Raw genomic sequence first — 57671 nt, forward strand, 5'->3', positions numbered from 1 at the left:
ATTGGCGTACCGTTTTGCACATAGTTGTTCAGGGCCGTTTCGAGGGTAGCCAGTCGCTGCATCCGGGCCGGGTTGGCACGACGGGCAGGCGAAGCCTTTAGCCGATTGATGATTTCCGTCGTCAGTTTCTGCAGCCGCGATGAGTTAGAGCCGAGGCCCTTATACATCGTGCCCTTGCCTTCCAGTGGCTGATATAAGGCGCTATACACTCGCTGGCTGTCGGCCTTGATGCTGGCTTCAAACGCATTTAGCGAGCTACCGCACTGCAACTGACTTTTAAGGTTGGAGCGCCCGTTGTCGTCGTACACATAGCGAGCCGTGGCACACCATATTTGCACCTTCTGTTCATCCAGCGTGGGCTGGCCTAGCGGCGTTTGGGCACGAGCGCCCGCTGCCAAAAGCAGTAGGCCAGTAAGCAAAGAAGCAGCGCGACGGGAAAGGATCATAGGGTGTTGGGTAGGGAGTGCGGTAGAAAACTAGAATTAGAAACTAGCTCCCCTCCTCATCCGAGGAGGGGAGCTAGTTTTAGCTCTGGTGACGTTTAATACTACGACTGTAGCTCGCGGCTCAGGTTGTAGAGCGCCTGTTTCAGTGGCAGGAAGAACAGCGTTTCAGGCAGGGTTTCATCACTGGAAAGCTGGCGCTGGAACTGGTGCAGGCCTAGGCTTAAGCTATCTTCGATTTCGCGCTGCAGAATGTCCTTCACGCGCTGACGGTCTACGTCTACACCTACTTCGCGCAGGTAAGGCGCCACCTCGTCGCCTTCGAGTACGAGGGTGAGGTAGTTGCGCACGTTTTCCAGTACCGTGTCTTTCAGCGTGGCATCTACTTGGTTCAGTTTCAGACGCTGCTGGTTAAGCTCGGTACCATCTACAGCGCCGCTGTACTTCACGGGCTTGATGCTGTCGTAGTCCGACGTGTTGGTCTTTTCCTCGAAGAGCACGCCGCCGTTGGTGGTAGCTTCTTTGGGGTTGTCGGCCAGGATGACGCGGAAGTTGTGCGGTGGCTCGGTGCCGGTTACAGCATGGAAGATGGCTTTGGTAATCTTCTCGATAGCTACCAGGGAGCTGCCACCGGCCAACAGACGAAGGTAGAGGCTGCCTTTGCCGGAGAAGCACAGGTAGCGCGGCGTTTTTAGGCCGAGGTGCTTCGTTAGTTGCGCCGTGTGGTAGATGATGCTAGTGTAGTGCAGGTAGAATAGCACTCGCAGCTGCCGCCCTTTTCCAAGGCCTAGGGCCTGGGTGAAGCGCAAGGCATCATCGTATTTAAACAGCAAGCTGGTCACGTCAGCAGAGCCAAAATCGGTGTTGCTGAGTGCGGCGCGCAGGTAGCCTTTGTACTCTTGGTTTTGCTCGGAGTCGGGCAGGCTTTCGGCGTGGCCTACGCCGAGGCGGAGCAAGCCGTTTTGCTTGGGCGCTCCTTGCACGCGGGCGTAACCATCACCCCACAGGTCGTCGCCGGCGAAGCGGAACGAGGTGCTGTAGGCCGGTTTTTGGTCGGCGAAGAGCAGCAAGTCGGTGGTACCGCCGCCGATGTCGATGTTCACCACGTTTTCGTCGCGGTTGGGCACTACCTGGTTGGTGGCCGTGAGGTAATAGTACGGCGCCACCGATTCGGTGAGGCAAATAGTGGGGCGACGAGCCTTGAACACCTGCTGGAACGACTCATCCCAGACCTGCTGGAACTGGTTGCGCAGGAAGCCATCAAAGCTCAGCGGGGCAAACCATACCACGCGGGTATCTTCCAGAATACCGCCGTGCAGCGCCGCTTTGTGGCGAAGCAATAGCAGAATTTCCTTGAAGAAGGCCTCAATGCGCGACACGCCCTGCGGGTCCAGCTCCGCCGACCACTTCAGGTTGGTGATGAAGCGGTTCTGTGGCAGCTCCGAAGCGTTTTCGGTGTTGATGCTGAAACCGATGTTGATGTTGCTCAACACCTTGGCGGGCTCATTGGCAAACGACGTGGTTTCGCAGACCGCCGTCCGAATCGGAAATTCATATACTGAGCCGCCTTCGCCCACAAACGAGGGCACAAACTCCCGATTCTGCAGAGTGGCAATGTAGGTCCAGATCTGGCCGGCACCCGTGCGGTAGCGTTGCGCGGCCGAGAGGCCCGCATCGGCTACCGGCGCGTGCAGCCACTCCACCTGCACATCGGCCTCGCCAATAGTCAGCGGGCGCGGGTGCGCGGTGGGCGAATCGGCGTAGGCAATGTGGGTGTTGGTGGTACCAAAGTCTACCGCGAAGGTGAAGCGACGGGTACCACGGTCCAGTTCGCGCCAGCGTGGCACGAACAGGCCGCGGGCCGGCTCAGCGCCAATGGTGGCGGGCGGGCAGGTCAACTCCACTAGGTCGAAGTGGGTGCCGGTAACCTCATAATAGGTGCTGCCTGCGGTGGCCATGCTCTTCTGAGTGCGCTCGTAGCGAGTGGCGCGGCGGGCGGCACCCTGCTCCGTGATTCGCTCCCCATTCACGAAGAACTGCAGGTCGTAGCGGCGGCTGAGCATGGTGGGCGAGTTGTCGGCATCCACTAGCATCACCTTGTAGAGGTCGTTGTACTCGGGCTGGTAGCGCACCTTGTAGAAGGGGAACACGCCCACGCCTACAGTAGCCTTTACAATGCGGCCCTTCTCCAGAATCTCGCGGCCCTGGGCATCCTTCGGGTTCTGCGGATTGGTGTAGTAGCTACGCTCAAACGTAATGAAGCGCCCCGCCTGCACCGGCACCCGCAGCTGCACGCGCACGTGGCTCAGATCAATAGTGAAGGTGAGCAGCTCGGCCAGCTCATTCTCGGTGAAGTACTCGAAGAACGCCTGCTTCAGCGGCAGCAGGTAGGGGAACCGGGCGCGGCCCTGACCGTCAGCGCCGTACTGGAACGTGACTTTACCCGTGTGGAAACGCTGGGTATTCAACTCATAGGGCAGTTCCACCAGCGAGTCTTCCAGCAAGTCGCCTACCGTCAGATAAGGGTACTTGAAGCCCTTGCCAGGCAGCACGCGGCTTTCCAGGGCTACTTCGTCGTAATACGGTACCGGCGTACGGTCGTCCCAGGGCTGGCCGTTGAGGTAATTCGCACCAGGCATCGTCAGGTTGGGGCGTAGCACCAATGGCCTAGGCCGACCGGCAATGGCTTCGCGCGTGGGCTGAATGAACAGGTCGGAGCTGGTTACGGCCGATTGATCGGCGCGGCCGGGCAGCGGCACGCCTTTCACGCTCACTAGGTTGCCGTGCACGTCTACCAGCGCGGGGTAGCGGGCCGCAAACTGCTGCGCGCTCCGGTCGCCCTGCATCTGGAGCTGGTTGATTTTGCTACGGTCGAGGCCGGCATACACACTGCCAGCAAACTCGCGGCGCTGCAGCTGCGGGTAGGCCAGGAACAGCTCGTACACGAACTCCCGGAACTGCGGGTCGCGGTCTTCGAGCAGCACGGTTTGCTTGTCGAAATAGTGGCCGCGTGCCTGGGGGCGCTCCAGGTCTAGGGGCTTCACCTCGGGGCCCGTGAACAGGATCGTCAACGGTGAGGTGCCGCCCAGCAGGCGCGTACCGCCCGCCAGCTCCGGCGACTCATAGTACACCAAATACATGTCGGTGAAGTCGCGGAAACGCTCGTCCTGCATGTACAGCTGCAGGGTTTCGCCCAGCAGGCGCGTGCCCTCCTCCTGCCGCATCCGGCGGATTTCGGCCTCGGCATTCCAGCGGCGCAGCGTGATTTTGCGGCCAGCCTGGGTGTAGAGGTGGTAGTTGTAGAGTAGCTCCAGCAGATCCCAGAAGTGGGTCGTCAGCTCGTGGTACACCGAGCCGGGGTTACGCTGCCCTTCGCGGGCCAGGAAGTCGAAAGCCGTCTCAAACAGGTGCATCCGCGCAAAAGGCGTCGGGATGCTTACGGCCAAGTTACGGGACTTGCCCCCTGCCGGGTCCGTTACGGTATTGATTTCGGTGCTCGTTACCGGCGCCGTTTTCTGCCAGCCTTGAACCTGCTGGGAGCCATTATTATGTAAGCGAAGGACTTTGGCCATATCGGAACCCCACCCCCCGGCCCCCTCCCCTTGGGGAGAGGGAGAGCCAGACGAAGGTCATTCGGGGTGACTTTTCTTTTAGACTAGAAACTAGAACTAGAGTCCCTCTCCTGTGGGGAGAGGTTGGGGTGGGGTTATACCACCTTCACCTTCTCTGCAAACGCCTTATCTGTCACATCATAGAACAATTCCAGCATCTTGCGGAAGCTGTCGGGTTCTTGGATGGACTTCTCGGTTTTGTTGAGGTTGTCGAGGAGGTAGTTGTGGCTGAGACCTTTGTTGAAGAAGTCGTTCCACTTCTTTTCCACGGGCTTGCCGAGGATCATAGCGTTGAAATCATCGGTCTGGAGGTCGAAGGGGCGGAAGGAACGACGGTTCTGGGCCAGTTCCTGCAGCCACTGATCTACGCCCGAGTCCTGACTGTGCAGGAAGGTGTTTAGCTCCCGGAAGATGGGCTCGTTGCGCATGGCGTAGTCCAGCTTCAGGTTGTCGGCGTAGGGTGCCTTGTCGGTGGGCAGGTGCTGCTTGTGGTAGCGCGTGAAGTACAGGAACTGCGTGAGCTGCTTGGCAATGATTTCACGCGACTCATCGGGCAGGTGGCTGAACTGAATTTCCGGCGCGTCGGCTTGAAGGCCATACTCGTGGAAGTGCGGGCCACCAGTGCGCAGCTCGGCGGGCGAGTAGCGCATGAAGTCCACGATGCTTAGGGCCGCCAGCAGCTCAATTACGTGAGCCTTGTTCTTCTGCTGGGTGCCGCCGGGCTGGTTTTCGTAGGGCGTATCGGGCGTGTCGGCGAGGTAGTACAGCGCGTCGAGGCCCTGGAGGTTGTGCTCGTAGTAGCTGAGCGCCGCCTTGGTTTTCGTCAGGAAGTTGTTGGAGTCAATGACGGCGTTGTCCTCGCTCTGCAGAGCGAAGTAGGGCATCACCGTCACGGCGCCGGTTGGTGCATCACGCAGATAGCGGGCATTGCTGAGGCGCGTGTTGGTATCCTTCAGGTTCTTGAGCATGAGCGGGAAGCCCGCGGCGCCTGTACCGCCGAAGATGCTCGACACGAAGAATACCCGGTCGCCGTCCTGGAAGTTATCGGCGAAAAACCGCATTTCGGGGCTTTCCACTAGCTTGTTCAGCACAATGCTACCCACGTTCGGGGAACCGCGGAAGCCAATGGTTAGCGGGCTTTCTAGGTTATCCTGCGTGAAGAGCAAATCCACAAGGCCCTTGGAGTCAACCGACAGGCCATCGTAGCTCAGGTACTGCCGGAAGCTCTGGTTGATGCCGCCGAAGTCGAAGATAAAGGTATCCTTCACCGAGCCGTTTACATCTTGCGAAATACCGCTCAAGGTGCTAATATCAGTCTTGAAAAAGCCTTCTTCACGAGGACCGAGGCGCTTATAAATCTGCTGGTAGCTCTGCAACAGCTGCACCGTGCGGTTCATGTCGCCGTTGTGGGCGTCGGGGTCGATGATAATGGGTACCACTCGGTCGCAGTTGGGCAGGTCAACGCCCGCGGCCAGCAGCATAGTGAGCGAGCGAATCACGCGGGAGCCCGTGCCGCCAATACCGAATAAAAAGAGTTTAGCCATGAGTTGGAAGGAAGAGCTTAGAGCGTAGAACTGAGCGCTAGTTGAGGGTATTTCCTCGCGGTAGAACATTTCTCAGTCCTACGGTCTCGGTTCTAAGTTCTCGAAATCTAAAAGGGCGTAGTGCTCGCGTTAGTGGAGCCTTTGCGCAGAATCAGAGAGAAAATAAAGAACCAGAACAGGCCTAGAATGGCGTTCCAAGTGGCCAGCCAGTAGATGTAGCTGTGGTCTGTAACCTGCTGGGCGTGGGCCTGACTAACTGCCAAGCCGAAGGCAATTAGGCCGTTGATAACCAGGAAAATTGCCCAGTGCCGCCCCTTGTTAAAGGTAGCCACGCCCATCATCCGATTGATGACATAGTAGAATATCACCACTAGCGCCAGCGAAATGCCAATGTTCAGCAGTCCGATGTTGGGGAAAATTACGTCGCGGTATACGGGTGTGTCGGCGGGCGGCTGAGGGGCACCGATGAGTTCGTAAATGGAGCGGAATAGTGCTTTCATGGAAGGAAGTAGGACCAACGAGCCGTTGGCAATTCGTTGAACGATAAGGGCGGAACGAAATTGTAAGCACAGCCACAACTCAGTAGCTGAAGCATTCGGCTTCGTTAATGAACGAAAACCATTCCAATTGCGCTAAAATTCAGGCCCTGATAAAGTCCTGGGCAGGCCACTGAACATCTACTCAGCTGGCTGTAAGGTCAATGGCACTTCGAAAATGGGCTTTTTTTCTGCGCCGCCTTGCGCTTCTAAACCATCCAGCAGCGAGCTTAATGCGAAGGTTTTGGGAGCGGGTGTGGCGTCGTTCTTGGTGGTCCACTGGGCTACCCAGGCGGGACGCTGGTCTTGCAGGCGCAACACAAGTGGCCTAGCGGCCTTTGGCTGCTTGGTGAGGCGCACTTTGGCAAAGTGGGTGAACTTGCTTTCGGGGCCGCTACTGGCGCGGTTCTGGTCGGTAGCCGCAAACACATCGAGTAGCTTAGCGTCCGTATCCACGCCTTGCAACTTGAGGTTCTGCTTGAGGTAGGCGGCATCTTGGTACTGGCCGGGCAACTGGCCTAGGTCTAGGCCTACTACAAACTCTATGGGTTGCTGGGGTGAGGCTTCCGACACAGCTATTACACGGTACGACTCGGCGTTGCGCTTGCTGGCACCGGCGTCACCGTAGTACCAACTCCCTTTGTTCTGAAATTTGCTGAGCAGCGAGTAATTAGGCTGCGGATATGTGACGCCGAAGTGAGCTTGCTTAGCAGGCTGCTGCTCTAACAAGGCCGCGTCGAACTGCCGCACGGCACCGGCGGGACCCACCACCCAGATGTAGTACGGAATTTCGGTGTCGCAGCAATTGGTTTTCTTACCTGAGGCTACCAGCGCTGGGTAGTAGGTGCCCCGGAAATCGGAGGTGTACCCATACACCGACACGGCCAGATCCGACTTTTCGCCGCTTTGCGAAAGCGCATCGGCAATATCGGTCTTGATGTAAGGAATGGCGCCCGCGTTTTTCGGCGAGTAGATGAAGTCTGAAATCAGAATGCTTACGGTGCCGGGCCGGTAGTAATTCGTCATCAGCGTATCGAGCACCGAGGGTATATCAGTACTCTTGGCGGGCTGCTGAATGCCACTGCGCACCGTTCCGGAAATGGCCTGGTACGAGTCCTTATAGGGCCGCTCTTTGATGCGGTAGAAGGTTTTCTGCCGGGCGGCTGAGGTGCGGTTTACCTCCGAGAGAAACTGCGCTACATGTTGCTGAAACTTAGTATTCTCACCACCAGCACCGGTTTTAGGCATAAAGCCTTCCATCGACCCCGACACTTCCAGAAACACGTTCACGGCCTGTAAGGGTTGCGTGGTGGCAGCCTCAGCGGTTGGCTCTGGCGTTCTGACCGGTACAGCCCCCGGCACTTCGGTCGGTGGTACGTCGGAAGGCGTTTTGGTGGCTGTGCCCTCCTCCGTTTTCATATCGGAGCGGGAATAGCAGCCGGGTAACAGTAGCAGAGACAGGCCTAGAGCAGGCAGCAAGCGGGGAAAGGAAGAGAGGTAGCGCATTGGGCTAAAGTAACGACAATCTGCCCTCCTCGGATACATGTGGCGGTTCAGAAGTTACAGCCCATCCGTTTCTCTTTTCTGAAGTAGTGCTACTATCCGTCGGATAAAGAGAGTTACGTACCCATTTCCACGTCGTCCCATGCATACTGGCGGTTGTAAATCCACTCCAGCGCTTTCCGCCGCTCATATACTAGGGATTCCGAAACGGTGGCCGCCCGGCCGTGCATCCGTTCATCTACACAGTACCAGTGCAGCCGGTAATAAAAGTCCAGCATCCGGTACAGCTCAGCTGCTGGTCTTAGGGCGTTAAGGGTAGCAAGCTTTTCATTGCTCTGCCCGCGCTCTAGGTTTGGTAGCAACGACGCCATGTTATCGCCGCACCACTTACCGGGGTCCAGATCAGGCACCATACGCGTTGCCCACATCATAGCCCACAAGCTTTCCAGGTTCCAGCGCAAGTTTGCTAACTCCTGCTCCGTCAGATGCTCATCATCCTTTGCTAATATGGCCGCCTCTTCCGGCGAAAGGTGGCCTAGCAGGTTTTCCTTCGCGAGCCATGCGCTTATGACTGCAACTGGCGCCTGAAAGGAAATATTGATAAGTGCATTTACTACGCTCATGCGGCCACGAACATCCACTACCTCGCGTAGTTCTGGTGCATCTAGTAATGGCAGCCAGTCGCAGATACGCCCACCAAGTGCCAGTACCTTCGCTTCAGACTCCTTTTTAACACGCTGACGGAACTGCTCAGTTATATCTTCATTAGGCAACGAATGAGGTTGCTGCTCTGCTGGTGTGCTTGCAACTAGGCCCAGCAGTTTCTTCAGAGAATGGAGCATAGCGGCTATTAGCTGTAATCAATCTCCGTGTTGTCGCCGATATTGAGGCTGTGGCGGGTGCCTTTGAACAGGGCGTCGGAGCCGACGATGCAGTCGTGCATGACGGCGGAGCGCAGCTCGCTGTAGGAGCCGATGATGGAGTCGCTGAGGATGGTATTCTTGACGATGGTCCGGTCGCCAATGGCCACGTTGGGGCCGATGATGGAGTTGCTGATCTGGCAATCCTTCCCGATGCTGACCGGTGGGATAATGATGGTATCAGGGAACTGCGGTACCTGGCCTAGAAACTCCGGCACGTTGAGCAGGCGGGCATTGGCCTCCAGCAGGCTTTCCTTGCGACCACAGTCAAACCAGTTATCCACCGAAACGGTGCTCATGTCGGCCCCGTCCTGAATCATGAGCATGAGCGCATCGGTGAGCTGAAACTCGCCATGGGTGCGCTGGTCCTGATCAATGATGCGCTCCAGGGCCGAGGCCAGCCAGTCGGGGTTGGCAATTTTATAGAGGCCTACGAGGGCGAAGTTCGACTTGGGAATGCGCGGCTTCTCCACCACTTTGGTTACGCGGCCATTGCTGGCAGTTTCTACCAGGCCAAACATGGAGGGCGTTTTCACTTCCTTCACGGCCAGCACCGTGCCTTCCGTGCGCATCACGGCGGGCAAGTCTACGTCAACGATTGTGTCGCCGAGCAAGATCAGGATGCCGTCGGCTTCGTGGCGAAACTGGTCGCGGGCCAGCCACAGGGCGTGCGCAATACCTTCGCGGGGCTCTTGCACCACAAAAGAGCTGCGCAGCTGCGGATATTGGCGGCGCACGTAGCTTTCAATTTTCTCGCCCAAGTAGCCAATAATGAACACGAACTCCTCCACCCCGGCGCTAACGAGCCGGTCAATAATGTGGCCGAGAATAGTATTGCCAGCCACGGGCACCAGCGATTTGGGCTGGGTGTGCGTGTGCGGCCGCAGGCGCGACCCAATACCGGCAACAGGAATAACTGCTTTCATGAACAATGAGCGTGGCGTAAGCACGCAAAATAGTGAATTGAGGCGGGAGCCAGCTATAACACAACCGCTATTGTCTGAATCCGTACTTTGCAGCGCACCGGTTCGCATCAACTCGATGGCTCCCGGCAGTAACCGGCTGACCTGGCCTAGGGTTCAGCAAACTTCACATCGTTTCTCCTTTTCCCAACTTCCTACCTCTTTCCCAATCATGAAACGCTTTCTCCTCTACTTCGCGGGCCTGGTAATTCTGCTCTCGCAATCTTCGTGTGGCTACAATGGCATGGTAAGCCGCGACCAGGCCGTGAAGGCTCAATGGGCCAACGTACAAAGCGCCTACCAGCGCCGTTCCGACCTGATTCCGAACTTGGTAAACACCGTGAAAGGCGCCGCCAACTTCGAAAAGTCGACCCTGACCGACGTTATCAACGCCCGCGCTAAAGCTACCAGCGTGCAACTCAACGCTGAGAACCTGACGCCCGAAAATCTGCGACAGTTCCAGGAAGCCCAAAGCCAAGTAGGAGCTGGCCTAGGCCGCCTGTTAGCCGTGTCAGAAAACTACCCCGAGCTGAAGGCTAATGCCAACTTCCAGGAGCTACAGGCTCAGATTGAGGGCACGGAAAACCGCATCAACGTGGAGCGGAACAAGTTCAACACCGTTACCAACGACTACAACGGCTTCGTGAAGTCGTTCCCCAACAACTTGTTTTCGGGTATGTTCGGCTTTAAAGAGAAGCCCTACTTCGAGGCTGACCCAGCTTCGCAGAAAGCACCTACTGTACAGTTCTAATTGAGTTGCCAGTTGCCAGTAGTCGGTTGCCAGTTTGTTTGTACTTCACTGACAGTCGCTTACTGGCAACTGGCAACCGTCAACTCGCAACTGACATGACTAACCCGCTAACCCCAGAGCAAGAAGCGGCCCTTGTGGCCGCCATCAAGCAGGCGGAAATCACCACCTCTGGTGAAATACGTGTGCATCTGGAAGACACCTGCCCCACCCCCGAGCCCCTCGACCGCGCCGCCCAAGTGTTTGCCGATTTGGCCATGCACAAAACGGCTCAGCGCAATGGGGTGCTCTTTTACATGGCCTGGGAGAGCCGCCAGTTTGCCGTTATCGGTGACATTGGCATCAACTCCATGGTGCCCGACGACTTCTGGGAGACCACCAAAGAAACCGTGCTGCAACTCTTCCGGTCTGAGCGCTACGTGAATGGCCTGGAGCAAGGGGTGCGCATGGTGGGTGAGCAACTGCAACGGTACTACCCGTACAATGCCGCCACCGACAAAAACGAACTTGACGACTCTATCTCGTTTGGCGACTCCAAGCCGCCACGTGTATGATCCACTTACTCTCCCTTGCGTATCGCCGTTGGCTGCTAGTACTGGTGTTGCTGCTGGCCTTTGTGCCCGCCCTCAGCCAGCTGGCGCTAGGCCAAGACGTTTCGCCCCGTCCCAATCCACCTCGCCTTGTTAATGACCTGGCTGGGATGCTGCGCCCCGAAGAGGTGCAGCGGCTGGAAGATAAACTGGTGGCCTACAACGACTCCACCTCCTCCCAGATAGCCGTAGTGACCGTGCCCACGCTCGGCGACTACGAAATTGCCGACTATGCCCAGAAGCTCTACGAGACCTGGGGCATCGGCCAGAAGAACAACAACAATGGCGTGCTGATCTTGGTAGCGCAGCAAGAGCGCCAGGTACGGATTCAGCCAGGCTATGGCCTGGAAGGTGCTATACCTGATGCGCTAGCCAAAAGAATCATCTCGAATACCATAGCGCCTGCCTTCAAGGAAAACCGATATTACGACGGCATTGACCGCGCCACTGATCAGCTGATTGCGCTAGCGAAAGGCGAATACAAAGCTGACCCTAGCACCATGCCCCAGCGGCAGCGCAGCCGTGATACCAGCGGCTCCGGCTGGACGTTCTGGCTGATTATTGGCATGTTGATTCTGTTTATACTGCTCCGTAACCGGGGCGGCGGAGGCGGTGGCCGCCGCAACCGCGGCTTCGGTGGCTCTATGATTCCGCCCGTCATCTTCGGCGATTTCAGCGGCGGCCGTGGCGTGTTCGGCGGCGGTGGCTTCGGTGGTGGAGGCGGTTTTGGGGGCGGCGGAGGTGGTGGTTTTGGCGGCTTTGGGGGCGGAAGCTCCGGCGGCGGCGGCGCCAGCGGCAGCTGGTAGAGTTAGCATAGGATATAGAATATTAAAAAAGCCCTTAAGCACACATGCTCAAGGGCTTTTTTAATTCATACTCGCATTACTCTTGCTTTTTTGTAAACATTAAAATGTCTACTTGAACTACGTTTGAGTAGTATACTCCTTCTCCTATTGCGCCATGCGTAGGCTTCTCCAATCCTTCCTGTTTCTTGCTGTAGCTTGCTTGCTTTTCTGGCTGGTTCAACAAGGATATAACGCTGCTACGCGCAAGCCTGAAAGTCCAGTTGTGCTATTCGCCTCCTTTGAATCTGGGGTCAATGGCAGCTGGCTGCAGCTGCGCACGGACTCTACGTTTGATTTTACTCGAGCCTCCCTTGTGGGTGATGACGATGTTACACGCGGAAACTATCAGCGAATGGACAGCATACTTCAACTCGACCGACTGCCGACACAGGGTATGCTGAAAAGCCGTACGCTCTTGATCCGGTCTAACTCGCAGCACAAACCCTCAAGTGTGTGGCAACTCGATAAAAATGGGCAGGTAGACTCTTCCCTAGCTGTTTTTACCGTGTACTAAACATAAAACGACTTATGGGACAGAATCTTGCTTTAGAAATAAAAGTCATTCAGCGTTTTATCAACAAGGCAAAACAAGACCGCTACATACAGTTTGTGAGCTCACCGAGGAACCGGAGAAAGTTTATTGCGGACCTATCGCATAGCGGTTTTCTGAAAGAAGAAACTTTTGAAATAGTCAACGGCATTGAAGAACAGGTGATTCGCCAAGCACTTCAGCGACACAGCGTAACAGCCAGCACGTGTTACGTCATTAGCGATAACCCACGCATTGATGCGCAGATCCTCGAGATAAGTGAGGCCATCCGAGTGACCGTAGGGCGGGGACTGGGGACTCTTCTCGTATTCGGCGACGCAGCGCTTGTATACTATGAGTCCGAGACGATGAACATCCGCTATATCAGCACAGCAGGCTAAGCCAGGTGAAACAGGATTTCTAAAATAGAGGACACGTGTAGGTAGTGCTATATCATTCTCAAAATAGTTGCTTTACATAAGTTTAGTTATACTCCTCGCCTTGGAAATACTCAAATCTCTAAACCCCTACTGTTGACTTATCAGATCTGTATTTTTCTCATAGCGGCTAAAGCTTCATTACTCTGCCGTATCGTTACAGTGGCCTAGCAAGCTACAACGGAGCTGTCAGCATAGACCTCTATGTGATGTAGGTAACTTCTACCAGAACCGGTTGGTACATACCACCTGTGCTTTTTTCTTGAGGCGCAGGCCAAGCAGTATCTCGTGGCTGCCGCCATGGTAGCCGGCCAGTTGGGAAAGACCTGCATCATAAGAATAGCCCACCGTGAGCTGCTCATAGCTGAGGCCCACCATGCCCACGAACGAGTCGAAGGCGCGCCACGAGACGCCAGCCCAGAGCAGATCCTGGTACTTGAGCTTGGCGTTTAGGTCAACTGAAAGTGGAGCCGGTTGCACTGCCTTCAACAGCACCGACGGTACCAACGACCAATCATCGCTAAGCGGCACCCGCACCCCACCCGTGGCGAAGTAATGGCGCTTCAAGGAGTTGCCCTCACCTGCATCAAGCGAGTTGGGCCCGTAGGAGAAGTCAAGCTTATTGGCCAGCAGTTGCGCGCCCGATACCCCAAAGTAAAAATCGGAGCTGTATATCCACAGGCCTACCGACCCATCAAACACCCGCGAGGCGGCACTAGCTGCTACAGTGGTGGGGTCTAAGAACTGCAGTTTCTGCCCATCAACGGCAAACTGCTGCATGCCCGCCGACACGCCCAATGCCGCTCGCAGGTTGGGCCGCAGCACCAGGTTATACGCGTAAGAAAGATAGGCCCCGGTCCGGCTGGTGGGCCCAGTTTCGTCCCTGTATACTAGGCCACCTATAGCATGAAATGGGCGACGCCGGTCGCGCAGGGTGCGCTTACTGGTGGTGCGCCACTTGCCCAGCGAGGAGCTGGCACTGGCATAGTATGTCTTAGGAGCCCCTTCTAGGCCAGTCCACTGGGTGCGGTAGCTGAACTTAACGTCAATGTAATCTTCAACCCCAGTTGCGCCGGGGTTGAGGATGTAATTGTTGTTCATGTATTGGCTGTACTGCGCCTGCTGCTGGGCCAGGGCCGGCACGGCGGCTACTAGCAGCGGGAGCAGCAGTAGAGTTAAAGCTCTTTTCATATCAGTAGTTGCCTGAATGCTGATCAAGAAGATAGTCCTGCTGCGGCATGCCGCAGCAGGACATTTTATTAATACAGAACCGTAATCGAACCGCTGTACGACTTACCCAGCGGGCCCTTCGTCACGACCACGTAGTAGTAAGTACCTACCGGAGCGGGCTTACCGTTCATGTCGCCGCGCCATTCGTTGGCCCGGCTGTAGTTCTCGGCGGAGAAGATCTTATTGCCCCAGCGGTTGAACACGGTCACCGTGTTTTCGGGGAACTGCTCAATGAACTCAATCTGCCAGGTGTCGTCGCGGCCGTCATCATTCGGGGTGAAGGCATTGGGAATCCGGATGGCCGGACGCACCGTTATCGTTACCTGGTCGCTGTCGGCGCAGCCTCCTTCTCCAGCCGAGAGAGTGTAAGTGGTTGTTTCTGTGGGCGAGGCAATAGGCCGCAAAGGGTCGTTGTTCCGGAAGCTCAGGCTCGCCTGTGGCGTCCAGGTTACGGGGTAGTTACCGTCGGCGCGGCCTTCCAGCGTGATAGAGGTGCCCGCCAGAATTTCACGGTCGGGGCCGGCATCCACGTCAACTGGTGGCTGAATCCGCACGGGCACGCCATTAGAAGTCACTTCCACTGGCTGGCTGCACGTGTTGGTGGTGCGTAGGCGCAGCGTCACGGTCTGGCCTTCGCGCAGCGTAGTGCTAGTGAAAACTGGGCCCGTAGCCCCCGGCACATCGTTGCCATTCACCTGCCACTGATACTGAGGGGCCGGGCCGGCTTCCGTCACATTAGCAATGCTGAACGTGAGAGGCGCGCCTAAGCAAACGGGCCCGCCGGGCTGCACACTGATAGCCAAGGTAGGCAGCGGCGTAGGGGTGCGCGTCACCGTGACCGTGGCCACGGCCGGCCCCGTGCTGCACAGTCCCGCCGTAGCCGTTACCTCAACGGTCACTTGGTCGCCGGTGACGAGCGTGCTGCTGGTAAAGGTGGGGCCGCTGGCCACAGCGGCGTTGTTAACGAGCCAGCGAAACGTAGGGGCCGGGCCAGCATTCGTAAACACAGCCGTAAAGGTGAGCGGCGTACCGGGGCACTGCACGGGCGGCGTGGCCAGGGTTACGGTAGGCGTAACGGCTGGCTGCACCAGGATTGTCACCACGTTTGAAACCACCGTTGCGCAAGAGCCCGTCCCCGAAGTTACCCGTCGCCGGAAGTAAGTGGTTGCGGTAAGCGGACCCGGCGCAAAAGTGCCCTCAGTGGCGCCAGATATGGTAGTCCAGTTCGAGTTATCGGCTGATGACTCCCACTGATACGCATAGGTGCCAGTGCCCCCCGTGGCCGCGCCGCCGCTGGTAAGCGGCGCCGGCGCAGTACCAGTACAGATTTCCTGATTCGCGCCAATACCCCCAGCCGTCAACACGGGTAGCACTGTCAGGATTACAGTGTTAGAATACTCTGGCCCACAGCTTCCCGATGTTACCCGGCGTCGGAAATAAGTAGTGACCGTAAGAGGACCGGGCGCGAAGTCGGCACCAGTTGCACCTGCTATAGCCGTCCACGTCGACCCATTCGGCCCCGTCTCCCACTGATAGGTGAAGGTGCCTGTACCGCCCGTAGCCGGTGCCGTGCTCGTAAGCGGGGCAGGTGTGGCCCCGATACACACCGTTTGGTCGGCGGCAATGCTACCAGCGGTTAGCGCCGGTAACACAGTAATGGTAACGACATTGGATACAATTGGTCCGCAAGCTCCGGCAGTTACCCGGCGCCGAAAGTACGTAGTAGCCGACAACGGGCCAGGGGCGAACGTGGGGTCGGTAGCGCCAGCTACAGCGCTCCAGTTCGAGTTGTCGGCTGATGATTCCCATTGATAGGCGAAGGTGCCCGAGCCGCCCGTGGCCGGAGCCGTGCTCGTAAGCGGAGCCGATGTAGCACCAGGGCATAAAGTCTGGTCAGCAGCGATAGTGCCTGCGGTTAGCGCTGGCAACACAGTTATGATGACGGTATTTGAAGGCGTGGTAGAGCACCCCCCTGAAGTTACCTGACGCCGGAAGTAGGTGGTAGCCGTGAGTGGTCCAGGAGTGAAGTCAGCACCTGTTGCACCCGAGATGGCTGCCCACGTAGTGTTGTTGGCTGATGACTCCCACTGATAGGCAAACGTACCCGTACCACCGGTGGCCGGGGCAGTGCTCGTGAGCGGAGCTGGAGTAGCGCCAGCACACAAGGTCTGGTCGGCGGCAATGCTACCGGCTGTAAGCGCGGGCAACACCGTCAGAGTAACCACCGGTGAGTATATGGGGCCACAGGCCCCCGTATTAACTGCGCGCCGGAAGTACGTAGTGACCGTAAGCGGCCCAGGCGCAAAAGTTAGGCTGGTAGCGCCAGCTATAGCCGTCCAGGTAGTATTGTTGGTTGACGACTCCCACTGATAAGCAAAGTTGCCGTTACCTCCGCTAGCTCCAGCCGTGCTGGTAAGCGGAGCAGGAGTAGCGCCAGGACATAATGTTTGGTCGGCGGCAATGGTACCGGCTGTTAGTACCGGTGCCACGATGATGGTAACCACATTGGAGACGGCCGGAGCACAAGCAGTGCCTGAGCTTGCCCGACGCCGGAAGGAGGTTGTTGCAGTAAGCGGACCAGGTGCGAAGGTTTCGCCGGTGGCGCCGTTGACGAGTACCCAGATAGTGTTATCGGTTGATGACTCCCATTGGTAATCAATGGTACCCGCGCCACCCGTGGCCGGGGCCGTACTAGTGAGGGGGGCAGGCGTGCCGCCGGCACACACAGTTTGGTCAGCAGCAATAGTACCAGGTACTATGGCCGGCACCACCGTAATAGTGACAACGTTGGAGGACGTGGTGGTGCAAGGGCCGGAAGTTACCTGACGCCGGAAGTAAGTAGTGGCGCTAAGTGGCCCTGGCGCAAAGGTTTCACTAGTAGCATTACCAACGGGTGTCCAGTTGGTATTGTCGGCTGACGACTCCCACTGATAGGCAAACGTGCCCGTGCCACCGGTAGCCGGGGAAGTGCTCGTGAGCGGCGCTACGGGGCTACCGGCACAAACAGTCTGGTCGGCGGCAATGGTGCCCGCTACTACGGCTGGCGTAATAGTGATGGCGACTGAAGCAGTAAAGCTAGGCGTACAGTAAGGGCCCGATTGGTCGGGCAACAGCAGTAGAGCGCGCCGCCGGAAATAAGTTATACCAACGGGTAGAGAAGCGGATGGCTGATAGGTTGGTCCGGTGGCAGCACCGGGAGCATTTGTCCAAGTAGCATTATCTGTTGACGTTTCCCATTGGTACACGAGTGGTAGGCCAGCGTCACCCGAAGCATCGACGGAGCTAGTTAACGGAGCCGGGGCTGTGCCTGCGCATAGCGTTTGCGGGCTGGCGATGTTCCCCGGGTTCGGCAAATTTGGTACTTGAATGGTGCCCGAGCTTTCGCGGCAAAAGCAGTTAGTCGTGATGCGTAGTGTCACGGTGTAGTTGCCGGGAGTAGCGTACACGTGAACGGGATTTTCTTCGGTTGAGGTGCTCCCGTCACCAAACGTCCAGGCATAAGTCTTCCCGTCGAAGTCAATGGGCGGGGCTCTAAAGGATATTTGCCGACACCCTGTTATCTGCGCACTAGGCCCCACGCGCAGCAGGGAGCTTTGGTTGAAGTTGACCAGGCCTAGGCCACTCAGGCGAGTGCCGCCTAGCTGCAGGCTATCATCGGCGTAGCCAATTTTGGCCCCGAGCGAGTCGGGGAAGGGAATAAAGCCTACGGCGGGTTGGTTGTCGCGGGCTACGTAAATCTTACCATCGGGCGCGGTCTGCATTGAGCCCAGATCGGCCGGTGTCTTCTGCTTAAGCGGAATATCCAGCTTGGTAACTGGCCCGTTGCCGCTAATGTCGAATTGCAGCAGTTTAGGAGGGTTGCGCACCGTGGCATAGAGGTAGCTGCCGGGCGAAAAGCTCACACCGTAGTATTTGCCGGCCCCACTGTCCACGATGTACGGCACCTGCGGGTTGGCGCTTACCTGGCCCGTGCCAGTGTCAAAGTTGAACAGCTCGACGGTGCTACTGCTGTCGCCCACTGCTTCGCTATAGCGGGCCAGAGCCAGCCGTTGCCCTTCAGGGGTCACCCTCATCTGGCCTTTGTAGCCCAGGGCCGCCACGCTCGGCGCGTGCAGGCTACCGACGGTTGAAATAATGGGAGTAGTGTCTACGCCGGTTGTTCGCACACGATAGGCCAGGAAGGCATTACCCCGGTTGTTAAAGCCGGTTTTGGCGCTACCCCAGCCGTGCGCAATAACCCAAATATCGCAGCCGTTTTTATGGAATACACCCGTTAACTTCTCCGCGGTGCCGCGGGCCAGGGGCGTGTTTTTGGTGGCGGCAATCACGGTGCCTGGTCCACCACCCGCAGGAATCTCTATTTCCGAATAGCTTAGGCCAACGGTGTCTTTCAGGGTGAAGAGCAGGTAACGCGTAGGTTGGCCCGCCGTGACTAGACCCGGTAGCTTGATAGGCAGGGGGCCATCGGTAGTGAAAATGCTGCCCGCCAGCCCTGTGCCGTTAGTCATCACGGTGCCGTCTCCGTTCCAAACGGTTTCGCCGTTGCTGTAAAAGAGAATTTTGCCGTCTTTATCCGACATCACCCCCGAGCCGGCAGGGGCATCCATGTCTCCATCCGTGAGCACCTTCGGTAGAGAGTCGGCGGAGGCCTGATTGAAATCTAGCCCCGCTTTAAAACCGAAATACCAGGTGTTGGCAAACTTCTCATCGGCCGCGCACTCAGGGGATGTTGCTTGCGCAAGAGCCGTGGTAGCCGCGCCGCTCAGCAGTAGAATAGCCAGCGTTAACAGCCAACTCGCCGCCCGCTGTAGCGGCCGAAAGACGCTGGTATTGCCAGGGCATGCTGACTGGCCTAGCGAAGAAGTATGCTGGAACGAAAATGCGGTAGTAGGTAGGGCAGGATGCAGTAAGTTTTCGGGCATAGAGAGGCAAGTAAGCAGGCGAAGTAGTAAGCGGATACTCAAAAAGATAAGTATTACTCACTGCCCTTAAGGAACGAAACCTGATAGCGAATTAGTGCTTAGAAAAACTCAACTATCCGGTTTTAGTAAAGCTAAGCACTGCCCGCCAGCTTTGTGCAAACTAATATCCGAATAGTGCCGCAACTTCCTCTATTCAATACCGTCTAGCTTAGCGAAGCCAACTTCCTGCTGTGACTTCGTATTTGCCGCTTTCAACCCACTCCTTCCCCTTTTCCCGCCGGCTTCTGGTTTGCCATCTTTATTGCCCTTCGGCACCAACGCCAGCGGCAGCAAGTACGCTTTTCTTACAGCGTTGTATTGGAAATTGCCTCAGGAAAACCTGGGGTTAACTAGTCTGTTGGCTACTCTACAAGTACTCTTATTATGTTGCCACATGTGACTGACGCCTTTCATTAGCAACAGTTACTCTTATCTTAGTAAGCGCGGCTTCGTGAGGCAGCTTTCAGTAATCAATAGTAGCCAACCAGAGGCCAGGGCAAGCCCCTGCATTCATATGCAAGAACCACCTTTTGCAGGGCTCTCTTCGCAGGAACACACGTATCAAAACACGTATCAAAAGCTGCAGCCAGAAGTCGTCTCAAACATGCGTCGATCCGAGGAGCAATTTCGACTGCTAGTAACTGCCAGTGCCGATATGGTGTTCAAAATGAGCGCCGACTGGCGCCACATGCATCAACTTGTCGGCCAAGACTTCTTGGCTACCTCCCCCGCCACTACAAGCTCGTGGCTACAAACCTATTTGCCAGCTGATGAGCAAGCTCCCACATCGGCTATTATTGCGGAGGCTATTCGCACCAAAAGCTTATTTGAGCACGAACATCGGGTTATCCGCGCCGATGGCTCCGTGGGGTGGGTACACTCCCGGGCAGTACCCGTACTCAGCGCGCAGGGCGACATTGTGGAGTGGCTAGGCACGGCCCAAGATATTACCTCCCGCAAGCAAGCCGAGCAGGAGTTGTTGCGTCTGAAAGACGAAGTAGCCCAACGTGCCCAAAACAACTACCGAACTTTGTTCAATGCCATTGACGAGGGCTTTTGCGTGTTAGAGCTGCAATTCGACGCCGATGGCAATGCCGTAGACTGGATCTATCGTGAAGCCAACCCTGCCTTTGAACTGCAAACCGGCTACCACAATCCCGTAGGCCAGCGCATTAGCTACTTCCAGCCTAACCTTGAGCGCAGTTGGTTCGATCAGTTTGCGCAGGTTGCTAGAACTGGTGAGCCAACGCGTTTTGAGCAGCAAACTTCTGCCATGAACCGCTGGTACGATGTGTATGCCTTTCGCGTGGGAGATGCCAACCACCACTTGGTGTCACTGTTGTTTACGGACATAAGCGAGCGAAAACGTCAAGAGCACAGGCAAGCCTTCCTGCTGCAGCTCGACGACCGATTACGGCCGCTGTCTGACCCGATTGATATTCAGTATCAGGCTGCATGCGCGCTAGGCCAGTACCTGGGGGCTAGCCGGGTGGGCTACGCCGAGGATCAGGGCGACGATGCCCACATTGTGGTCACGCGCAATTACACCCAGGTTGGCGTGCCCAGCATCGAGGGCCGTTATCACTACAACGACTACGGCCCTGCATTACTTGCCGCTTTTAAGGAAGGGCGAACTGTGGTGCGCCCCGATATTGCCAACGACCCCACGCTCACCGATGAGGAGAAACAGGCCCATGCCGCGCTCCAGCTGGGCGCCACCGTCAATGTGCCGCTACGCAAAGATGGGCAGCTCATTGCAGTGCTGTTCATGCACTACCCGGTAGCCCACGCCTGGACTGGCCCCGAGTTAGCCCTACTAGAGGACACGGCTGAGCGCACCTGGGCAGCAGTAGTGCGTAGCCGCACCGAGGCGGCCCTACGCGACAGCGAAGAGCGATTCCGCAACTTGGTGGTAGCGCATGCCTATGCCATATGGGAAACTGAAGCTGACGGGCAGATAGTGGAGGATAGTCCCAGCTGGCGGAGTTACACTGGCCAGAGCCTAGACGAATGGCTGGGCTTCGGCTGGCTCGATGCCATCTATCCTGAGGACCGGGACTATGCCAGACGCCAGTGGCAGGAGGCGGTGGCAGTGGAAGGCACAGTTAATGCTGAATTCCGAGTGCGCTCGGCCGCTGGCGGTTACCGCTGGACCAACGTGCGCGCCACCCCTATCCGGGATGCGCAGGGCCGTATCAGCAAGTGGATGGGCATGAACATCGACATCCAGAACCAGAAAACAACCGACGAAGCCTTGCGCCAATCGGAAAAGCGCCTGCGCATTGCACTGGAAGCCGCCAAGCTGGGCACCTGGAACTGGAACGTAACCACGGACGAAATTCTCTGGAACGCCCGCCATTACCAGCAGTTTGGCCTAGAGACCAGCCCCGGCCCACTAACCTCTACGGACTTCGCACGCCACCTGCACCCCGACGACCGCGCCGCCGTGCTACAGCGCCTGCAAGACGCCGTAGATGAGCATGGCTTGTTCGAGGCTGAATTTAGAATAATTACGGCCCAAGGCACAGTACGCTGGATGAGCAGCCACGGCCAAGCCACTGATACGGGTCCCAACGGCCGCGCTCGCCGCATGAGCGGGGTGCTGCTCGACATCACAGAGAGCAAGCAGGCTGAGCAACAGCAGCAGGAACTGGCCGCCTCACTAGAGCGCAAGGTAAAGCGCCGCACCCAGGCCCTGCAGGAAAGTCGCGACCTGCTCCAATCCGTCTACGACACCAGTCTTATCGGCATGGCCGTGCTGAAAGCGGAGCGTGATGCCTCCGGTAGTATTGAGGATTTCACCTTCGTGTCTGTTAATCGTAAGCTGCAGCAGGAAACTGGACACGACGATTTGGTGGGCCAGCGCTTCACTTCCATTTTTCCGGGCATTGAGTTCAACGGGCTGCTGACAATAATGTGTCGTGCGGTGGAAACCGGCGAGCCGCAGCAAACCGAGTACTATTACCCACACGAAGACTTTCGGCAGTGGTATTCGTCGATGTATGTGCAGCTCGGCGACGGTGTGGTGGTTACTACTCTCAATATCACTGAGCGCAAACTGGCTGAAGAAGAGCGCCTGCGTCAATTCACCTTGTTGCAACAGGCTGAGTCGGTTGCGCAGTTGGGTAGTTGGGGGTACGAGCCGGCCGTAGGTACCTTGCGGTGGTCGGCGGGCATGTATCGCCTCTTTGGTTTACCGGAGGGCAGCCCCGTAACTCCTAGTATTTACCTCGACTACGTGGTGCCGGAAGACCGCCCAGTGGCCGAGCGGCTGGTGCACTGCCTCACGCAGGAGCCTTGTGATTCAGAAGTAACGCTACGGCTGCGCATAGCCGATAAGGTGAAAACCATGTGCGTTAAAGCGGTGGTACTGGCGGCCGCCCCGGAGCAGCCCGCCCGCTTGCTTGGCGTAGACCTGGACATTTCCACTGTGCACCGCCTAGAGCAAGACAACCTGCGCATGCGCCTGGAGCAGCAGCAGGCGTTGTTTAACGTTGTGCTGGAAGCGCAAGAGGCGGAGCGCAAGCGTATCGGAGAAGCTCTGCACAACGGAGTAGGCCAGCTGCTCTACGCCACTAAGCTTCAACTCGATCAGACCCGGACGCAGGTGCCTGAAGCCGCCTGGACCCGCGCCCACGGCCTGCTCGCCGACGCTATTCGCCAGACCCGTGCCATCTCACACGAACTAGTGCCCTTGGTGCTGACGGAGTTTGGGCTGGAAGTAGCAGTTCAAGACATTTGCCGGACGCTCAGCACGGCACAGCTGATCTTCGAGTGCCACATCGCGCTCGACGAGTTGCCCCGGCCCCTGCCCCAGCAGTTACAGGTGGCTCTATACCGCATGGCCCAGGAACTCGCCCAGAACATTGTCAGGCATGCCCAGGCCACAGAAGCCAGCTTAGCACTAGAAGCAGTACCCGGCTACATACTGCTTCGCGCTGAGGATAACGGGGTAGGGTTTCCGGCCAAGGGAGCCACCAGCATAGGCCTAGGCTTACGTAGTATCCGCGACCGGGTAGCCCTGCTAGGTGGCATTGTGGATGCTGGCTCCTCGCCACGAGTAGGCACGTACGTGCGCATCCGCATTCCCTTCTTCATTGACCCGGCTCATTAGCCAAAGCAGGCTTATCGATGTTCACTCCGGTCAGATGCTTGATATTCCGGCTTACCTGCAGGCAGGGCGCGGGCGCTGAAAAAGTTCGGTACTTGCCGCCACTACCCTTACTTATGCCAGCTCATGCGCCCTGCTGATACTCGCCACCGCGGCCCGCACCCGAACGACGAGCGACTATTTGCGCCAAAGTGGGTACCAGTGCTGCGCCGCGCCGTTGCGGAGCTCTCGTGGCTACTCACCCGAGGCTACCCGCCAAGCGCCACCCTCAAGCTAGTAGGCGACCGATATGCACTGACTGAGCGCCAGCGCTGGGCCGTAGGCCGCGCTGCCTGCACCGATGAGCAGTACACTCAGCGTACTGCCACGCGTCTACCGGCTACAGGCCTAGGAGGCCGCCCCGTATCCATTGACGGTTTTAACCTGATTATCACTCTCGAAACAGCCCTGAGCGGCGGAGTGGTGTTGCGGGGCCGCGACGGAGCCCTGCGTGACTTGTCCAGCATTCACGGTACCTACCGTGCAGTGCAGGAAACTGACCGGGCCATTCGGCTGGCGGCTGCCGCCTTGCATGAATTGGCGCCCGGCCCCGTGCGGTGGCTGCTCGATCAGCCGGTATCAAATAGCGGACGCCTTGCCGCGCGTTTGCGTGAGTTGGGTCCAGAGCTTGGGTTGCCTTGGACGGCTGAGGTAGTAATGAACCCCGACCGGGTACTAGCTGAGACTACGGATATTGTCGTGACCTCCGATTCTGCTATACTCGACCGTGCCGAGGCTTGGCTTAATCTAGCCGCCTTGGCACTAGAATCTGAATCAGCCTATTGGCTGCTCGATTTAGATAAGGACGACGAAAGCCACAAAGCATTCTAACAGGCGTTGCGTAGCTCGTATGCGCAATGCACTAGGCTTTAGGGTACGCACCTCGTGTTCCTTTTTCTTGAAAAGCAAGTACCAATAAAAGCTACTGCGTAGGCCACCTAATGGTCGCTCATTACGCCTGCTTTTACGGCAACTGTGATACGGTTTTCGGCGGGAGGCACGGGGCAGGAATAAACTGGGCTGTAGGCGCAAAAGGGATTGTAGGCCTGGTTGAAATCCACTACCGCTTGTCCCTGCTGAATCTGCCCCAGACGCATATCAATATAGCGGCCTCCGCCGTAGCTGGTGTGGCCGTTGGTGGGGTCGGTGAAGGGTATAAACAAGTAATCTTCAAAGCCTGGTTTTTGCTTCAGGTCCAGGCTTTGGTACACGGTAAGTTGCTGGGGCTTACCTTCCAGCACAAACTGTAGCTCTCCGTACTTCTGGTATAGTGGCCTACGAGCCGTGCTAGTAGGCATTGGGAAGGGAGCTTGGGTAGAATCACGCACGAAGCGTGCCAACACGCAGCAGTGGTAGTTTAGTGGGAAGAAGGCTAGGCCAGTAAACTTCTTGCGCACCTCCGGCGGCAGCGGCGACTCAGCCGGGTTGCGGTACTCCGCATTCAACATCTGCTGAAACTTAGTTACCGCCTGCGCATGCTCTTGCCAAGTAGGCCGCTTACCGGGCGTTTGTGCGGCCGCCACTGTGGCAGCGATCAAGCAGATTAGGAGAATATACAACGGCCGAAAGTAGTGCTGAACCATGCTGCAAAGTACGCGCCCGCACACTAGTGGCCTAGCAGCACCTACCCCACTATTGCTCCCGCACCTGCTGATACATGGGTAGCTCGTAGAAGGGCCGCAGCAGTTGTATCACATCCAACGCATCGGCTAGCGCTTGGTGCGCCACCGTGTCGTCCTCGAAATGGGCCCGAGCCTTACACGTCTGCATGGTGGGTAAGCGAGTGTCTTTGCGCCAGTTGAGGTAGAAGGCCGCCGGATCAAGCATAGCAGGCTCAGCGCGTACCAGTGAACCATAGCCCGGCAGCTCCCGCAGAAAGCCCAGGTCAAAAGAGGCAATGTTCTTGCCGGCCATTACTACAGCCACGCAGTCTTGCTTATCGGGCTTAAAGTTTTGGCCTAGCAAAAACTCCCGCAGCTGGGACAGCAGTTCGTCGGGTGTGCACAGCTCAGGGTTGGGCTCTTTGCGTGCCAACTCCTGCAGCAAGCCCGCGTTCAGCGCCAAAGCCCCAGCCGTACCCACGTACTCGGCGTGGCGCACCACGCGCCGAAACGCGGGCAGCTCTGCTAGGGGTCGCAGGTGCTTGGTGTCTTCCACCACGGCGGCCAGCTCCAGAATCTGGTGACGCTGAGGTTTACCGCCGGTAGTTTCGAGGTCGAGGGAGATATAACGCATCTAGGCCAGTACGGACCTTGCTGGGTGGGCGTTGACCGGAGCAACGCAGACCTTTCCTTGCCTTTGCTTTTCAGCAATGCTACCAAAACGTAAATTAAACCGTACCACCACCGTAATGCTTTGTATATAAGTTAGGGGGTAAAACCACCGCTCTACTGCCGCCTCAGCGGCCTGTTTCATTCCGTACCTTCGCTCCATGACCGATACTGCTGCTGACGCCCGCCCCCACAAGCTTTTTCTCCTCGACGCTTTTGCCCTGATTTATCGCGCTCATTTTGCCTTCAGCAAGAACCCACGCGTAAATTCCAAGGGCCTGAACACTGGTGCTATCTTAGGCTTTACCAATACGCTGGTGGAGGTGCTCCAGAAGGAAAAGCCCACCCACATTGGCGTGGCTTTCGACGCTCAGAAAAAGACCTTCCGCCACGAGCAATTCGCTGATTATAAAGCGCAACGGCAGGCTATGCCCGAGGACATAGGCCTAGCCATTCCCTACATCAAGAAGATCATTCAGGCCTTCAACATTCCCATTCTGATGGTGGATGGGTTCGAAGCCGACGACGTCATTGGTACCCTAGCTCAACGGGCCGAGGCGCAGGGCTTTGGTGAGGTGTTTATGATGACGCCCGACAAGGACTATTGCCAGCTCGTGACGGACTGCATCAAGATTTACCGCCCGGCTTTCATGGGCAATGCCGCCGAGGTGCTGGATGTGCAGCACGTGCTGCAGCGCTTCGAAGTAGAGCGCGTGGAGCAGGTAATTGATATTCTAGGCCTGCAGGGCGACGCTTCCGACAATATTCCGGGCATTCCGGGTATTGGTGAGAAGACAGCTAAGAAGCTGGTGCAGGAGTTTGGCTCGGTAGAAAATCTGATTGCCAATGTAGATCAACTCAAGGGCAAGCTGCAGGAGAACGTGCGCACCTTTGCCGAGCAGGGTTTGCTGAGCAAGGAGCTGGCCACCATTCACCTGACCGTTCCCATTGAGTTTCACGAAGAAAACCTGCGGTTGGAGCAGCCCGATGCCGAGCAGCTCCGCCAGTTGTTTGAGGAGCTAGAGTTCCGGCAGCTGGCCGCCCGCGTACTGGGTGGTGGCAGCCCGGCTGGCGTGAGTGCGGCACCCAACCCACGGGCCGGCTCGCGCCGCCCGAAAGTAGCTGAGGGCCAAGGCAGTTTGTTTGGCAGTTCTTCTGACGCAGCCGTGGCTATTGGTGCCGAAGAAGGCGAAACTGGCTCCTTTGGCGCCCCAGCGGGTCCGCGCCTGACCTTGGCCGACGTGCCGCACCAGTACCACCTGGTTGACACACCCGAGCTGCGGAAGTCTTTGCTGAAGTTCTTACTCCAACAAAAGGAAGTAAGCTTCGATACCGAGACGACTGGCCTAGACACTATGACGGCCCGCCTGGTAGGCCTGTCGTTCTGCTGGCTGCCCGGCGAGGCCTACTACGTGCCCGTTCCGCACGATGACCAAGAAGCAGCTCAGGCGCTGGTAGATGAATTCTGCCCCTTCTTTGAGTCAAAGGACATTCTCAAGATCGGGCAGAACATCAAGTACGACCTCACCATTCTCAAGCATTACAAGGTGCAGGTGCACGGGCCGTTGTTTGATACCATGCTGGCCCACTACCTGCTGGAGCCCGACATGCGCCACAATATGGACGTGCTGGCCGAAACCTACCTGCACTACACGCCGGTTTCTATCATTTCTCTGATTGGCGCGAAGGGCAAGAATCAGAAAACGATGGCTGACCTGCCGCCGGCCGAGGTATCCGACTACGCCTGCGAAGATGCCGACGTGACGCTGCAGCTTAAACACGTATTTGAGCCACTGCTGAAAGAGGTAGGCTTACTGGATTTACTGAACGAAGTAGAAAACCCGCTGGTGCCAGTGCTGGCCGACATCGAGTATGAGGGTGTGAAGATTGATAGTAGCGCCATGGGTGAGTACTCAGCGGAATTGCAGGGCTATATTCAGGAGATTGAGCAGCAGATTTTCTCGGCGGCCGGGGAAGAGTTCAACATTGGTTCGCCGAAGCAGTTGGGCGAAGTGCTCTTTGACCGCCTAGGCCTAGGCGGTGGCAAAATCAAGAAAACCAAAACTGGCCAGTACGCTACTGGCGAGGAAGTGCTCAGCACCCTGGCTGCCGACAACCCCATTGCCGGTCTGATTCTGGAGCACCGCCAGCTCACGAAGCTACGCTCTACCTACGTGGAGGCCTTGCCGCAGCTAGTTTGTGAGCTAGATGGCCGCGTGCATACCTCGTTCAACCAAGCTGTAACGGCTACCGGCCGCCTCTCCAGTACCAATCCTAACCTACAGAACATTCCTATCCGGACGGAGAAGGGCCGCGAGATTCGCAAAGCCTTTGTGCCCCGCGATGACCAACACGTGCTACTGGCGGCCGATTACTCGCAAGTGGAATTGCGCATCATGGCTGACTTCTCAGGCGACAAAACCATGATTGAAGCCTTCCGCCAGGGCCTCGATATTCATACCAGCACCGCCAGCAAGGTATTCCATGTACCTCTTGATCAGGTGGATGGCGAAATGCGCCGTAAGGCTAAAACGGTGAACTTCGGTATCATCTATGGCATTTCGGCCTTCGGTCTGGCCCAGCGCATTGGCATCAGCCGCAAAGAAGCTACTGAAATCATTGACACCTACTTCCAAGAGTTTGCCTCGGTGAAGCAGTTCATGGACGACAGCATCAATCGGGCGCGGGAACTGGAATACGCCACTACCCTGCTAGGCCGCCGCCGTTACCTGCGCGACATTAACTCTCGTAATGCCACCCTGCGCGGCTACACTGAGCGCAACGCCATCAACGCCCCCATCCAAGGCACCGCCGCCGACATCATCAAGAAGGCCATGATCAACATTCATGAGTGGCTGATTGAAGAAAAGCTCGGCACTCGCATGATTCTGCAGGTACACGACGAACTGGTGTTTGATGCCGTCAAGGAAGAAGTAGAGCACATCACTCCTAAAATCAAGGAGCTGATGACCCAGGCCCTGCTTTTGCCTCACGGTGTGCCGCTAGAGGTAGAGGTAGGCACCGGCCAGAACTGGCTGCAGGCGCACTAGGCCAGGCCAGACACCCACCAAAAAAGTCACCGCCCGGCCCTTTAGTAACATAAGAGGCCGGGCGGTGACTTTTTGCTTGTGCATCACTTACAAGGGAGCAAATACAGCCCGCTCAATAACGAGTGAATCTTGCTGCCGTCCTATGATTCGTTTGCTGCTGAGAATTAAGGCAGCATTATCCACCTGAATAACATCATATGCCCCGGGCGCTGCCCACATAGTGGGCAAGGCGGAACTCTCCAGATCTACATACTTGCTAGCAACTGTTAATCGAGTCTTCGAATCATTCAGGCTCCATTGGCCCCAACTGATAGTAGCTGCTCCCTGAGTGACGGGGGGTATATGTACTGTGCAGCCACCGGCCTCCTGCGTCCATAGCAACTCCCCGCTTGAGGCGAAAGTCAACGTACTCAGCCCTAAGCACGGCGTGGGTGAGTTTTGGCTATAGGACCTAAAGAAATCGTAAACCCTACTCCCACCTCCCGTGCGCGGCTTGGTCTCTATGGTGTAGGCAGTCATGCGCCAAGAAGTATTCTGTAGGGTAACCTCAACTTGTTTCGGAGGCGTATCTTCTTTCTTGCAGGCACCTACACCCAACACGGTGACCAAAAGCAAACGCTGAATAGTTTTCATAACAAATCTATTAGAAGGTTAATACAGCCATGACCGGGCAGTTAGGTCTTGGGTTGTATCACGACTGACATATTTATCTGCTCAGACTTTAAGCTGAAGCATCTGGCTCAACTATTTGGGCGTATACCCAATGACTGAGCCAACCTCAGTGCGCTTTATATGTCAGAAAATACCCACACCACTACCCTGCAAAACATAGCCCGCGGCTTACTGGGCACCTTTATGGTAGTAGCCGGTACCGGCCACCTCACGTTTGCCCGCCGCGAGTTTCAAGCTCAGGTGCCCGACTTTGTGCCGCTCAACAAGGATACCGTGGTGCTGCAATCAGGAGTGGTAGAAATAGGCCTAGGGCTAGCGCTATTGTTCTGGAAACCCAAGCGCGCTGAACTAGGCCTGGGGCTGGCAGTGTTCTATGCGCTGGTATTCCCAGGAAACGTTCACCAGTACACTCACCACATTTCTGCATTTGGTCTCAATACCGACGCCAAACGCCTGGGGCGGCTGTTCTTTCAGCCTGCACTTATGGCCTGGGCCTTGTGGTCGACTGGTGCACTAAAAGCGCTGAAATGCAAGTCATAACGCAGCAGCCACTTCCCTGGGGCTGTCAAGGTTAAACTCTGAGCCCTTGAACTGGTATTACAGGATATGACAACTGATTCTTCCTTCGACGTTGTAGTAATTGGCGCCGGACCGGTAGGCCTAGCTTGCGCCATTGAGGTGCAGCGGCGCGGCTTTTCGGTGGTGGCCATTGATAAAGGAGCCCTAGTAAACTCCATCATCGGCTACCCCACCAACATGGAGTTTTTCTCCACCCCGGAGCTACTGGAAATTGGCGGGCACCCCTTTCCTACCAGTCACTACAAACCCCTGCGTGAAGATGGCCTCGATTACTACCGGCGCGTGGCCTTTGCTGAGAACATTCCATTGCGCCTTTATGAGCGCGTAACTGGCCTAGAGGGAGGCCCTGGCCAGTATGAAGTAGTAACGGAAAAGGGCCATATTGCCTGCCGCTACGTCATCATTGCTACGGGTTTTTACGACGTACCAAATTACCTGAATGTACCCGGCGAGGATCTTCCGCACGTGAATCATTACTACAAAGAGCCGTACGCTCATACTGGCCAGCAAGTAGTAATCGTGGGGGCTAAAAACTCGTCTGCCAAAGCCGCGCTCCAGCTTCTGCGTGCCGGTGCCGACGTTACAATGGTAATTCGCGGAGCGGAAATCAGCCAGTCGGTGAAGTATTGGATACGGCCTGATTTGATTAACCGTATCAAAGAAGGCCGTATCAAAGCACTTTTTAACGCTACTATTCAACGCATCACACCCGAGGCCGTGGAAGTGCAGACGCCCACTGGCCTAGAGGCGCTGCCTGCTGCCTACGTGTACGCCCTCACCGGCTACCACCCCGACTTCAGCTTCTTAGCGGCTCTCGGCATCACCTGTGAACTAGACGCTGCCCAAACCCCTACGCACGACGCCGATACGCTGGAAACCAACCGCCCTGGCGTGTATTTAGCCGGTACCGTCTGCGGTGGCCTCAACACCAGCCGCTGGTTTATTGAAAATGGCCGCTACCACGCCCAGGTAATTGCGGCCCGCTTAGCCGGTGAGAAGGCGCCAGAGTTGCCAGAGGTGTTACAACCCGTGCAGCTAAGCTGAAGCGAATTGACAAGTCAAACAAATAAAAAGCCCCCACTGAAGGTTCAGTGGGGGCTTTTGTATGGCCTAGGCCAGTATTACCTACTGAGGAAATTTAACTCCGCGGTAGTCGTTAGGGTTTATTAGTGGTACGCTCGCGCCGTATTGAATATTGATGGCACGGATCATCTCGTTGGCTACTACAGCGTAGCCACGAGGGGTTGGGTGCACGCCATCCAGCGAGAACAAGTTGCCAGAAATGAAGCCTGCCGTGTTATTCACGCCATTGGTAACGAAGCCGGAAGCGGCTACGCGAGAGAAGAAAGAGTTAGCATCAAAAACTGCCAGGCCTTTCTCATTGGCTTTGTTGACGATGGCCGTGTTGAACGCCGTAGTAGCATTGCGTACTGAGGTCTGTTCAGTAGCATCAAGCACAAACTGGTTGGGAACAGGGTTAGACTGAGTAGCGTTTAAACCTGCACCCACTGGGAATGGATTACCCGTAGTAGTGGTACCAATAACAGCCGAGGAGGGTAGCGTCAGCAGATCATTGTCGGTAGCTAGGCGCACTACTTGCGCTCCAGCAGTACCCGTAGTTTGGATATATACGTCCAGCGCAGCATTACCAGCTTTAAAACGGGCCCGAATATCAGCTACACGCACTGTGGTGAAGAAGGGAACATTTGTTACGTCCGGAATAGTAGCTACAATCCCTTTGGCGCCGTTAGCCGTCAGAGCATTGATGATACGGTTATTCTTAAGCGTGAACGTATCCGTGCGGGTGATGACACCGCCTACGCCACCAGTTGTAGCATAGCCTAACACATCGTTGTTACCCAGCCAGTTGGAGAAAAAAGTAGCCGTAGCCGCCTCAGCTTTCACACGCTGGAAGTAAGACTGGCTATTGCCAAGAGGAGTGATTCGCTCAAAGAAAGGATTGAACGTAGCTGCGGTTGGGGCACCAGTTTGCCCACCAAGATTACCAAAGTTTGCCGTATGGATATCTGCTAAGCGAATCCCAGGCACACCTAAGTTATCTACCCGCCCATCGAACTTAGTGTAGGGTGCCGACCCCGGAGCACCAGCTACCCGACCGGCGTTGCCTGCTACTCTAGCTGTAATAGGTGAACCGGTAGCACTGAAGCCCGTTAGGCGGAGATAGCCAGAGCCGTTGCTTTGAGCTTCAGTGAACAGAGGCTGGTTGAACTCGCCACCGCCAGCTGTCCGGAACTGCTTAGCCAGAATGCTAGGATAGGAGTTCTGCTGACCTTCAAGGTACAGGCCATCATCTGAGTAGCCCGCCGTCAGGGAATTACCTACTGCGATATAGCGAGTGAAGTCTGCCGTACCACGGCTGGCTTCAAAGTCTTTCTCTAAGTCAGGCTGGCAAGCCGTCAGTCCAAACCCTAGTAGCGTTACGAACGGCGTAACTTTACGAAATAGAAACGTATTCATGAGGTAAGAAGGGAGTCGCGGTTAGAAAGCGTAGTTCAGGCCAATGCCCGGAATCACGATGTTGGTTTTATAGGTTCCGGCAATACGGTCCGTGGTCCCATTGTTAACCAACTGCTGCTGCGTTTCGGTACGCTTCTGAATGCTCACGTACTGCGCCGACACATCAACACCGAACTTGCCGAAGCTGTAGGAAGCACCCAGGGTACCGCTGAACCGGTCGTTATCAGGAGTTTCAGGGGTCACATACCCATCCCGCACGGGTGTCTCATCGTAGGCGCCACCGGCACGTACCGTCAAGCCATCGGTGAGCTTATACTGGCCGCCCACCCGAACCGTCAGAGCATCTTTGTAATTGCGCTTCGACTCGCTAAACGTCTGACCGTTAATCTGCTGATCGAAGTCGAAACGTAGCGATTGGTACTTGCTCCACTGAGCGAAGTTAGCATCAATGCCAATGGTCAGCTTCTCAGTAGGCATGAGGCCTACACCAATGCTGGTAGTAGCAATCAGCGGCAAAGTAGCGCTGAACTTGGTAGCCTCGAAACGGGTGCCAAAAGAAGCGGGAATACCGGTGAATGTTACATCCCCATCCTTTACGTGAGCGTCGATCTTAGAGCGATAGTTAACCCCTAATGATACTTTATCAGATGGCTTAAAGAAAATGCCGGCGTTGAAACCTAGTTTGGTATCAGCTTTACCGTCTAGCTCGATGTGCCCGTATGAGTCAGGCAATGGCACATCGCGCTGCAGGTTTACGGCACCGTAGGCCAGTACCACCAAGCCGGCGCCCACGCTGATTTGGTCAGTAATAGCGTAGCTAACAGTAGGCTGTACAAAGATTGACTTCAGATCAATATCCGTCAGGGCCGTGCGACCTTCCCACCCTTCAGCATACTGCAGTTTGCTGCCGAATGGCGTATACACGGCAATACCAGCCCGGAACTTGCCTTCGGCTGGGCCAAAGCCAGCGTACAAGTTGAAAGGCGTAGTAACCGTGTTGCGCAGTTCGCGCTGCTGGCTGCCGCCCTGCGCCACAAACGCATTACGGGCCATGGTCAGGTTCACGCCTACTTGCACACCGCGGTCTTTCACCATGGCCAGTGCGCCAGGGTTGTAGAACATGGCGGCTTGGTCGAGGGAAAGCCCCACACCTACACCGCCCATGCCGTTATTTTTCTGTCCGGCCAGTGTAACCTGGTAGCCACCCGCCGAGGCCGCCGTACCCGTAAGTAGCGCACCACCCACGAGGAGTAGAGATTTTAAAGTCATAAAATGGAATGTGTGAGAATTTTGGGGTTGAGGCATTAAATGTAGGCAGAAAAAACATTCTACTATTAGGCAAGCCGAGTAAGTATTTTCGCTATCCCATAACTTCAATATCCCTAGCTGCATAGGGTACCCACTTTTCGCAATTTGCCTACCTGCTATACGCACACAAAAGCCCCTTAAAGCCAGTGCGGATCCAGTGATTCTAGCTCAATTCCAAGAATGTAGCGCTTAGCCGTTTAGGCTCTCACGCCTCGCTAACATCTGTGTTTGGCCTAGGGGTTTAAGCCTACGCCTCTTGATTATTTACCGAGGCACCGTCAGGGAGTAGTTCCCGGGTCTTCAGGTTGAGACGCTGCCCGGCTACGAGCAGGTTTACTCTCAAATTTTGTACGCTCACGGGCTCTCCGCGACCAATGCGCCCCAAGTTGCTGCCTTCGATGTCGCAGCCATCTATCATCACCACTACCCCATCGCCAAACACTTCTGCTTCCTGTCCGCCCCGAATAATGACGCCGGTTTCTTCTGACAGGCCTAGCCCCAAACACATAGAATGCGCAATTAAGGCATGTGCCAGCCGCCCAAAACGGCCGCGTTCAATGAAGTGCTGATCGATGAGCAGGCGGGGTAAGAGGCCTAGGCCAGCCTTGGTTTGAATGCCGCCCTTGCGCACGGCCCGCCAGCCATAGCCTTCCACCAGCATATTGTCGGGGAGGGCGGCCGCACCCGCGCTGGTACCAGCTACCACAAAGGTGGCCTCCTGCTGATAACGCTCCCGTAAGACCTGAAGAAACTCAGTGTTGTGCAGAAAATCAGTGATGCGCTCTTGGTCGCCGCCACTGAAAAACACTAGTCCCGCCCGGCGCAGGCGGCGCAAGGTGGCCGGTGCATCGGCGCGGTAGTGCTCATTAATGGGTAAGTGGCGGGCATTGCGGCAGCCTAAATCGCGCAGGGCCTTCTCATAAGCTCCGGCCGTGCGAGAGGCATCCCGGGAGGCCACGGTAATGATTTCAACCGGAGTATCGAGGGAGGGTAGCAGGTCGCAGAGCAGCGCCAGCATGGCATCATCATCACCACCTCCAAGGGCAACGAGCGTACCAAGCGGCAAAACAGACGAGTGAGGCATAATACTAGCGCGGCATAAGCGGGCACCAAAAGTATGTACCCAACCGACTCCTCAACTGCCTTGGGCAAGGGAAGGTTACGCTCAGCTAGGCCACGGGGCCAATAGAACTACTCAAGTGAGAGTAATTGTTGCCCTACGTAGAGTCCGGAGCTCGGCCGTAACCGTATATCATGGCCGGGCCCGGAGTTGGATTTATTCTCTCCAGTATCCTGCGAATCCGCCCCGGAAAAACTACTTTTGCGCGCCGGTTCGGCTCTTGTCACCAATTCCCTCTGCCTAGCGAGACACACCCCTCTTTTTTACATGAATCAGCACCCGACTCTCGAACACATTACGTCCCTGATTCAGGAGGGCGAGTTTTTCAAGCTCAAAGAACTCCTAAAAAATTTCGAGCCGGCCGAGCTGGTTGAGCTCATTGAAGAAGAGGAAGAACGGGAACAGCTTATCATTTTCAGGCTGCTACCGCTGAGCTTGGCCACGCAGGTATTTGAATACCTCGATCTGGACATTCAGAAGCACTTTCTGGCCAACCTCTCGCAGGATAAAATCTCGGATATTCTGAATGAAATGTCGCCCGATGACCGGACGGCGCTGCTGGAATTTCTGCCCGACGATTTTGTAAAGGAGTTGATTCAGACGCTCTCGGAGCCGGAGCGCCGCGTGACGCTGGAGCTGCTGGGCTACCCCGAGTACTCGGTGGGGCGCCTGATGACGCCCGACTACATTGCCATTCGGGAAAACTGGACCGTTCAACAGGTGCTCGACTACATCCGGCGCCACGGAGGACAGTCGGAAACGCTGAGCGTGCTGTACGTGACTGACGAGCGAGGCGTGCTGATTGACGACATCCGAATTCGGGAATTTCTGCTGGCTGATCCGCAGAAGCGGGTGCGGGAGCTGATGGATAACCGCTACGTGTTCCTGAAGGCGATGCAGGACCAGGAGGAAGCCATTGAGGTGTTCCGCCGCAACGACCGGGTGGCTCTGCCCGTGGTGAATGATGAGGGCGTGCTATTTGGTATCGTGACCATCGACGATATCCTTGACATCCGGGAGGAAGAAGATACCGAAGACATCCAGAAGCTGGGGGGCTCGGAGGCTCTTGATGAGCCTTACCTCACTATTCCCCTGCCCCGGATGGTGCAGAAACGCGCTGGCTGGTTGGTTATCCTGTTTTTGGGCGAACTGCTTACGGCGTCGGCCATGCAGTTTTTTGAAGGGGAGCTGCAGCGTGCTATTGTGCTGGTGCAGTTCATTCCGCTCATTATCAGCTCCGGTGGCAACTCTGGTTCGCAGGCCACTTCTCTCATCATCCGGGCCATGTCCTTGGGTGAGTTTACGGTGCGGGATTGGTGGATGGTGCTACGGCGTGAGATTTTATCGGGCCTCGCGCTGGGCGTTATCCTGGGTATTGTGGGCTTTGGGCGCATTGCGGTGTGGCAGATGATAACGCCCATTTATGGGCCGCACTGGGTGCCCGTAGGCCTCACGGTTGGCTTCGCGCTGCTGGGCATTGTGCTGTGGGGCTCTTTGGCTGGCTCTATGCTGCCGTTGCTGCTTAAGCGCCTGGGCCTCGACCCTGCTACTTCTTCAGCCCCGTTTGTGGCCACGCTGGTTGACGTTACTGGCCTTATTATCTACTTTACCGTAGCGCTGGTATTCCTGCGCGGCACCTTACTGTAACTCTTCCGGGCTCGATTTTCATGCTAAGCGGGGTACTCTGTGCGATGAAATCGGCGGGGAGGTTGCTAGGGCCCCTGAGTGGTTTGGGCCTGCTGGCCGGCTGCGCAGCCGTAGGCCACCTCGATACGCTACCGGAAGGCCGCTACACCACCATTCAAACCAACGATGCTACGCTGCAGGGCGCCTGGCCTAATGGCCGGTCCTTATATGCGCGGCAGTCGGCCGACACGCTCTACCTGCTTCCCGACAGTGCCGCCCATTCGCGTACTACTTGGGCTCCGCTTCCTGCCTACTACCGCCTGCGCCCAGGCCGCCACATCGTACTAGCCGCCCGTCGCCTCGACGTTGACGTGTTTACTATTCCGTTTAAGGTACGCCCACCCCGCGCCGGCGTGCCGGTGCAGCTCAACACTAATTTCAACGCCGCCCTGTACCTGGGCCGGCGCCTCGATTTTTACCATCTTACCAGCCATCAGCTGCTTGGTGGCCGGCGCCAACCCATTATCCGCACTACAGGTTTGGGCTACGGCATTTTTACTGGCCTAGGCTCTTCACAGATCACGCCTGATTTCACCCGGCAGCACGCCACTACCGACTACGAGGGCTTTGTGCTGCACGCGGGGGTAGCTACCATCTACGACGCCCACATTTTTAACCTAGGCCTGGCCGTGGGAGCCGATCAGTTACTAGGCCCCGATGGTCGGCATTGGATATACCAGCGCAAGCCCTGGTTTGGGGTGTTGTTCGGACTAGACTTGAACTAGGCTTTTCTGCTGTATTATCCCCTCTGCTTTCGGCGGAAATTCGCCCACAACGGTATTAAAGCTAGGAACATGGGAGGTAACCAAAGTAGCACATGGTATTCCGCCAGTTTCTCTAACAGCTTTGTTGAGGGCCAACTGATTAGCAGAACGCCCAATAGTAGGAGTGCCATCAAGCTATAGGTGCTTACAAGCCACCACTGCAATCCGCTGAGAATAGGCCCAGACTCTAAGTCGGCAGCCCGAATTATTTTCTGATATATCCAGTACGGTATCAGCCCCCACGCTGCTAGTAAAGAAATCAAGACAATGGCCCCTACTACCATAAAAAGTGGCCGAAAAGCGCTAAGCAGCATTAACCCAGGACCCCAGAAGAGCAAGAGTACAGCCAGATAAAAGCCCAGCATTATGGCTGCCACTGCTAGTAATAGCTTCATATTCTGCTCTGATTTAAAGCGCTAAAAATCAACTCGGCCACGGTTAGCCTTTTTGTCGCCGTGCTTTTTCTTGGATTCTAGACGCTGGCGCACCGCTCCTTGGCTGGGTTTGGTGGCTTTGCGAGCTTTGGGCTTGTGCAGGGCCTTGCGCAGGGTTTCGTAGAACTTCTGCAGGGCAATTTCCTTGTTGCGCAACTGGCTACGCTCTTCCTGAGCGGCAATCAGCAACTCCCCCTCCGTGGTGAGCTTGGAGGCGAGCTTTTGTAGTAGCGTTTGCTTTTGCTCTTCTGAAAGCAACAGAGAATCCGGAATTCGAAAGCGCAGCTCTACCCGCGACTCTACCTTGTTTACGTTCTGGCCTCCGGGGCCGCTGCTACGGCTGGTCTGGAACTGCAGTTCCGAAAGAAAGGTGTCGGCGGGAGGAAGCATGGGATGAGATACTGATGATTGATTAATATGCGAATAGAGTAAGGCCAGGTTCAGCTTGCAAAATTCAACATTTTCCAGAGCAGGCTGCCCAGTACACCCATACGCGCCGTCCAGGCCAACGTCCGGACCCAATTGGTGCGCACTAGGCCATCAATGGCTACGTAGTCATAGCCCTGAGCCAAGCGGTTATGAAAGGGTACGGAAATGAAAAAGGTGGCGGGCCAAATCAGCACCACCAAGCCGAGGGCCCACCACACCCCCTGGCCTAGCGCCCGTCCCTGCCAAGCCAGCCAACCCGCCAGGCCTAGCTCTACCACCATAGGAGCCATAACTACCCAGCTGATGCGGCTGGAGTGCTGCTGATGAAACGTGGGAAATGTGTCGCGGGCGGCTTGCGCAAAGCTGGGATAGTGAACCAATTGTACCGTCCAGATAACGCCGGTGAGGTAGGTGGCCAGAGCAAAGTTGAGCAGCAAAAGGAGCTTGAGCGACATGATAGCAAATTAGGATAGCATTCCGACAGTAGGGAGGTATCTGGGGCCACCAACCAGAAGCCCACCTTATACTCCTCCCTGCGGTCGGGATGGCAGTTCTAGGAGGTGGCCTAGGCAACGCAGCCCTGGCCCAACAGTCTGCGTCCATAGGCCTACGCGAAATGGCCGCTTCCTGCTACATTCGCCATACACATTTTGTCCTGTTTTCCTTTATGCCCTTCCCTCCTTCTCTGCGGCCCTGGCTGCTCGCAGCGCCCATGCTCGGCCTGGTGTTTACGGCTTGCCAGCCCGGCGGCAAATCTGGCGCGGGCCAGCCTGACCTGCTCCAGGCTAACCTCGACACCACTGTGCGCCCCGGCGACGACTTTTTTACCTACGCCAACGGCGGCTGGCTGAAAACTCACCCCATTCCGGCTTCCGAAAGCTCGTGGGGTATTGGCAAGGAAGTGCAGAATGAAGTGTACGCCCGCCTGCGGGCCCTGAATGAGGAAGCCGCCAAAGCCAACGCCAAGGTAGGCTCTAGCCAGCAGAAGATTGGCGACTTCTGGGCTTCTGGCCTCGATTCTGTAGCCATTGACAAGCAAGGTATTGCCCCGCTAAAGCCAGAGCTAGACCGTATTGCGGCCATCAAGTCGGTGGCTGATGTGCAGGCCGTAATTGCGCGCCACAAGGTACTGGGCGTGAACTCTCTCGTTGGCGGCTACGTGAACCAGGACGCCAAAAAGAGTGACCAAATGGCCCTGCACCTGTACCAGGCAGGCCTAGGCCTACCCAACCGCGACTATTACTTCAACAAGGACACCCGCACCAGCAACATCCGGAAGGAGTACGTGCGCCACGTAGCGCGCATGCTGCAGCTACTAGGCCAGGACTCCGTAACGGCTCAGCGCCACAGCGCCCAGATTATGCAGCTGGAAACGGCGCTGGCGGGTTCTTCGCGCAAGCTGGAGGCCCTGCGCGACCCGTACGCCAACTACAACAAAATGGCAGTTTCGGGTCTTGACAAGCTCACGCCCGGCCTCAACTGGAAGCAGTGGCTGACCCAAATGGAGCTCTCCAAAGCCGATACCGTGATTGTAGGCCAGCCGGAGTTTTATCAGAAAGCCGGGCAGTTGCTGAAAACCACCCCGCTGGAGCAATGGCAGGCGTACTTGCAGTGGCACCTCGTGAATACCTTCGCCGGCCAACTCAGCCGCCCGATCGACGACGAGCACTTCCGCTTTTATGGCACCATTCTGCAAGGTCAGAAAGAGCAGCGCCCCCGCTGGAAGCGTGTGCTGGACGAGGAGGAAGGCGGCATGGGCGAAATCCTGGGCCAGCTGTTCGTGAAGGAATACTTCACCCCCGAAACCAAGGAGCGCTACGCCGAACTGACTAAAAACGTAGTAGCGGCCTTCCGCGACCATATTCAGGCCCTGGACTGGATGAGCGACTCTACCAAGCAGAAGGCCTTGGTGAAGCTGGCGAAGATTACGCCCAAAGTAGGCTACCCGGATAAGTGGCGCGACTACTCTTCCCTGAAGATTACCCGCGATTCCTACCTCGCCAACGTGATGCGGGCCAATGAATGGCAGTACCGCTACAACATCAACAAGCTGGGTAAGCCCGTTGACCGCACTGAGTGGGAGATGACGCCCCAGACGTACAACGCCTACTACAACCCCAGCAACAACGAGATTGTGCTGCCGGCGGCCATCTTCTCGGTACCTGGCCTAGCCGACAAAGACGCCGACGACGCCATCATCTATGGCTATGCCGGTGCCAGCACCATTGGCCACGAGCTGACCCATGGTTTCGACGACGAAGGCAGCCAGTTTGATGAGAATGGCAACCTGCGCAACTGGTGGAGCAAGAAAGACCGCGCCGCCTTCCAGAAACGCGTAAACGGCATCGTGCGCCAGTTCAACGGCTACACGGTGCTCGACTCTCTGCATATCAATGGCAAAGCCACCGCTGGCGAGAACATTGCCGACCTCGGCGGCATCGTCATTGCCTTCGATGCCTTCAAGAAAACCGACCAGTACAAGAAGGGCGAGAAAATTGGCGGCCTTACGCCTACCCAGCGTTACTTCTTAGGCTACGCCCTGGGCTGGCAGAACCACCAGCGCGACGAGGTGCTGGCCCAGCGCATTCTAACCGATGTGCACTCCCCGGCTCAGTACCGCGTGAATGGCCCCTTCGCCGACGTGCCCGCCTTTTACGAGGCTTTCAACGTGCAGCCTGGCCAGAAGCTCTACCTGCCCGACTCGGCGCGAGTAAAGATCTGGTAAGCTGACTCTATTCAGCAAAAAAGCCTTCTTGCTTCTGCAGGGAGGCTTTTTTAGTGCTTGCAAGTCTAGGCTCGGCTGTTGTCTGGCGACTTTTCGAGGCAACGAGAATTTACTGGCCGCGGAAGAAGCTAGAGCTGAGTGGCCTAGGCCACTTGGCTACTTTAAACCAGGATGGTTCTCTACCCTGTATAGGCCAAGCAAAATTCTTTTGCTGGTCGGGGCAACGGTTGTAGAGCAGGCTTCATCTATCCCCCTGACACTCAACTTTTATTACTTATTCCTGTAGCCCATGAAAACGCTTCGTATCCTTCTGCCCGCGCTGCTCCTTGTCTTGTTCGTGCTGCCCGGCTTCCGGTCGCGGCTGGCCGATACGCGCGAAACTCGCCAGGTTGGCGCATTCACCTCCCTGACCTTGGCGGGCTCTCCCAATGTTTTCCTGCGCCAGGGCAGCCCCCAGCAAGTAGAAGTGGAGGGCGACCCTGAGGACCTAAACCACCTCGAAACAACCGTGACTAATGGCCGGCTGCGCATTGGCTCTAAGCCTACCAACGGTAATTCCTGGTACCGCAACCGCGGCTCAATTAAGGTATACGTGACTATGCCCACCATCAAAGGCCTCACGGTGAGCGGCTCGGGTAACATTAAGGCCGCCGAGGCCGTGAAGGCCGATGACCTCAACCTATCGGTGAGCAGCTCGGGTGGCATTGAACTCGCCAGCCTCACAGCCGATAAGATCAACTCTGCCGTTTCGGGCTCGGGCAATATTGACGTTTCGGGCGTGGTGCCCACGCAGGATATCAGCGTGAGCGGCTCCGGCAACGTAAAAGCCAGCAAACTCCGCAGCGAAGCCTGCCACGTCGCCATCAGCGGCTCGGGCAACTGCCGCCTCATGGCCACCAAAAGCCTGGAGGCCAGCATCGTTGGCTCCGGCGACGTGTACGTAATGGGCAGCCCCAAAATCAGCAGCTCCGTAGTAGGCAGCGGCCGCGTCCACCGCGAGTAGGCCTACCAGTTGCTCTGCTGAATCAGTAGCAGGTCCTCGTTTGCCCCACCAACACAACGCCCCGGCTACCAAGTAGCCGGGGCGTTGTGTTGGTGAGCTAGTGAAGCTTTTCTCTAGTGCTCTTGAACAGGTGGCCTAGAAATCAAACAGGCCGCGGCGGGTATCCGATTTTTTCTTCGTTTTTTCCTTCGACTTAGGCTTGTCTTTATCATCACCGAAGATGCGGTTCATGAGGCTCGTGTTTTTCTCTTTCACTAAGATGTAACGAACGGAGAAGGCCGTGGGGAAACGCGCCCAATCGTCGGAGCCAAACTCTACGCTCGGCTTGAAATCAACGGAAAGCACAATGGGCGAGAGGGCTATTTTGTACTCTACGCCCGCCAGCGCGTCAATGCCGCCGAAGGCACCATTGTCTTTGTGGTTGCCCACGTGGCCGCCGGCGCCAAAGTAATAGTTGAGGCTGGGCCCCAAAATGCCAAAGTGCCGCTCGGCCAGCAGCGTGGCCGATACCTCACGGGAGGAAACTAGGCCTAGACCTTCCAGGGTAGTTTTATCCAATATTTTCTGCTGAACGGTAATCCCGTACTGGCCGCCCCCAACCCGGATACCGGCTGCCGTACGGTACTTCTGAGCCTGCGCAAAGGGGAGTGTCAGCAGGCCTAGCCCAACCACCAAGGCCACTTGGCGAAACAACTTTAAAAACATCATAATCTTGTGAGAGGCGCAACTAAACCCGGAGTACCGTAGTCCGTTGAACGAACATTAGGCGTGCAAAGTACGGGCCATCTGCTGAAAAGGCCACGTAAGTTGAGACGAGCGGCGTACCTTGCTCCGTATTTGCTCTGCCCTCATTCCTCCATCTACCGCGTGTACATTCATCAGGTGGCGGCTTACTTGCCCGCCGAAATCATCACCAACGAGCACTTTACCCGCATAAACGGGTTGTCGAACGAGTGGATCACCGAGCGCACTGGCATCCGGGCGCGTCGGAAAGCTGCCGCCGGAGAAAACACGAACACCATGGCACTGGAAGCTACCCGCCGCGTGCTGGCGGCAGCTCCGGCTTTTGCCGCTACTGAGGTAGACCTGATTGTAGGTGCCACCTACACCCCTCACGACACCATCTACACACTAGCGCATGCCGTACAGCGCGAGCTGGATGTGTCAGACATTCCTGTGGTGAGCATTTCCTCGGCCTGCTCTTCGCTGCTGAACGCCATTGAGATTGTGGAAGGCTACTTTGCCCTGGGTAAAGCCCGACGGGCACTGGTAGTAGTGAGCGAGCATAACACCGCTTACAACAACGAGCTAGACACTATGGCCGGCCACCTCTGGGGCGACGGCTCCGCGGCTCTCCTGCTCACCCCCGAGCGCCTGGCACCTACTGATCTTGACGTGCGCACTGTTATTACGGGTGGCGCCGGCAACATTGGCAAAGCGGATATATCGGTTACGCTAAAACCAGTAGAAAAAGGCATTGTCATGCCCTTCGGCAAAGACGTGTTCATCAATGCGTGCCAGTACATGACGCGTGTGACCCAACAGGTATTGGAGCGTAATCAACTAAGCGTAGAGGACGTTCGGTACCTGATTCCGCACCAAGCCAACCTACGCATCACCAAAAATGTGCTGCAACAGCTAGGCCTGCCGGATGACCGGGCGGTATCCAACATTGAAGAGCTTGGCAACACGGGCTGTGCCGGCGCTGCCATTGCTCTGGCCGATACGTGGTCGAGCCTACAAGAAGGCGAGCACGTGGTGATTACCGTTTTTGGCGGTGGCTACTCCTACGGCGCCATGCTCCTCAAGCGCTAGGCCACTACGCCAGCGCCAGCCTGCATCCATAGCACTCTGCCATACTTGCCACAAGGGCCCGACTCAACCATTGAGTCGGGCCCTTGTGATTTCATTTTATACACTGAAGGCCTATGGTATGACTAGTAACCGTGCCTTCCCTTTTGGCCCATTAGAGTCGGTCCAGCGGGCTACGTATATACCAGACCGCAACGTGGGTAGTCGGACGGGGAGAATATTGAGCCCAGGTTGATAGGTAAGCACAGTGCCTCCCAAATAGCGGCCTATGGCATCGTAAAAACGCAGTGTCAGTTCGCCGGAAGTTCCTCTCGCCTGGTATTGCAGGCTCACTGGCGTTTCCGCTCCTTGTACCGGATTGGGGTAGAAGGCCACATCATTGGCTGTGGTAGCATTGTCAGTGGCCGCTAATGGCGTCACTTGGTCGAGGGAGTTATCAGGCCGGCGCACGCGTAACCGGTAATAGCTGAGCCCGGTCAGAGGCTGCGCGTCGGTGAAGCGGTAGGCTCCGCCAGAAGCACCTGCAGCTACGTTGCCAACTACCGTCCAGCCAGCGGTAGTGTCGGCCGAAGCACGCTCAACCACAAACCCCGAGAGAAAACACTCATCGCGGGTAGTCCACTGCAGTACGGTTCCAACCCCCGCCACGAACTCCACAAACTGCCCGGTGAGTGGAGCCGGCAGCATAGAGCTACTGCCGCAGCCAGCATTTACAAAGCTCCGGGTGCGTAGTACGTAGCGTCCGCCTGCAATATCACTGGCAGCATTTAGCGTGCGGCTCACCTGCCCCCTTGAAACGGCATAGTGCATCACGGCGCGGGGCAGAATCAGGTGGGATAGTTGCTGCGCATGGCCTAGCTCGTGCAGAGCCACCGACTCGAAATCTATCTGAGAAGCACTAGGGTTGCCAGGGCCAAACTGCCACGCAGCTGCATCATCAAACTGCGTATCGATTTCTTTCACGCAAAAGCTCACTCGCGTACGAGCGTCGTCGAGGTAGCGACCAGTATAATAGCTGGTAGTGCGCCCTAGCACGTTGGCGGGTAAGTCGGTGCCGCTATCAAAGCCTACCGAGTTTTCATTGTCATCGGCTACTCCGGTTTTAGTACGGGTAGTACCCACTTCCCAGTTCACGCCGGTTTGGCAACGCCAGCTTACCAATGCCCGCTGCCAGCTGGTGCTGGCAGCTGTGTTGGCGGCGAAGCTGGGATCAAAGCGAAACGTATAGCCCCCTCGGGTATTTTGGTTGAGCTCCCCAGGCACTGAGCGTGCCTTGGAGGCATTGTCTTGAGCGTTGGTGGCCGCGTAAATGATAGTTACGGCTGCAACACTGACTACCTGCTGTTGATCAGTAGTAGTGACTCGCACGGTGCCAGTGCCGGCGGTGTTGCCGGTGGAGGTATAAGAGGGCACCAGCACCTGAATACGACTATCAGACCAGCTGACATAGTCGGCATCGGTGATTTTGGTATAGGAAGCACCGCCGTCATCGGCATTGCGGAACTCCACTGAACCATTGCCGCGGGCGTTGCCGAAGCCTGATCCATTAATGGTTAGTACCGCGCCAGTGCCAGCCGTAATGGTAAGCGGAGAGAGAAGCCCTATCACAGGAGCCAGTACTTTGGCGGCCGTGTTTGGCATATTCCGGCGTTGTAGGGCTGTCTCCAAACCGGGGTTTGCCTGCACCAATCTGGGCTGCGCACCGGGTGCCAGCTGCCGGTACAATTCATCATCCAGCGCTGGGTAAGTACGGAAGGGCTCTGCGGCAGTGGCACCCCCTAGGTCATAGCGCACAAAGCCTTGCTGGCTGCCATATGCTGCCCAAGCCGGCCCCGCCAAGGCGGTGCCCGGAAACGTAGCTGGCTCCAGAAAAAATACCCCCTGCTCACCGGTCACTACACTCAGGGTGTTGGTTAGTTCCTGGCGGTCTAGGTCAACGGTGCCACCTTCCGTGATGAGGGTTAGCTCGGCGGCGGCGTTTCCTTTCAACAGTTTGTACACCCGCACCCGGTTGGCAGTGAAGATGCGCCCGTTTGCGCCCCGGAAGCCCCGACTTTCCAGCACTTCCCCCTCAATAATGAGCGGTACCGTGTTTGCTCGCTTAATGGGGTCAAGCGCGAGTAGAGAACAGTGGATTTCAGGGCTTGAAACGGGCAAAACCTGGGCGGCTACCCGTGTAGCACTTAGCAAAAGGGAAAGAGTAGAGACTAGAGCAAAAGCCGATGCATTCATATAGTTGAACAGGCCCCAGGTGCGGCGCAGGCTCAAGATACGTGATTTGCCTTGCCTTGGCGTACCACCTAAGCCAAGCTCCCCATATTTTGTAAGAACAAGAAAAATATACCACCAGAAATATAGTAGTATGTGCTACCAACCATCTACTATCTTGTGCACTCCTATAGCCACTATAACAGAATCCACAACCACTTACTCATACCGTATCTATGCGTACATCTTATCTGAAAGTACTTCTGGCCGCTGCCACCACCACACCCGCCGTAGCGCTAGCCCAATCTACTCCCTCAGGCACACCCGTTGAGGCATCGGCTCTGGCTCAAACTCCTGAATCACCGGCTAAGAGCACCTTGTTTAAGATAGGTACTGGCCTGAGCCAGGGGTTCGAATTTGGGGGATACTCTGGACTGAGCGTTCCAATAGTATTGGGGGTTGAGCACCATCTTGCGTCAGCAGTTTCACTCTATGGCAACTTGTTCGGAGGCCTAAATATTATTCGGCGTCAAGACTACGACCGCCCATTGTTACGTGAGATTGGGGCTGATGCTGGGGTGCGTTATTATTACAACCAAGAGAAACGCAAGCAGAAAGGGCGGGACACAGGGCCATTTGTTGGCAATTACCTCGCGCTACATTCATCTTCTTCGCTATTCTCTTACCGTAGACAAAACTCCTATAATGTGCGCAACTACTTTAGCTATGATTACTCTACGCTCAATCTGGTATGGGGTATGCAACGCCGGATTGGTGGCCACGGCTTGATAGATGCCTACGCAGGTGCCGGAATATCAAATCCTTTCCGCTTTTCTGACCAAGATCGGATATCCCAATACAAACGGCGCCCAACACCAAACCTTGAACTGGGTGTAAAAATCAGCCTAGTTCCTTAAGTTACTATCTGTCTAAACAGAAAGTGGCCTACAGCTTCGCCGATGAAGCATGTAGGCCACTTTCTGTTTAGAATAGGCTACCCTGCACCGGCTGCGGAATTACCTGGGGCGGCTGTAGGTGCATGCCGGTTAGCTCCTGCAGACGAGCCAGGAAATGCTGAGCCCACAGCGGCGAGTGCATAATATCCTTTTGGTGAATAAAGACATACGCAGTGTGTAGGCCACTCTCCAGCCAGCTGGCAATACGCGCGGCCCAGTCATCGGCACGGCGGAAGTCGGAGTCAATCAGGCCGTGACCGTTGAGGCGCACGAAGGCCGTTGGCGTAGTCAGGCGCATGTGTAGCACATCGCGGCGGCCCGCCACATCACTCAGCACCAGCACCTTGCCCAGCGCCTCCAGCATAGCCGACACGGCGCCGAGCAGTTCCTTATCAGCAAACCAAGCGGGGTGGCGCAGCTCGACGGCCAGGGGCACGTAATCGGGGAAGTCGAGGAGGTAGCGCTCTAGGCGGCGCAAATGCTCAGGCCCAAAAGTAGGTGGCAACTGCAGGAAGGCGTGGCCTAGCGTTTCGCCTAGGCCCTCAATAGCTCGGCAGAACGAAATGGTTAGGTCATCGGCGTTGTAAAGGGCGCGGTCGTGGCTGATGACTTGCGGAAGCTTGGGGCAGAACCGGAAGGTGGCGGGCACCGCCTCGCGCCATTTGCGCACCGCAGTAGCATCGGGAATGCGGTAGTGGGTAGTGTTAAGCTCAATGCTGTTGAACTGCCGCGCATAGTGGTGCAGATAATCTGCATCCTTAATACCCGCCGGAAAATAAGTGCCTAGCCACGCTTTATTCGTCCAGATAGGGCAGCCTACATACACCCGCGGTGGGGCAGGCTGTGTAGGCAGGGCGCGAGCCAGTACACCAGCCGTTTCGGGGTGGTTGACGGGTAGGCGAAAATCAACGTAGCGCAGGTCGGAAAGACGGCCAAAATCCATACTCAAAGGTACGCCGAAACCGTCCTCTACCCTACCACTCTGGGCAGCTGCTGCACAGCACTCGGCGGAAGGAGTCTAAGCCTATTACCCTTATAAAAATTCCGAGACTTTTGCAACCTCCTTCAAAGGTTAGCTGGCCAGTCGATGCCAAAATTTTTTTTGCTGCTGATAGTCTAATTTTTCACTTACCCTGGAATAAGACTAATAAGAATACAAAAACCGTCTTGGGGAAACACAATACAATATTTATCACAGCTACAAAGAATTATTTAAATACAAGTTTTCTTAGTAAAGGTAAATTTTTGGGCTCGTGTACACCCTTATACGCTTTTGGTGAAAGAGGTGGTTTGGTTGATGCTTCTAGATTTGTCAGACTCACCAACCAAGAGAACAAATGAAGTTGACTATACGACTGCATGTCTCGGGCTTGATGATGGCCATGCTCCTCGTGCTGCTGACGGCCTTCTCGGTCTCGGCTCGTACGCTGCGAGTAAGTGATGATGAAAAAGCCCCGGCCGCCTCGGCCAAAAAAGCCTCAGTAATGCGAGGCCGTGCTTCCTGGTATGGGAAGGAACATCAGGGTCTGCGCACCAGCAATGGAGAGCGTTTCGACCGCCGTCAGTACACCTGCGCGCACAAAACGCTGCCTTTCGGCACCCGCCTGCGCGTTACCAACCCCGAAACGGGCGAGGCAGTAGTAGTCCGTGTGACGGACCGCGGCCCCTTCCGTCACCAGCGCATTCTAGACTTATCGGAAGTAGCCGCCCGGCCCTTGGGTATTGTTACGCACGGTGCTGTATCCGTAGTAGCCGAGGTAATGCCCGACGATACGCCCCTAGGCCCCGCGGAGGCTCCCGCCAACCTGAGTGCGTTACTTAATGACACCACCAGTGCTGAAGTAAGTGTGCATACCAACATTCAGGCCGGCGAAACAGAAGCCGCTGATATTGCCTTGCTGGCGGAGCCTGCTGCTACCTACGTAATACAGGCGGGCACTTTCGGCGACTTGCGCAACGCCCAGGCCATGATGGAGAAGATCCAGAATCTAGAGCCTAAGCTGGTAGTATCAACAGTAGCCACCAACTCTCCTGCTGGCAAACCGCTCAACCGCGTAGTAGTAGGCCGTTTTACCACTCAGGCTGATGCCGACCAGGTGCGGCTGCGGCTGCAGCGCATTGGTATAGCCGGGCTGGTCCGGCAGGGCGAGAATCTGTAGCTAAGCTTCTTGTCAGAAGTTCACAAGTAAAAAGCCGTTCCTGATGCAGGAACGGCTTTTTCATTTCGTATAGGCTATCCGTGCATAGCTCAAATATAGTACCCTCAATAAGGCTAGCGCGGCACTTAACCATAGAATACGAAGCATTTACTACCTTCCCGGCTCTTGCTATAAGGTAGTGTATGCTTCGTATTCTTAAGGCCGGCTTGGCGTTGCTTATTACCCTTACCCTCACGTGGGTACTGAACACTAAACAAGGCGACATTCCGCCCGTTGGCAAGTTGCTAAGTCCGTACCGCGGCTTTTGGCAGAACGGCGAAACGGCAGAGGCCTCTGAGGAACCCCTCACCCTGAAGCTACCTGGCCTACACCAGCCCGTGCGGGTGCGTTTCGACGACCGGCGCGTACCGCATATTTTCGCTGAGAACGAGCACGACCTCTATTATGCCCAGGGCTACCTCACGGCCCATGACCGGCTCTGGCAAATGGAGTTTATGACTCGCGTGGCCGCTGGGCGTATCTCGGAGGTAGTAGGCCCGAAAGCCCTGGAGTACGACCGGTTTCAGCGGCGCATGGGACTGGCCTACGGGGCTGAAAACTCCGTGCGCTCCATGCTACAAGACCCCACTACGCGGGTGGTGCTGGAGTCGTACTCTGAGGGGGTGAATGCTTACATCAACAGCCTCGCGCCCAAAGACTACCCCTTCGAATACAAGCTCCTGGATTATGCGCCCGAGCCCTGGCAGCCGCTGAAGTGCGCGCTGCTTTTGAAGCTGATGGCCTGGGACCTGAGCGGCCGCTCCGACGATCTGCGCCTGAGTAACATCCTAAGTAAGTACGGCCCTGCAGTAGTAAACGACCTCTTTCCCGATTACCCCAACCGCACCGATGCCATTGTACCCACTGGCTCACCGCTTAATTTCAAACCGCTGCAGGTGCCTGTGGCGCCTCCCTCCTTTCAGGCGGCACTGTCAGACAAGGTACCGGCACGGGAGCCGGATGCGGAGCTGGGCTCCAACAACTTCGCGGTGGCGGGTAGCCGCTCGGCCTCCGGGCTGCCTATTCTAGCCAACGATCCGCACCTGCAGCTGAACCTACCCAGCATTTGGTACCAGATACAAATGGTAGCGCCAGGCGTGAACGTGTACGGCGTAACCATTCCGGGCGCTCCAGCCGTGATTATTGGCTTCAATGAGAACGTGGCCTGGGGCGTAACCAACGTGGGCGGCGACGTGCTCGACTGGTATCAGCTTAAGTTTAAGGACAACCACATGCGCGAGTACTGGCACGATGGCCGCTGGAAGTCCATTCGCCGGGTGGTGGAGCGCATTGTGGTACGCGGGCAGCCTGACCGCCTCGACACGGTGCTCTACACTCACCACGGCCCCATTGTGTACGACCGAGAGGAGAAGGTCTTCAACAAGCAGACGCCCATTCGGCACGCCATGCGCTGGACCGCCCACGACGGCGCCAACGAAGTGCTGGCGTTCTACCGCCTCAACCGGGCTCGTACTTACCAAGACTATAGCGCGGCCCTGAAAACCTACAGCTCGCCGGCTCAGAACTTCATCTTTGCTAGCAACCAGAATGATATTGCCATCCGGCCCAACGGGCACTTCCCGCTGAAGTGGCAAGATCAAGGGAAATTTATTCTGGATGGTACTGACAAGGCCTACGACTGGCAAGGGTGGATTCCGATGGAGCAAAACCCGCACGTAGAAAACCCAGCGCGGGGCTTCGTGTCGTCGGCCAACCAGCCCTCGGCCGGCTTAGACTACCCCTATTACCTGGGCTGGGACTACGCCCCCTCCGACCGGGGCCACCGCATTAATGAGCGACTAGCCAAGATGCAGCACGCCACCCCCGACAGCCTACGCCTACTACAGAACGACAACCTGGATGTGAATGCGCGCCTGATGCTGCCCTGGATGCTGGAAACTATGGCGGGCACTAAGATGACGGACCAGAAATACGCTCTTCCTGCTTCGACCTCCCCCGAAGGCGCGGCCATGCAAGTGCTAAACCGCTGGGACTATCAGTATGAGGCGAATGCTGTGGCTGCCTCCATTTTTGAGCTGTGGTACACTAACTTGGTTGATCGGCTCTGGCAGGATGATTTTGGGGCGAAAGCGACTGGCCTAGAGATGCGCTACCCGTCCCAGGACCGTACCAACCGCCTGCTGCTAAGCCAATCAATGGGTGCCCGCTTTGGAACCGTTCCGGCTAGCCCCTGGATTGACGACCGTACTACTCCTAAGCGGGAAAATGCGCACGATCTGCTGGCGGCTTCCCTGCACTTTGCCGTCGATTCGCTGACGCGCAAGTTTGGGCCGCAGGGCCCCAAATGGGCGTGGTCTAACCAGAAGAGCACCGACATCAACCACCTAGCTAATCTCCCCGGGTTCGGGCGCATGGATATTGACTGTGCCGGCAGCCGCGGTTCGGTAAACGCTACCGGCCCGCGCAACGGCCCCTCGTGGCGAATGGTAGTGGCACTGGGGCCGCAGGTAAAAGCTTACGGCATCTTCCCCGGTGGGCAGAGCGGCAACCCCGCCTCTGCTTATTACGACGACATGATTGAAACCTGGCGCCTAGGCCAGTTAGACGAGTTGGTGTTCCTGCGCGCAGCCGACGAAAACCATCCGCGCCTGCAATCAGCTTGGCGCATGGAGTCTTCCAAGTAGCTCCATCTACTAGCTGGCTTCACGGCTAGCGCCGCCTCCTTACTATCACGCGCCTGCTGCCGTAGGCTATATTCTACGGATTGCCGGTGTTCTTTATTACCCTACGCTAATGAAGTCCTTCGCTTTACTTACGCTCTTGATTCTGGTTTTTTGCGGGCTTGGCCAGTTACTGCTACCCTGGTGGTGCATTGTTCCTATTTGCTTTCTGCTGGCCGCGTGGCGAGGGGCATCAGGTGGCCTAGCCTTTTTGGCTGGCTTGCTAGGAGCCGGACTGAGCTGGTGGGTTCCGGCCATTTGGCTACACCAGTATGGAGTAGCGCGCTTAGCAGCGCGGCTTGCTATGCTGCTGCCTTTGGGGGGCAATGCTGGGCTATTACTACTGCTCTCGGGGCTAATTGCAGGAATAGTAGGTGGCCTAGCGGCACTCAGCGGTGCCTGGGGCCGGCAGGCACTGGCGCCTAAGGCTACCTCAGTAAGTATCCAGTGAAGATACCGCCACTTTTATAACGCATAAAGCCGCTTCCTGACCCGGGAAGCGGCTTTATGCGTTATAAAAGTGCTGGCCTAGGCCAGTCTAGTACTGCGAAATGAAGGCGTAAGCCGACAGTGTGTAGGTAGCCACTGAGGTGAAGTGGTTACCGCCCTGAATGGGCCGCAGCTCTACTTGCTTGGCACCACGGGCCTGCATAGCCTTATAGGCATCTTGCGAGTTGAAGTAGGGCACGTAATCATCGGCGGTGCCGTGAAAGAGGGCAGTGGGGGCCTTCGGCTGCCAGTCGTAGATATCGTTGTCGCGGAAGGCCGCTAGCAGGGCTGGGTCGGAGTCCGTGAGTACACTCTGGCGGAAGGCATCAGTGAAGAGCTGCTTGGGCAGGCTAGGCACTGAGCTGAAAGGGTTGGCTTGCAGCTGCGTAGCGTATGGCTCCTTGAAATACGCCGACAATGGGCGGTTGATCTTATACACGCGGTTATAGGTATCCAGCACCCATACATAGGTACTCAAGAAGCTCAAGGGCTGATCGGAGTTGAGGATATACTTGGCAAAGGCCGTTTTGTGGTAAGCCCCTGCGCCGGGTGCGCTAGCCGTTACGGGCAGCTCCGAAGCATACTTTTCTTCCAGCAGCTTGTGCAGGGCCATGGTAGCGTAGCCGCCCTCTGAGTAGCCCAGCAGGAAGTTCTTGTCGTTGACCTTTACGTTCTGCTGCTTGCAGAACTCCCGGGTGGCGCGCAACATGTCGGCGGAGGCCGAAGCCAGTGACGCGGCGTGCTCATACGGGTGGGGCAAATCCTTGGAAGCACCGTAGCCGATGTAGTCGGGGGCTGATACTACGTAGCCCGTAGAGGCCAGCACCGATACCGCCGACCATAGCTCACTATTCTGATTATAGTGCGAGGGGGCACGGTCTTCGTCATCGGGCCGGATGGTGCCGTGCTGGTAGCTGATAACCGGCAGTGCCTGCGTGGTCACGGGTACCAGCACCGCTCCCGAGGCCGTAATGCTGCGGCCATCGGTGTTGTGGGTGGTGTAAGTGAGCTTGTACACTTTGATGGGCAAACGGGCTAGGGCACCTACCAGCGGCACATCGCCTACGCGGCTGGCTAGAGTAGCCTGGCTGTACTCACCAATCAGGGAGCTACCCACCAACACGCTAGCCGGTGGGGTAACCGGAGACGTGGGCGGCGGAGTAGTGGTAGTACCGGTAGCATCGGGGGTAGGCGAGTCGCTTTTGCAGCCCGGAGATGCTGCCAGAAAAACAAAGAGCCACGCAAGCAGCGCGGCGGGTATACGCACGGGACGTTTAGTGAACATAGGGTGCTTCACGATGATACTTTTCGAGCTGAGTACTTCTACTATCTTCAACATCAGCCCCGCCAAATAATTCATCTGGCGCCAGTTGCCCCGAATTTTTATCTGATGAAAATGCTCAACTGCGGAAGTGGTTAAGCCTATCTTCCTTTTTTGACTAATTATTTAGTTGTATAACTTATTTTTTAGTTATATATTTAACTACTTCATCATCTCCCTATGGCACAGACCTTTCCTGAGTTAACCCGCGCCGAAGAACAAGTGATGCAGGTACTCTGGCGCCGCGGCCCTTCTTACGTGAAGGACGTGCTGCCCGAGCTCCCCACTCCTACTCCCGCCTACAACACCGTCTCCACCATCATCCGCATTCTGGAGCAAAAGGGTTTTGTAGGCCACGAGGCCTTTGGGCGCACACACCGCTACCACGCCCTGGTGGCCCAAGACGACTACCGGCGCTTCTCGCTGCGCAAGTTGCTAGGCGGCTACTTCGGCGGCTCCTTCTCCCGGCTCGTGTCCTTCTTCGCCAAGGAAGAAGATTTGGATACCCATCAGCTGGAGGAACTCCTCCGTCATGCCCAACAGGATTCACCTTCTACCCCACCCGCTGATGAGCCCCTCCCTCCTACACCCGAGCCTGAGCGGCCTGCTTAGCGCGCTATTGCTGAGCATTGTGCTGCTCGGAGTCTGCTGGCTGTTCTACCGCTTGCTGCTGCGCCCCGAGCGCTGCTTTCAGTTCAACCGGCGTTTCTTGCTGTACACGCCTTGGCTTGTGCTGGTGGTGCCGCCACTGCTAGGGGTAGCGGGGCCTTGGCTGGCTGGCTGGCGGCCTACTTGGGTGGCAGCAGCTCCGGCTGCCAGTGGCCTGTTACCTAGTGCCGTACTGCCGGGCGTTACCATTCAGTCTGCTGGCCCGCTGGGCGCCACTGATTGGGGCTACTGGCTCCTGCTGGTATATGGCGCTGGCGTGCTGATGCTGCTAGGCCACCGCGCCTGGCAACTGCTGCAACTCTGGCAATTGGCGCGCACCTGGCCTAGGGAGGCCCGCTCAGGATACACCCTGGCCTACACCGGTGGGCAGCGGCCCGTCAGCTCGTTTGGCCAACTGATTTTCTGGGATGAAACCGCCAAGCTCTCCCCCGCGGAGGCAGACCAGATTCTGCGCCACGAGGTAGCGCACGTGCAGCAGCAGCATTCACGGGAGCGGCTGAGCCTGGAGCTGGCGCGGGTGCTGCTGTGGTTTAACCCGTTCGTGCACTTCTACCCTGCCGCCCTGGAGCTGACCCACGAGCTGCTGGCCGACGAAGCCGTGCTAGGCCAGTCGCCGACTGTAGCGGCGGAGGCCTACACTACGCTGCTGGCCCGGGTAGCCCTGCGGCAAGTGCACCCTACTCTGCCCCTGGCGCATTCCTTCACGCAATCTTTTACACTTACCCGTATTCGTATGCTTACCTCATCCGCCCCCGTTCGGCGCTGGAAGCAGTGGCTTCTGGCCCCCCTGAGTGCAGCATTGCTGCTACTGGTAGCTTGTGAAAAATCGGGCGAGCCGGCTGGGGCGGCCGCAACAGCCACTGCCTCAGCGCAGGATATACCCCCGCCTCCGCCCCCAACTGTTGTGGATGCCCCGGCTCCGCCCCCGCCACCGCCACCCGCTTACTTTTATGTAGAGGAAATGCCCCAATATCAGGGCGGCCAGAAACAGCTGCTCGCCGACATAGGCAAAGCCGTTGTTTATCCGGAAATTGCTAAAGCAGAGAAGCTGGAAGGCCGTGTATTTGTGAGGTTTATTGTAGCCGCTGATGGGACTATACAAGCTGCCGAACTGCAAAAAGGAATTGGGTATAGCCTTACGTACCCCAATGGAGAAGGCAAGCCGACACTGACGAAGGTGGTGACGCCCGCTGCGCAGGCCATGAACGATATGGCCCTGAATGCCGTGCGCAACTTACCTGGCAAGTGGACACCTGGCCGCCAAGACGGGAAACCCGTTGCCGTGTTCTATACCGTGCCTATCACCTATTCTTTGAAATAACGGCCGAAGTAGCTTACCTACCAGGCAGTTGGCCTGCCTATCCTTCTATCAGAATCAACTCGTTTATGAAATCAGTGCTTTTATTGACTGCAGTCTGGAGCCTTAGTGCCGGTGTTGCGGCTGCCCAGACCAAGCCTGTGTTGTATCCTAAGCTCAGCAAGACCCTCGACAGCCTGGCCTACGTGGACCAGTGGCCTATGCAGCAACTGTTTAAACAGCTGCCCGACAGCGCCGGCCGTAACTTGGTGCAGGTAGAGGCCGACAACTTTGCCCGCCATCAGCCTATTCTCGAAAAAATTGTGCGCCAAGTTGGGTATCCGGGCTTTCAGCAGGTTGGCGAGAAAAGCTCCAATAACTTCTGGCTCTTGGTGCAGCACGCCGATGCTCATCCGGACTTCCAACGCCAGGTACTACAGCTGATGCTGCCCGAAGTAAAGAGAAAGAACGCCAACCCTGTTAACTACGCCTACCTCACCGACCGCGTAGCAATTAACTCTGCTCAGCCGGAAGAATATGGCACTCAGGTAGTATACCAGGGGCCCGGCATTGGGGTAGCGGCCCCTAAATCACTCCGCGACCCTAAAAATGTGGATAAGCGCCGCGCCGCCATTGGTATGGAACCACTGAATAACTACCTCAATATGATGACCAAGATGCATGAGGAAATGAACCGGCCAAAGCCTGCAGCCCTCTAGCTGTTCGGCATTATGCCGCTCCAGCACCGCCTGTACCTCCGGGGCCTATGCTTCTTTACCGATCTTGAATTTGCTCGAAAGCAAGGTGCCACCTGGTTACGCCAGCGTGGCGCCGTACGAGTGGCCTAGCGTGTTAAAAGTGAAGTAAAACCTTCTGATTCCGAAGTAAGCGCTAGTGTAGCTTTCCGATTTTACCCGGAAAACCCTCTAACTTAGAGGCTCCATTCGCCTTCAATCTGTCTCTCTTCAGTGTCTTATTTCCGGACCATCACCCGCCTGACGGCCCCTGCGCTGGCATCTCTAGGCCTCGCTTTCACTCTCACCACCTTGCCTGGCTGCGGCTCGCGCTCTGGCACTGATGCCGAAAACCCTGCCGCAGTAGCCGACACGGCCAAGCCCGCAGTAGTAGATACCGTAGCTCTGCAACGCGCCGCCATGCGCCGCGACTCGCTTAAGGCCGACTCTATTGTTAAGAAAAGCGGACAGTTGCCCGGTGCTATTTTGCCCGGCCACCGCATTGTGGCCTTCTATGGCAACATCCGCTCGAAGGGCATGGGTATTCTGGGCCGCGAGCCAAAAGAGCAGATGCTGGCGAAATTCCGGAAGGTGCAGAAGGAATGGCAGGAGGCTGATCCTTCTCTGCCCATTCAGCCCGCCTTGCACAGCGTAACCATCACGGCGCAGGCCGCGGCGGGCAAAGACGGCAAGTACCGCTTGATGAACTCCAAATCCACGATTGAGGAAACCATCAAGTGGGCTAAAGACAACAACTGCATCATTTTCCTGGATGTGCAGGTGGGCCTCAGCAACCTGGAGCATGAGTTGCACAAACTGGAGCCTTACCTGAAGGACCCCATCGTGCACATGGGCATTGACCCGGAGTTTGCCATGGAAACCAAAGGAGTGCGCCCCGGCAAGAAAATCGGAACGTACGATGCCAAGGATGTGAACTACGCTATCAACTTCCTGGCTCGCATTGTAAGTGAAAATAAGCTTCCCCCGAAGGTTCTGACCGTGCACCGCTTTACGCAGGGCATGATTACCAACTACAAAAACATCAAGCTCGACCCCCGCGTGCAGGTAGTAATGCACATGGATGGCTGGGGCAACCCCACTCTCAAGAAGGACTCTTACAAGGCGTACATTGAGAAGCAGCCCGTGCAGTACACTGGCTTCAAGCTTTTCTACGAGTATGACCCCCGGCCTACCCCTCATCATATGATGACGCCCAAAGAGGTACTGGCCGAGCTTAACCCTAAGCCCCTCTATATTCAGTATCAATAAGCCGCCTTCCGCTTATTCTCAAAGCCCCGCCTTCCGGCGGGGCTTTTTGCTTTTCTGCGCAGGCCTACCACCCGGAGGGTACTATCAACTTCATGTGCACTTTACACGAACTCTGTATTTTACGGTCTTTAGCCCAATGGCCGGCCCCGCCGGAAGTCGGGTAGTACCTTTGAGACCAGTAGAACATCTCGCTTAGCGCGGCGGGACACTAGCTGCTCATCCCTCGTCCGTGCCTGTTATGATCCTTCCCCCTACGCTGTCTGACTACCTCACCGTATTTCGGCGCCTGCCCGGCAACTTCCTGCTGGTGCTGCCCGACGCCGATTTTACCATCGTAGACAATACGGATGGGCACGCAGCAGTCTCCCTTAAAACTCGGGCAGAGGTAGCCGGCCAACCTCTGTTTGAAGCATACCCCCCTTCAGACGAGGAAAACTACCAGATTCTGCGGGGCTCCCTGACCTACGTGCGGCAACACCAGCAGGAGCACACCATGCCCCGCATCCGCTA

General features: G+C 56.6%; 43 protein-coding genes (2 of these 43 only partly in view). 23 read left to right on the top strand and 20 right to left on the bottom strand.

The window, feature by feature from the left end:
- The 7 genes from EU557_RS20100 to EU557_RS20130 form a co-directional block, all read right to left on the bottom strand.
- On the bottom strand, positions 1–446 hold the beginning of the coding sequence (locus EU557_RS20100; RefSeq protein ID WP_135532272.1) for a hypothetical protein. It extends 1042 nt beyond the left edge of the window; the window shows 446 of its 1488 coding nt (coding positions 1–446); its start codon is at positions 444–446; its stop codon lies off the left edge, out of view.
- A 101-nt stretch (positions 447–547) separates the two neighbouring features.
- A complete protein-coding gene (locus EU557_RS20105; protein WP_135532273.1) occupies positions 548–4015 on the bottom strand; it encodes a hypothetical protein in 3468 nt (1155 codons plus the stop codon).
- A 134-nt stretch (positions 4016–4149) separates the two neighbouring features.
- Positions 4150–5598, bottom strand: coding sequence for a hypothetical protein (locus EU557_RS20110; RefSeq protein WP_135532274.1), 1449 nt, complete (start codon positions 5596–5598; stop codon positions 4150–4152).
- 107 nt (positions 5599–5705) lie between these two features.
- Positions 5706–6098, bottom strand: coding sequence for a hypothetical protein (locus tag EU557_RS20115; RefSeq protein ID WP_135532275.1), 393 nt, complete (start codon positions 6096–6098; stop codon positions 5706–5708).
- A gap of 177 nt (positions 6099–6275) precedes the next feature.
- Positions 6276–7640, bottom strand: coding sequence for a hypothetical protein (locus EU557_RS20120; RefSeq protein ID WP_135532276.1), 1365 nt, complete (start codon positions 7638–7640; stop codon positions 6276–6278).
- 113 nt (positions 7641–7753) lie between these two features.
- Complete coding sequence (locus tag EU557_RS20125; RefSeq protein ID WP_135532277.1) at positions 7754–8479, bottom strand: DUF4272 domain-containing protein; 726 nt, start codon at positions 8477–8479, stop codon at positions 7754–7756.
- A gap of 8 nt (positions 8480–8487) precedes the next feature.
- The gene (locus EU557_RS20130) at positions 8488–9483 is read right to left on the bottom strand and encodes a sugar phosphate nucleotidyltransferase (RefSeq protein ID WP_135532278.1); all 996 of its coding nucleotides are present in this window, start codon (positions 9481–9483) and stop codon (positions 8488–8490) included.
- 208 nt (positions 9484–9691) lie between these two features.
- On the opposite strand from EU557_RS20130, the gene EU557_RS20135 reads away from it, so the two are divergent.
- From EU557_RS20135 to EU557_RS20155, 4 genes are all read left to right on the top strand, one after another.
- Positions 9692–10270, top strand: coding sequence for a LemA family protein (locus EU557_RS20135; RefSeq protein WP_135532279.1), 579 nt, complete (start codon positions 9692–9694; stop codon positions 10268–10270).
- 95 nt (positions 10271–10365) lie between these two features.
- Positions 10366–10821, top strand: coding sequence for a TPM domain-containing protein (locus tag EU557_RS20140; protein WP_135532280.1), 456 nt, complete (start codon positions 10366–10368; stop codon positions 10819–10821).
- Positions 10818–11663 carry a TPM domain-containing protein gene (locus EU557_RS20145; RefSeq protein ID WP_135532281.1) on the top strand — a complete coding sequence of 282 codons (846 nt, stop codon included), beginning with the start codon at positions 10818–10820 and terminating at the stop codon, positions 11661–11663. Before EU557_RS20140 ends, EU557_RS20145 begins: the two co-directional genes overlap by 4 nt.
- A gap of 567 nt (positions 11664–12230) precedes the next feature.
- Positions 12231–12632, top strand: a complete 402-nt coding sequence (locus EU557_RS20155; RefSeq protein WP_135532283.1) for a hypothetical protein — start codon at positions 12231–12233, stop codon at positions 12630–12632.
- Positions 12633–12890: 258 nt separating this feature from the next.
- Here the strand turns inward: EU557_RS20155 and EU557_RS20160 are convergent, their stop codons facing one another.
- Positions 12891–13859, bottom strand: coding sequence for a PorP/SprF family type IX secretion system membrane protein (locus tag EU557_RS20160; RefSeq protein ID WP_135532284.1), 969 nt, complete (start codon positions 13857–13859; stop codon positions 12891–12893).
- Between the two features lie 68 nt (positions 13860–13927).
- On the bottom strand, positions 13928–18820 hold the full coding sequence (locus tag EU557_RS20165) for a T9SS type B sorting domain-containing protein (RefSeq protein WP_135532285.1): 4893 nt from the start codon (positions 18818–18820) through the stop codon (positions 13928–13930).
- Positions 18821–19463: 643 nt separating this feature from the next.
- Here EU557_RS20165 and EU557_RS20170 point away from each other — a divergent pair.
- Positions 19464–22973 carry a PAS domain-containing protein gene (locus EU557_RS20170; RefSeq protein ID WP_167855290.1) on the top strand — a complete coding sequence of 1170 codons (3510 nt, stop codon included), beginning with the start codon at positions 19464–19466 and terminating at the stop codon, positions 22971–22973.
- Between the two features lie 123 nt (positions 22974–23096).
- Entirely contained in the window at positions 23097–23840 is a 744-nt protein-coding gene (locus EU557_RS20175) for a DUF434 domain-containing protein (protein WP_135532287.1), read from the top strand.
- A 107-nt stretch (positions 23841–23947) separates the two neighbouring features.
- Here EU557_RS20175 and EU557_RS20180 read toward each other — a convergent pair whose 3' ends face one another.
- Positions 23948–24547 (bottom strand): DUF1684 domain-containing protein, encoded by a 600-nt coding sequence (locus EU557_RS20180; protein WP_245326337.1) that lies wholly within the window; start codon positions 24545–24547, stop codon positions 23948–23950.
- Positions 24548–24641: 94 nt separating this feature from the next.
- The gene (locus EU557_RS20185) at positions 24642–25244 is read right to left on the bottom strand and encodes a 3'-5' exonuclease (protein WP_135532289.1); all 603 of its coding nucleotides are present in this window, start codon (positions 25242–25244) and stop codon (positions 24642–24644) included.
- Between the two features lie 196 nt (positions 25245–25440).
- Here EU557_RS20185 and polA point away from each other — a divergent pair, with 196 nt between their 5' ends.
- The 3 genes from polA to EU557_RS20200 all read left to right on the top strand — a co-directional run bounded on the left by polA (position 25441) and on the right by EU557_RS20200 (position 30624).
- A complete protein-coding gene (gene polA, locus EU557_RS20190) occupies positions 25441–28329 on the top strand; it encodes a DNA polymerase I (RefSeq protein ID WP_135532290.1) in 2889 nt (962 codons plus the stop codon).
- A gap of 792 nt (positions 28330–29121) precedes the next feature.
- A complete protein-coding gene (locus EU557_RS20195) occupies positions 29122–29541 on the top strand; it encodes a DoxX family protein (protein ID WP_135532291.1) in 420 nt (139 codons plus the stop codon).
- A gap of 66 nt (positions 29542–29607) precedes the next feature.
- Positions 29608–30624, top strand: coding sequence for a YpdA family putative bacillithiol disulfide reductase (locus EU557_RS20200; RefSeq protein WP_135532292.1), 1017 nt, complete (start codon positions 29608–29610; stop codon positions 30622–30624).
- 81 nt (positions 30625–30705) lie between these two features.
- Here EU557_RS20200 and EU557_RS20205 read toward each other — a convergent pair whose 3' ends face one another.
- From EU557_RS20205 to EU557_RS20215, 3 genes are all read right to left on the bottom strand, one after another.
- On the bottom strand, positions 30706–32058 hold the full coding sequence (locus tag EU557_RS20205; RefSeq protein WP_135532293.1) for an SGNH/GDSL hydrolase family protein: 1353 nt from the start codon (positions 32056–32058) through the stop codon (positions 30706–30708).
- 21 nt (positions 32059–32079) lie between these two features.
- A complete protein-coding gene (locus EU557_RS20210; protein ID WP_167855291.1) occupies positions 32080–33327 on the bottom strand; it encodes an OmpP1/FadL family transporter in 1248 nt (415 codons plus the stop codon).
- Between the two features lie 286 nt (positions 33328–33613).
- The gene (locus EU557_RS20215) at positions 33614–34450 is read right to left on the bottom strand and encodes a cyanophycinase (protein WP_135532295.1); all 837 of its coding nucleotides are present in this window, start codon (positions 34448–34450) and stop codon (positions 33614–33616) included.
- Between the two features lie 303 nt (positions 34451–34753).
- Here EU557_RS20215 and mgtE point away from each other — a divergent pair, with 303 nt between their 5' ends.
- Together mgtE and EU557_RS20225 are read left to right on the top strand one after the other, a co-directional pair.
- The gene (gene mgtE, locus EU557_RS20220; RefSeq protein ID WP_135532296.1) at positions 34754–36133 is read left to right on the top strand and encodes a magnesium transporter; all 1380 of its coding nucleotides are present in this window, start codon (positions 34754–34756) and stop codon (positions 36131–36133) included.
- Between the two features lie 83 nt (positions 36134–36216).
- Complete coding sequence (locus EU557_RS20225) at positions 36217–36897, top strand: hypothetical protein (RefSeq protein ID WP_135532297.1); 681 nt, start codon at positions 36217–36219, stop codon at positions 36895–36897.
- Positions 36898–37352: 455 nt separating this feature from the next.
- Here EU557_RS20225 and arfB read toward each other — a convergent pair whose 3' ends face one another.
- Positions 37353–37760 carry an alternative ribosome rescue aminoacyl-tRNA hydrolase ArfB gene (gene arfB, locus EU557_RS20230; RefSeq protein WP_135532298.1) on the bottom strand — a complete coding sequence of 136 codons (408 nt, stop codon included), beginning with the start codon at positions 37758–37760 and terminating at the stop codon, positions 37353–37355.
- A gap of 50 nt (positions 37761–37810) precedes the next feature.
- On the bottom strand, positions 37811–38254 hold the full coding sequence (locus EU557_RS20235) for a hypothetical protein (protein ID WP_135532299.1): 444 nt from the start codon (positions 38252–38254) through the stop codon (positions 37811–37813).
- Positions 38255–38343: 89 nt separating this feature from the next.
- On the opposite strand from EU557_RS20235, the gene EU557_RS20240 reads away from it, so the two are divergent.
- Together EU557_RS20240 and EU557_RS20245 are read left to right on the top strand one after the other, a co-directional pair.
- The gene (locus tag EU557_RS20240) at positions 38344–40524 is read left to right on the top strand and encodes a M13 family metallopeptidase (protein ID WP_245326338.1); all 2181 of its coding nucleotides are present in this window, start codon (positions 38344–38346) and stop codon (positions 40522–40524) included.
- A gap of 289 nt (positions 40525–40813) precedes the next feature.
- A complete protein-coding gene (locus tag EU557_RS20245; RefSeq protein WP_135532300.1) occupies positions 40814–41527 on the top strand; it encodes a head GIN domain-containing protein in 714 nt (237 codons plus the stop codon).
- A 135-nt stretch (positions 41528–41662) separates the two neighbouring features.
- On the opposite strand, the gene EU557_RS20250 is transcribed toward EU557_RS20245, so the two are convergent.
- Positions 41663–42235, bottom strand: a complete 573-nt coding sequence (locus tag EU557_RS20250) for a hypothetical protein (RefSeq protein WP_210116095.1) — start codon at positions 42233–42235, stop codon at positions 41663–41665.
- A gap of 159 nt (positions 42236–42394) precedes the next feature.
- On the opposite strand from EU557_RS20250, the gene EU557_RS20255 reads away from it, so the two are divergent.
- Positions 42395–43342, top strand: a complete 948-nt coding sequence (locus EU557_RS20255; protein WP_135532466.1) for a 3-oxoacyl-ACP synthase III family protein — start codon at positions 42395–42397, stop codon at positions 43340–43342.
- Positions 43343–43453: 111 nt separating this feature from the next.
- Here EU557_RS20255 and EU557_RS20260 read toward each other — a convergent pair whose 3' ends face one another.
- A complete protein-coding gene (locus tag EU557_RS20260) occupies positions 43454–45529 on the bottom strand; it encodes a matrixin family metalloprotease (RefSeq protein ID WP_167855292.1) in 2076 nt (691 codons plus the stop codon).
- Between the two features lie 254 nt (positions 45530–45783).
- Here EU557_RS20260 and EU557_RS20265 point away from each other — a divergent pair, with 254 nt between their 5' ends.
- Positions 45784–46464 (top strand): hypothetical protein, encoded by a 681-nt coding sequence (locus EU557_RS20265; RefSeq protein WP_135532302.1) that lies wholly within the window; start codon positions 45784–45786, stop codon positions 46462–46464.
- Positions 46465–46531: 67 nt separating this feature from the next.
- Here EU557_RS20265 and EU557_RS20270 read toward each other — a convergent pair whose 3' ends face one another.
- Positions 46532–47446, bottom strand: a complete 915-nt coding sequence (locus EU557_RS20270; protein ID WP_135532303.1) for a DUF72 domain-containing protein — start codon at positions 47444–47446, stop codon at positions 46532–46534.
- Positions 47447–47840: 394 nt separating this feature from the next.
- Between EU557_RS20270 and EU557_RS20275 the strand changes: the two genes are divergently transcribed.
- The 3 genes from EU557_RS20275 to EU557_RS20285 all read left to right on the top strand — a co-directional run bounded on the left by EU557_RS20275 (position 47841) and on the right by EU557_RS20285 (position 51833).
- Complete coding sequence (locus EU557_RS20275; protein ID WP_135532304.1) at positions 47841–48662, top strand: septal ring lytic transglycosylase RlpA family protein; 822 nt, start codon at positions 47841–47843, stop codon at positions 48660–48662.
- 182 nt (positions 48663–48844) lie between these two features.
- Positions 48845–51346: a penicillin acylase family protein gene (locus EU557_RS20280; protein ID WP_135532305.1), complete on the top strand. Its 2502-nt coding sequence runs from the start codon at positions 48845–48847 to the stop codon at positions 51344–51346.
- A 109-nt stretch (positions 51347–51455) separates the two neighbouring features.
- Positions 51456–51833 (top strand): hypothetical protein, encoded by a 378-nt coding sequence (locus EU557_RS20285; protein WP_135532306.1) that lies wholly within the window; start codon positions 51456–51458, stop codon positions 51831–51833.
- Positions 51834–51920: 87 nt separating this feature from the next.
- On the opposite strand, the gene EU557_RS20290 is transcribed toward EU557_RS20285, so the two are convergent.
- Positions 51921–53156 (bottom strand): alpha/beta hydrolase family protein, encoded by a 1236-nt coding sequence (locus EU557_RS20290; protein ID WP_135532307.1) that lies wholly within the window; start codon positions 53154–53156, stop codon positions 51921–51923.
- Between the two features lie 216 nt (positions 53157–53372).
- On the opposite strand from EU557_RS20290, the gene EU557_RS20295 reads away from it, so the two are divergent.
- The 5 genes from EU557_RS20295 to EU557_RS20315 all read left to right on the top strand — a co-directional run.
- Positions 53373–53804: a BlaI/MecI/CopY family transcriptional regulator gene (locus EU557_RS20295; RefSeq protein ID WP_135532308.1), complete on the top strand. Its 432-nt coding sequence runs from the start codon at positions 53373–53375 to the stop codon at positions 53802–53804.
- Positions 53761–55182, top strand: a complete 1422-nt coding sequence (locus EU557_RS20300; RefSeq protein WP_167855293.1) for an energy transducer TonB — start codon at positions 53761–53763, stop codon at positions 55180–55182. The genes EU557_RS20295 and EU557_RS20300 overlap by 44 nt, the downstream gene beginning before the upstream one ends.
- Positions 55183–55247: 65 nt before the next feature.
- Complete coding sequence (locus EU557_RS20305) at positions 55248–55877, top strand: DUF6624 domain-containing protein (RefSeq protein ID WP_135532310.1); 630 nt, start codon at positions 55248–55250, stop codon at positions 55875–55877.
- Between the two features lie 249 nt (positions 55878–56126).
- Entirely contained in the window at positions 56127–57161 is a 1035-nt protein-coding gene (locus tag EU557_RS20310; RefSeq protein ID WP_210116096.1) for a hypothetical protein, read from the top strand.
- 238 nt (positions 57162–57399) lie between these two features.
- Positions 57400–57671: the 5' portion of a PAS domain-containing sensor histidine kinase gene (locus EU557_RS20315; protein ID WP_135532311.1), read on the top strand. The gene runs 2443 nt beyond the window's last position; the window shows 272 of its 2715 coding nt (coding positions 1–272); the start codon lies at positions 57400–57402; its stop codon lies off the right edge, out of view.

The organism is Hymenobacter wooponensis (genome assembly GCF_004745865.1).
Classification (GTDB): Bacteria; Bacteroidota; Bacteroidia; order Cytophagales; family Hymenobacteraceae; genus Hymenobacter; species Hymenobacter wooponensis.

Bases quoted from the DNA above. Each gene is read 5' to 3' on its own strand.
- EU557_RS20105 (WP_135532273.1), bottom strand. From the start codon at position 4,015: ATGGCCAAAGTCCTTCGCTTACATAATAATGGCTCCCAGCAGGTTCAA.
- EU557_RS20110 (WP_135532274.1), bottom strand. From the start codon at position 5,598: ATGGCTAAACTCTTTTTATTCGGTATTGGCGGCACGGGCTCCCGCGTG.
- EU557_RS20115 (WP_135532275.1), bottom strand. From the start codon at position 6,098: ATGAAAGCACTATTCCGCTCCATTTACGAACTCATCGGTGCCCCTCAG.
- EU557_RS20120 (WP_135532276.1), bottom strand. From the start codon at position 7,640: ATGCGCTACCTCTCTTCCTTTCCCCGCTTGCTGCCTGCTCTAGGCCTG.
- EU557_RS20125 (WP_135532277.1), bottom strand. From the start codon at position 8,479: ATGCTCCATTCTCTGAAGAAACTGCTGGGCCTAGTTGCAAGCACACCA.
- EU557_RS20130 (WP_135532278.1), bottom strand. From the start codon at position 9,483: ATGAAAGCAGTTATTCCTGTTGCCGGTATTGGGTCGCGCCTGCGGCCG.
- EU557_RS20135 (WP_135532279.1), top strand. From the start codon at position 9,692: ATGAAACGCTTTCTCCTCTACTTCGCGGGCCTGGTAATTCTGCTCTCG.
- EU557_RS20140 (WP_135532280.1), top strand. From the start codon at position 10,366: ATGACTAACCCGCTAACCCCAGAGCAAGAAGCGGCCCTTGTGGCCGCC.
- EU557_RS20145 (WP_135532281.1), top strand. From the start codon at position 10,818: ATGATCCACTTACTCTCCCTTGCGTATCGCCGTTGGCTGCTAGTACTG.
- EU557_RS20155 (WP_135532283.1), top strand. From the start codon at position 12,231: ATGGGACAGAATCTTGCTTTAGAAATAAAAGTCATTCAGCGTTTTATC.
- EU557_RS20160 (WP_135532284.1), bottom strand. From the start codon at position 13,859: ATGAAAAGAGCTTTAACTCTACTGCTGCTCCCGCTGCTAGTAGCCGCC.
- EU557_RS20165 (WP_135532285.1), bottom strand. From the start codon at position 18,820: ATGCCCGAAAACTTACTGCATCCTGCCCTACCTACTACCGCATTTTCG.
- EU557_RS20170 (WP_167855290.1), top strand. From the start codon at position 19,464: ATGCGTCGATCCGAGGAGCAATTTCGACTGCTAGTAACTGCCAGTGCC.
- EU557_RS20175 (WP_135532287.1), top strand. From the start codon at position 23,097: ATGCGCCCTGCTGATACTCGCCACCGCGGCCCGCACCCGAACGACGAG.
- EU557_RS20185 (WP_135532289.1), bottom strand. From the start codon at position 25,244: ATGCGTTATATCTCCCTCGACCTCGAAACTACCGGCGGTAAACCTCAG.
- polA (WP_135532290.1), top strand. From the start codon at position 25,441: ATGACCGATACTGCTGCTGACGCCCGCCCCCACAAGCTTTTTCTCCTC.
- EU557_RS20195 (WP_135532291.1), top strand. From the start codon at position 29,122: ATGTCAGAAAATACCCACACCACTACCCTGCAAAACATAGCCCGCGGC.
- EU557_RS20200 (WP_135532292.1), top strand. From the start codon at position 29,608: ATGACAACTGATTCTTCCTTCGACGTTGTAGTAATTGGCGCCGGACCG.
- EU557_RS20205 (WP_135532293.1), bottom strand. From the start codon at position 32,058: ATGAATACGTTTCTATTTCGTAAAGTTACGCCGTTCGTAACGCTACTA.
- EU557_RS20210 (WP_167855291.1), bottom strand. From the start codon at position 33,327: ATGACTTTAAAATCTCTACTCCTCGTGGGTGGTGCGCTACTTACGGGT.
- EU557_RS20215 (WP_135532295.1), bottom strand. From the start codon at position 34,450: ATGCCTCACTCGTCTGTTTTGCCGCTTGGTACGCTCGTTGCCCTTGGA.
- mgtE (WP_135532296.1), top strand. From the start codon at position 34,754: ATGAATCAGCACCCGACTCTCGAACACATTACGTCCCTGATTCAGGAG.
- arfB (WP_135532298.1), bottom strand. From the start codon at position 37,760: ATGCTTCCTCCCGCCGACACCTTTCTTTCGGAACTGCAGTTCCAGACC.
- EU557_RS20235 (WP_135532299.1), bottom strand. From the start codon at position 38,254: ATGTCGCTCAAGCTCCTTTTGCTGCTCAACTTTGCTCTGGCCACCTAC.
- EU557_RS20240 (WP_245326338.1), top strand. From the start codon at position 38,344: ATGGCAGTTCTAGGAGGTGGCCTAGGCAACGCAGCCCTGGCCCAACAG.
- EU557_RS20245 (WP_135532300.1), top strand. From the start codon at position 40,814: ATGAAAACGCTTCGTATCCTTCTGCCCGCGCTGCTCCTTGTCTTGTTC.
- EU557_RS20250 (WP_210116095.1), bottom strand. From the start codon at position 42,235: ATGATGTTTTTAAAGTTGTTTCGCCAAGTGGCCTTGGTGGTTGGGCTA.
- EU557_RS20265 (WP_135532302.1), top strand. From the start codon at position 45,784: ATGCGTACATCTTATCTGAAAGTACTTCTGGCCGCTGCCACCACCACA.
- EU557_RS20270 (WP_135532303.1), bottom strand. From the start codon at position 47,446: ATGGATTTTGGCCGTCTTTCCGACCTGCGCTACGTTGATTTTCGCCTA.
- EU557_RS20275 (WP_135532304.1), top strand. From the start codon at position 47,841: ATGAAGTTGACTATACGACTGCATGTCTCGGGCTTGATGATGGCCATG.
- EU557_RS20280 (WP_135532305.1), top strand. From the start codon at position 48,845: ATGCTTCGTATTCTTAAGGCCGGCTTGGCGTTGCTTATTACCCTTACC.
- EU557_RS20285 (WP_135532306.1), top strand. From the start codon at position 51,456: ATGAAGTCCTTCGCTTTACTTACGCTCTTGATTCTGGTTTTTTGCGGG.
- EU557_RS20290 (WP_135532307.1), bottom strand. From the start codon at position 53,156: ATGTTCACTAAACGTCCCGTGCGTATACCCGCCGCGCTGCTTGCGTGG.
- EU557_RS20295 (WP_135532308.1), top strand. From the start codon at position 53,373: ATGGCACAGACCTTTCCTGAGTTAACCCGCGCCGAAGAACAAGTGATG.
- EU557_RS20300 (WP_167855293.1), top strand. From the start codon at position 53,761: ATGAGCCCCTCCCTCCTACACCCGAGCCTGAGCGGCCTGCTTAGCGCG.
- EU557_RS20305 (WP_135532310.1), top strand. From the start codon at position 55,248: ATGAAATCAGTGCTTTTATTGACTGCAGTCTGGAGCCTTAGTGCCGGT.